This is a genomic window from Actinomyces sp. ph3, from assembly GCF_000308055.1.
In the GTDB taxonomy this organism is placed as follows: domain Bacteria; phylum Actinomycetota; class Actinomycetes; order Actinomycetales; family Actinomycetaceae; genus Pauljensenia.
In genome coordinates, this window is the sequence record NZ_CAGY01000008.1 from 115,343 (window position 1) to 173,013 (window position 57,671).

At 56.6% G+C, this 57,671-nt stretch carries 49 protein-coding genes (2 of these 49 running past the window's edge); 16 read left to right on the top strand and 33 right to left on the bottom strand.

The genetic code is table 11. The features are described 5' to 3' along the window. The 4 genes from HGAS_RS08000 to HGAS_RS08015 form a co-directional block, all read right to left on the bottom strand. A protein-coding gene (locus HGAS_RS08000; RefSeq protein WP_019127280.1) for a TatD family hydrolase crosses the window boundary here: on the bottom strand, nucleotides 1-87 show its 5' end (the start). Its footprint begins 825 nt before the window's first position; the window shows 87 of its 912 coding nt (coding positions 1-87); its start codon is at nucleotides 85-87; its stop codon lies beyond the left edge, outside the window. 9 nt (nucleotides 88-96) lie between these two features. Further along, a complete protein-coding gene (locus HGAS_RS08005) occupies nucleotides 97-681 on the bottom strand; it encodes a DJ-1 family glyoxalase III (RefSeq protein ID WP_019127281.1) in 585 nt (194 codons plus the stop codon). An 88-nt stretch (nucleotides 682-769) separates the two neighbouring features. Then, nucleotides 770-4,174, bottom strand: a complete 3,405-nt coding sequence (locus HGAS_RS08010; RefSeq protein WP_019127282.1) for an ABC transporter ATP-binding protein/permease — start codon at nucleotides 4,172-4,174, stop codon at nucleotides 770-772. A gap of 101 nt (nucleotides 4,175-4,275) precedes the next feature. Next, nucleotides 4,276-6,144, bottom strand: coding sequence for a cation:proton antiporter (locus HGAS_RS08015; RefSeq protein ID WP_026066730.1), 1,869 nt, complete (start codon nucleotides 6,142-6,144; stop codon nucleotides 4,276-4,278). A gap of 74 nt (nucleotides 6,145-6,218) precedes the next feature. Here HGAS_RS08015 and HGAS_RS08020 point away from each other — a divergent pair, with 74 nt between their 5' ends. The 3 genes from HGAS_RS08020 (at nucleotide 6,219) to HGAS_RS08655 (ending at nucleotide 9,592) form a co-directional block, all read left to right on the top strand. Continuing rightward, the gene (locus tag HGAS_RS08020; RefSeq protein WP_019127284.1) at nucleotides 6,219-6,812 is read left to right on the top strand and encodes a methylated-DNA--[protein]-cysteine S-methyltransferase; all 594 of its coding nucleotides are present in this window, start codon (nucleotides 6,219-6,221) and stop codon (nucleotides 6,810-6,812) included. Between the two features lie 66 nt (nucleotides 6,813-6,878). After that, nucleotides 6,879-8,030: a hypothetical protein gene (locus HGAS_RS08025; protein ID WP_019127285.1), complete on the top strand. Its 1,152-nt coding sequence runs from the start codon at nucleotides 6,879-6,881 to the stop codon at nucleotides 8,028-8,030. Further along, nucleotides 8,027-9,592, top strand: coding sequence for an ATP-binding protein (locus HGAS_RS08655; RefSeq protein WP_148331400.1), 1,566 nt, complete (start codon nucleotides 8,027-8,029; stop codon nucleotides 9,590-9,592). Before HGAS_RS08025 ends, HGAS_RS08655 begins: the two co-directional genes overlap by 4 nt. A 27-nt stretch (nucleotides 9,593-9,619) precedes the next feature. On the opposite strand, the gene HGAS_RS08035 is transcribed toward HGAS_RS08655, so the two are convergent. The 4 genes from HGAS_RS08035 to HGAS_RS08050 form a co-directional block, all read right to left on the bottom strand. Then, entirely contained in the window at nucleotides 9,620-10,954 is a 1,335-nt protein-coding gene (locus tag HGAS_RS08035) for a membrane protein (protein ID WP_019127287.1), read from the bottom strand. A 141-nt stretch (nucleotides 10,955-11,095) separates the two neighbouring features. Further along, a complete protein-coding gene (locus HGAS_RS08040; protein ID WP_019127288.1) occupies nucleotides 11,096-12,430 on the bottom strand; it encodes a membrane protein in 1,335 nt (444 codons plus the stop codon). 2 nt (nucleotides 12,431-12,432) lie between these two features. Next, entirely contained in the window at nucleotides 12,433-13,173 is a 741-nt protein-coding gene (locus HGAS_RS08045; protein WP_019127289.1) for a nitroreductase family protein, read from the bottom strand. Between the two features lie 211 nt (nucleotides 13,174-13,384). Further along, nucleotides 13,385-14,431 carry a threonine aldolase family protein gene (locus tag HGAS_RS08050; RefSeq protein WP_026066731.1) on the bottom strand — a complete coding sequence of 349 codons (1,047 nt, stop codon included), beginning with the start codon at nucleotides 14,429-14,431 and terminating at the stop codon, nucleotides 13,385-13,387. Nucleotides 14,432-14,541: 110 nt separating this feature from the next. Here HGAS_RS08050 and HGAS_RS08055 point away from each other — a divergent pair, with 110 nt between their 5' ends. Next, the gene (locus HGAS_RS08055; protein WP_019127291.1) at nucleotides 14,542-15,414 is read left to right on the top strand and encodes a class I SAM-dependent methyltransferase; all 873 of its coding nucleotides are present in this window, start codon (nucleotides 14,542-14,544) and stop codon (nucleotides 15,412-15,414) included. Between the two features lie 64 nt (nucleotides 15,415-15,478). Here the strand turns inward: HGAS_RS08055 and HGAS_RS08060 are convergent, their stop codons facing one another. From HGAS_RS08060 to hemQ, 3 genes are read right to left on the bottom strand one after another with little or no spacing between them, the layout of a single operon-like run. Further along, a complete protein-coding gene (locus HGAS_RS08060) occupies nucleotides 15,479-16,078 on the bottom strand; it encodes a uracil-DNA glycosylase family protein (protein WP_019127292.1) in 600 nt (199 codons plus the stop codon). Nucleotides 16,079-16,137: 59 nt separating this feature from the next. After that, nucleotides 16,138-16,812, bottom strand: a complete 675-nt coding sequence (locus HGAS_RS08065) for a DNA-3-methyladenine glycosylase I (protein ID WP_019127293.1) — start codon at nucleotides 16,810-16,812, stop codon at nucleotides 16,138-16,140. A gap of 24 nt (nucleotides 16,813-16,836) precedes the next feature. After that, nucleotides 16,837-19,053, bottom strand: coding sequence for a hydrogen peroxide-dependent heme synthase (gene hemQ, locus HGAS_RS08070; protein WP_019127294.1), 2,217 nt, complete (start codon nucleotides 19,051-19,053; stop codon nucleotides 16,837-16,839). A 155-nt stretch (nucleotides 19,054-19,208) separates the two neighbouring features. Between hemQ and HGAS_RS08075 the strand changes: the two genes are divergently transcribed. Then, complete coding sequence (locus HGAS_RS08075; RefSeq protein ID WP_019127295.1) at nucleotides 19,209-20,351, top strand: ADP-ribosylglycohydrolase family protein; 1,143 nt, start codon at nucleotides 19,209-19,211, stop codon at nucleotides 20,349-20,351. A 74-nt stretch (nucleotides 20,352-20,425) separates the two neighbouring features. On the opposite strand, the gene HGAS_RS08080 is transcribed toward HGAS_RS08075, so the two are convergent. Continuing rightward, the gene (locus tag HGAS_RS08080) at nucleotides 20,426-20,743 is read right to left on the bottom strand and encodes a heavy metal-binding domain-containing protein (protein ID WP_019127296.1); all 318 of its coding nucleotides are present in this window, start codon (nucleotides 20,741-20,743) and stop codon (nucleotides 20,426-20,428) included. Nucleotides 20,744-20,874: 131 nt separating this feature from the next. Between HGAS_RS08080 and HGAS_RS08085 the strand changes: the two genes are divergently transcribed. After that, nucleotides 20,875-21,921 (top strand): alpha/beta hydrolase, encoded by a 1,047-nt coding sequence (locus HGAS_RS08085; RefSeq protein WP_019127297.1) that lies wholly within the window; start codon nucleotides 20,875-20,877, stop codon nucleotides 21,919-21,921. A gap of 337 nt (nucleotides 21,922-22,258) precedes the next feature. On the opposite strand, the gene HGAS_RS08090 is transcribed toward HGAS_RS08085, so the two are convergent. Both HGAS_RS08090 and HGAS_RS08095 read right to left on the bottom strand, forming a co-directional pair. Further along, nucleotides 22,259-23,401: a glycosyltransferase gene (locus tag HGAS_RS08090; RefSeq protein WP_026066733.1), complete on the bottom strand. Its 1,143-nt coding sequence runs from the start codon at nucleotides 23,399-23,401 to the stop codon at nucleotides 22,259-22,261. A 157-nt stretch (nucleotides 23,402-23,558) separates the two neighbouring features. After that, nucleotides 23,559-24,440 carry a hypothetical protein gene (locus tag HGAS_RS08095; RefSeq protein WP_019127299.1) on the bottom strand — a complete coding sequence of 294 codons (882 nt, stop codon included), beginning with the start codon at nucleotides 24,438-24,440 and terminating at the stop codon, nucleotides 23,559-23,561. Between the two features lie 613 nt (nucleotides 24,441-25,053). Here HGAS_RS08095 and HGAS_RS08100 point away from each other — a divergent pair. The 3 genes from HGAS_RS08100 to HGAS_RS08115 all read left to right on the top strand — a co-directional run bounded on the left by HGAS_RS08100 (nucleotide 25,054) and on the right by HGAS_RS08115 (nucleotide 27,663). Continuing rightward, entirely contained in the window at nucleotides 25,054-25,842 is a 789-nt protein-coding gene (locus HGAS_RS08100) for a protein-ADP-ribose hydrolase (protein ID WP_019127300.1), read from the top strand. A gap of 72 nt (nucleotides 25,843-25,914) precedes the next feature. After that, nucleotides 25,915-26,682, top strand: a complete 768-nt coding sequence (locus HGAS_RS08105; RefSeq protein ID WP_019127301.1) for a hypothetical protein — start codon at nucleotides 25,915-25,917, stop codon at nucleotides 26,680-26,682. A gap of 573 nt (nucleotides 26,683-27,255) precedes the next feature. Continuing rightward, nucleotides 27,256-27,663 (top strand): hypothetical protein, encoded by a 408-nt coding sequence (locus HGAS_RS08115; RefSeq protein WP_019127303.1) that lies wholly within the window; start codon nucleotides 27,256-27,258, stop codon nucleotides 27,661-27,663. Nucleotides 27,664-27,985: 322 nt separating this feature from the next. On the opposite strand, the gene HGAS_RS08660 is transcribed toward HGAS_RS08115, so the two are convergent. From HGAS_RS08660 to HGAS_RS08130, 3 genes are all read right to left on the bottom strand, one after another. Beyond that, the gene (locus tag HGAS_RS08660; protein WP_019127304.1) at nucleotides 27,986-28,927 is read right to left on the bottom strand and encodes an exonuclease domain-containing protein; all 942 of its coding nucleotides are present in this window, start codon (nucleotides 28,925-28,927) and stop codon (nucleotides 27,986-27,988) included. A 154-nt stretch (nucleotides 28,928-29,081) separates the two neighbouring features. Continuing rightward, complete coding sequence (locus HGAS_RS08125; RefSeq protein ID WP_019127305.1) at nucleotides 29,082-29,546, bottom strand: hypothetical protein; 465 nt, start codon at nucleotides 29,544-29,546, stop codon at nucleotides 29,082-29,084. Further along, the gene (locus HGAS_RS08130; protein ID WP_019127306.1) at nucleotides 29,546-30,169 is read right to left on the bottom strand and encodes a TetR/AcrR family transcriptional regulator; all 624 of its coding nucleotides are present in this window, start codon (nucleotides 30,167-30,169) and stop codon (nucleotides 29,546-29,548) included. The genes HGAS_RS08125 and HGAS_RS08130 overlap by 1 nt, the downstream gene beginning before the upstream one ends. A 227-nt stretch (nucleotides 30,170-30,396) precedes the next feature. Between HGAS_RS08130 and HGAS_RS08135 the strand changes: the two genes are divergently transcribed. The 4 genes from HGAS_RS08135 to HGAS_RS08920 all read left to right on the top strand — a co-directional run bounded on the left by HGAS_RS08135 (nucleotide 30,397) and on the right by HGAS_RS08920 (nucleotide 33,197). Next, nucleotides 30,397-30,963: a hypothetical protein gene (locus HGAS_RS08135; protein WP_233993747.1), complete on the top strand. Its 567-nt coding sequence runs from the start codon at nucleotides 30,397-30,399 to the stop codon at nucleotides 30,961-30,963. A 4-nt stretch (nucleotides 30,964-30,967) separates the two neighbouring features. Continuing rightward, nucleotides 30,968-31,813, top strand: coding sequence for a class I SAM-dependent methyltransferase (locus HGAS_RS08140; protein WP_019127308.1), 846 nt, complete (start codon nucleotides 30,968-30,970; stop codon nucleotides 31,811-31,813). Between the two features lie 217 nt (nucleotides 31,814-32,030). Next, nucleotides 32,031-32,567, top strand: coding sequence for a hypothetical protein (locus tag HGAS_RS08145; RefSeq protein WP_019127309.1), 537 nt, complete (start codon nucleotides 32,031-32,033; stop codon nucleotides 32,565-32,567). A 507-nt stretch (nucleotides 32,568-33,074) separates the two neighbouring features. Further along, a complete protein-coding gene (locus HGAS_RS08920; RefSeq protein WP_267878825.1) occupies nucleotides 33,075-33,197 on the top strand; it encodes a hypothetical protein in 123 nt (40 codons plus the stop codon). A gap of 129 nt (nucleotides 33,198-33,326) precedes the next feature. Here HGAS_RS08920 and HGAS_RS08915 read toward each other — a convergent pair whose 3' ends face one another. From HGAS_RS08915 to HGAS_RS08855, 3 genes are all read right to left on the bottom strand, one after another. Then, nucleotides 33,327-34,448, bottom strand: coding sequence for an SPFH domain-containing protein (locus HGAS_RS08915; protein ID WP_019127312.1), 1,122 nt, complete (start codon nucleotides 34,446-34,448; stop codon nucleotides 33,327-33,329). 15 nt (nucleotides 34,449-34,463) lie between these two features. Beyond that, nucleotides 34,464-35,036 carry a hypothetical protein gene (locus tag HGAS_RS08165; protein ID WP_148331402.1) on the bottom strand — a complete coding sequence of 191 codons (573 nt, stop codon included), beginning with the start codon at nucleotides 35,034-35,036 and terminating at the stop codon, nucleotides 34,464-34,466. Between the two features lie 380 nt (nucleotides 35,037-35,416). Continuing rightward, the gene (locus HGAS_RS08855; RefSeq protein ID WP_316106447.1) at nucleotides 35,417-35,587 is read right to left on the bottom strand and encodes a helix-turn-helix domain-containing protein; all 171 of its coding nucleotides are present in this window, start codon (nucleotides 35,585-35,587) and stop codon (nucleotides 35,417-35,419) included. A gap of 210 nt (nucleotides 35,588-35,797) precedes the next feature. On the opposite strand from HGAS_RS08855, the gene HGAS_RS08180 reads away from it, so the two are divergent. Next, on the top strand, nucleotides 35,798-36,277 hold the full coding sequence (locus HGAS_RS08180) for a helix-turn-helix domain-containing protein (protein ID WP_199774008.1): 480 nt from the start codon (nucleotides 35,798-35,800) through the stop codon (nucleotides 36,275-36,277). A gap of 486 nt (nucleotides 36,278-36,763) precedes the next feature. Here HGAS_RS08180 and guaA read toward each other — a convergent pair whose 3' ends face one another. From guaA to HGAS_RS08230, 8 genes are all read right to left on the bottom strand, one after another. Continuing rightward, on the bottom strand, nucleotides 36,764-38,335 hold the full coding sequence (guaA, locus tag HGAS_RS08185) for a glutamine-hydrolyzing GMP synthase (protein ID WP_019127317.1): 1,572 nt from the start codon (nucleotides 38,333-38,335) through the stop codon (nucleotides 36,764-36,766). A 73-nt stretch (nucleotides 38,336-38,408) separates the two neighbouring features. Next, a complete protein-coding gene (locus tag HGAS_RS08190) occupies nucleotides 38,409-39,815 on the bottom strand; it encodes a DUF6350 family protein (RefSeq protein WP_019127318.1) in 1,407 nt (468 codons plus the stop codon). Further along, nucleotides 39,812-40,735, bottom strand: a complete 924-nt coding sequence (gene sucD / locus HGAS_RS08195; RefSeq protein WP_019127319.1) for a succinate--CoA ligase subunit alpha — start codon at nucleotides 40,733-40,735, stop codon at nucleotides 39,812-39,814. The genes HGAS_RS08190 and sucD overlap by 4 nt, the downstream gene beginning before the upstream one ends. Nucleotides 40,736-40,757: 22 nt before the next feature. Beyond that, nucleotides 40,758-41,930: an ADP-forming succinate--CoA ligase subunit beta gene (sucC, locus tag HGAS_RS08200; protein ID WP_019127320.1), complete on the bottom strand. Its 1,173-nt coding sequence runs from the start codon at nucleotides 41,928-41,930 to the stop codon at nucleotides 40,758-40,760. Nucleotides 41,931-42,017: 87 nt separating this feature from the next. After that, a complete protein-coding gene (locus tag HGAS_RS08205) occupies nucleotides 42,018-44,759 on the bottom strand; it encodes an ATP-dependent helicase (protein WP_019127321.1) in 2,742 nt (913 codons plus the stop codon). A gap of 2 nt (nucleotides 44,760-44,761) precedes the next feature. Beyond that, a complete protein-coding gene (locus tag HGAS_RS08605) occupies nucleotides 44,762-46,252 on the bottom strand; it encodes a DUF1846 domain-containing protein (RefSeq protein WP_034234186.1) in 1,491 nt (496 codons plus the stop codon). A 119-nt stretch (nucleotides 46,253-46,371) separates the two neighbouring features. After that, on the bottom strand, nucleotides 46,372-47,028 hold the full coding sequence (locus HGAS_RS08225; protein WP_019127323.1) for a LuxR C-terminal-related transcriptional regulator: 657 nt from the start codon (nucleotides 47,026-47,028) through the stop codon (nucleotides 46,372-46,374). A gap of 26 nt (nucleotides 47,029-47,054) precedes the next feature. Next, a complete protein-coding gene (locus tag HGAS_RS08230; protein ID WP_233993748.1) occupies nucleotides 47,055-48,350 on the bottom strand; it encodes an ATP-binding protein in 1,296 nt (431 codons plus the stop codon). A 128-nt stretch (nucleotides 48,351-48,478) separates the two neighbouring features. On the opposite strand from HGAS_RS08230, the gene HGAS_RS08235 reads away from it, so the two are divergent. After that, nucleotides 48,479-50,095 (top strand): PspC domain-containing protein, encoded by a 1,617-nt coding sequence (locus tag HGAS_RS08235; protein WP_019127325.1) that lies wholly within the window; start codon nucleotides 48,479-48,481, stop codon nucleotides 50,093-50,095. A gap of 11 nt (nucleotides 50,096-50,106) precedes the next feature. After that, nucleotides 50,107-50,616: a hypothetical protein gene (locus tag HGAS_RS08240; protein WP_019127326.1), complete on the top strand. Its 510-nt coding sequence runs from the start codon at nucleotides 50,107-50,109 to the stop codon at nucleotides 50,614-50,616. Here HGAS_RS08240 and HGAS_RS08245 read toward each other — a convergent pair. The 5 genes from HGAS_RS08245 to HGAS_RS08265 all read right to left on the bottom strand — a co-directional run. Continuing rightward, entirely contained in the window at nucleotides 50,613-53,087 is a 2,475-nt protein-coding gene (locus HGAS_RS08245; protein WP_019127327.1) for a TIM-barrel domain-containing protein, read from the bottom strand. The two genes, HGAS_RS08240 and HGAS_RS08245, sit on opposite strands and share 4 nt — an antisense overlap. Nucleotides 53,088-53,180: 93 nt before the next feature. Continuing rightward, the gene (locus HGAS_RS08250) at nucleotides 53,181-53,873 is read right to left on the bottom strand and encodes a YesL family protein (protein ID WP_019127328.1); all 693 of its coding nucleotides are present in this window, start codon (nucleotides 53,871-53,873) and stop codon (nucleotides 53,181-53,183) included. 4 nt (nucleotides 53,874-53,877) lie between these two features. After that, nucleotides 53,878-54,864 carry a carbohydrate ABC transporter permease gene (locus HGAS_RS08255; protein ID WP_019127329.1) on the bottom strand — a complete coding sequence of 329 codons (987 nt, stop codon included), beginning with the start codon at nucleotides 54,862-54,864 and terminating at the stop codon, nucleotides 53,878-53,880. Nucleotides 54,865-54,890: 26 nt separating this feature from the next. Next, nucleotides 54,891-55,898, bottom strand: coding sequence for an ABC transporter permease (locus tag HGAS_RS08260; protein ID WP_019127330.1), 1,008 nt, complete (start codon nucleotides 55,896-55,898; stop codon nucleotides 54,891-54,893). Between the two features lie 27 nt (nucleotides 55,899-55,925). Beyond that, on the bottom strand, nucleotides 55,926-57,671 hold the 3' portion of the coding sequence (locus tag HGAS_RS08265) for a glycoside hydrolase family 13 protein (RefSeq protein ID WP_233993749.1). 75 nt of this gene lie beyond the right edge of the window; only the last 1,746 of its 1,821 coding nucleotides appear in the window; its start codon lies off the right edge, out of view; the stop codon is at nucleotides 55,926-55,928.

Genomic DNA, 57,671 nt, shown 5'->3' on the forward strand with positions numbered 1-57,671 from the left:
GACGGGAAGATGCGTGTGATTGTCAATGACCGGCAGCGCCAAGGGATTGGGAGGATCCGGCCAGGGACGAGGCTTACGCTTACCCATTGCGCCTCCTCAGTGCTCCCACACGACGGACTCTCGCACCTGTTGTGCGGCCTCGTCCCCCAGAAGCTGGCGGACCAGCTCAAAACCGAGTTCTAGAGCAGTGCCCGCTCCCCTACTGGTCACAATGTTCCCGTCAACAACCACCGGCGTGGTCTCCGCCTGTGCACCTCCCGCGCTCAGAGCGGCCATGAAACCAGGATTTGCAGTGGCGCGCTTGCCCTGAAGAACTCCCAGTTCAGCCAGAATCGAAGGAGCAGCGCAGATCGCAGCAGTCTTTTCTCCGCTCGAGGCGCGACGCGTCAATTCCTCGCATACTCGCTCATTTGCCTTCAGCCCAAGAGTTCCGGGCATACCACCAGGCAGGAAGACCACAGTGTAGGAGGCCAAATCCGCATCCTCAAGCATGAGGTTGGAAACGAGCTTGATTCCATGTGAGCTGACAACGTGACGCTCATTTTCAACCGAAATGAGATCCGCGCGGATTCCCGCTCGATACAAGGCATCGACAACCGCAAGGGCTTCAACTTCCTCGAATCCGGTCGCAAGCAGGACAGCGACACTATCCCTCGTTGCCAGAGTAGTAGGCGTTGGCATAAGTCCTCCTCAGATGGGCAGCCTGACGCGCGGCACGCGCGCTGCATACCTTCAGGGTAACGCAGGCTCGCGCCCGCAGGGCCCGCAGTTACTCTGAACGCAGGGCCTCAACGGGATCTTGGCGAGATGCCCTCGAAGCTGGGATCAAGCCCGCAATAACGGTCAAGCCAACCGAGATCGCCACCAATACCACGGCTGTCAGTGGGGAGAGCTGGGCAATGTTCTTCACCTGGAACCCCTGCTCGGCAATCGCATTGACCAGGCCACAGATCCCGTAGGTCACGCCAACGCCGATGATGCCCGCGATCAGACCTTCGATGAAGGTTTCCGCGTTGAATACCGCAGAAACATTGCCCTTTGAAGCGCCGATCGAGCGAAGAATGCCGATTTCTTTCTTGCGTTCAAGAACCGAAATGTAGGTAATGATCGCAATCATGATCGAGGAGACGACCAGTGAGATCGACACGAAGGCAATGAGCAACCACGAGATCACGTTGACGATCTTCGTCACTGAGCTCATGAGCACACCCATGATATCGGTGTAGGTGATGACTTGATCGGACTTACCGGTGCTTTCCTTGTCAGCGTTGTACTGGTCCAAGACCGCCTTGACGGAATCCTTATCCTTGAAGGACTTCGGGTAAATCGAGATGCTGCTGGGGGACTTCAGGTCAGCCCATCCCAAATCACGCAGGTTGGTCTCAAGCGTGGGAACGTTCGTTGAGAACATCGTCGCCATCAACGCGGCAAGCGACTTCTCATCAAGATTGGATGAGAAGGCCGACGCCATGGCCTCAGGATCAAAGTGGAAGGCACTGCTCATATTCTTTGCGAATTGGCTCATTGTCGCACTGATCTGCTGGCCAATCGTCTCCGAAAGCTGAGTCATCATCTGGGTCATAGCAGTCGCCATGGTCTCTTGAAGAACCTGGCCGATCGCCGCAGATACTCCGCGCATCAGATTGCCGCCAAGCTGCGCGGCGATCTGAGCCGAAATCTGGTTCGCAAGTTCTGTCGATACCTGAGAAGCAACCGAGGCAAGCGCTGGGTCATTTCCAAGTGCTGCTTGCAGGTTTGTCATCAGTTTCTGGCGATCAACAACCTGGTCGGAAGAAACCGCAGCATTGATCTGTTGGATCACCGAGGGCTGAGAGAAGTAGTCAGAAACCAGCGTGGCAAAGTCCGTGGAACCACCCGCGGCAATCTGGTTTTGCGCGTAGTCCTGGAATCCCTGAAGGATCTGACTTGCCTGCGAACTTAAGTATGTTCCAGCGGTATCCTTCACGGCGCCATCCGCCAGCGTCTTACGGATAATCGCTGGGAAGTCAACGTTTTGCAGCTGCGGAACGCTCTTGCTCAGTTCGCCCAGGTTGAGCTTGGAGGGATCGATCTGCACGGCCGAACCATCAGCGGGAACGAGCTTCGAAAGATCGATATTCGACAAATCCATCCCTGATAAATCAAGGTTCGAGAAGTCAAGGCTGGACAGGTCCATTCCGCTGAAATCTAGAGCGGAGAGGTCCATTTGCATGGCGGAAGGATCAATAGAAAACGCCGCAGACAGCTTGTTTTGGTCAACAGTGAACAAGCTGGACATATCAAAACCGCTGGAACGATCTTTCGAGGAATCTGCAAGCTCTTGGAAGGTCTTACCCGTGAACACGTCGGTCTTCGGGTTTGCCCGCTGATCCTTGACGATCTGACTGTCCTCGGCCTCGCGAATAATCTGCTGGGTCAACTCAGGGGTGTAGGCGATACCCTGGCGCAGCGCTCCCCCACGCGAGGAATTCGGCTTCACAATTGCACTAATACGCAGCTCTTGGCCCTCGTCGATCAGTTTCTTCAAGAATTCTCTATCGGAAGAGTGATCCGACCAGACCTTGTAGTTCTCGTCCCACGTGTACTTAGCGGCGGCGTTGATGCGCTTGTACTTAATCCCCAAAATCTTGTCGTAATCGTACGAGGCCGCGGGGGCGTCGCTCGCTGAAGGTGACGGGGTCGGGGTGGCTGAGTTCTTGTCGCCAACGGTCCCCGAGTAGTACTGACGCATCATTTCGTCGAATTCCTTGTGGTCTTTCAGACCCAGGACATACTCCATTAGGTTCGACATATTGCCGTCTTCATCAATGACAAGAACGACCTCAGACGCAGATGTTGGCCAGTGGCCGGCAAGAACATCGTAGGCGGAGGTATATAAAGAGGATTGCTGCGGCATTTGATAGAAGGCGTTGGTGGCCACCAACGAGGACATAGGACTTCCACGGAAGCTCGTTTCCATTCGACTCATCGCTTGGTCAGGGCTGACCTGAATATTGTCCTTTGAGGTATCTGCCTGGAAAATCTGCGGGGTGACATCGTAGTCGTATTCGATGGCATTGACGTAAGAGTTAACCTTTCCGCCGTTTCCATCGAGGAAGGCCTTCAACGAAGCCAAGTCATTCGTCTTCGTATCACGAATATCATCTGCAAGAGTCCTTAGTTTAGAGACCCCAACTTTGCCATCGCTCGGCTTCTCACTGCTAGCGGCTTCCACTTGCGCAGACAGGGCACTGGACATGTCCATCCCGCTCTTTTGAATGGTCAGAGGGTATGCGCCCAAGGTTTCTTCTTCTGTTTGGGCGATGTAAGCATTCGTGCCGTTCGCAAGGGCCAAAATTGCTGCGATACCAATGATTCCGATAGACCCCGCGAAAGAGGTCATCAGGGTACGGCCCTTCTTCGTCATCAAGTTATTAAAGGACAGGGAAAGCGCGGTCAGGAATCCCATTGAGGTACGGCGCACCGGCTTGGCCTCGCGAACTTCTTCAGTACCCGGGACGAAAGGACGCGAATCGGCAATCACTTCACCATCCGCGAGCTCGACAATGCGGGTCGCGTATTGGTGCGCAAGCTCCGGGTTGTGGGTCACCATGATGACCAGACGGTCTTGGGCAACGTCTCGCAGGAGGTCCATGACCTGGACACTGGTCTTTGAATCCAGAGCACCGGTCGGTTCGTCAGCCAAGAGGATTTCAGGGTCATTGATGAGCGCTCGAGCAATAGCGACGCGCTGCATCTGGCCGCCAGAAAGCTGTGAGGGCTTCTTCCCGACGTGCTCGGCAAGCCCGACGCGTTCCAAGGCTTCCATCGCCCGCTTGCGGCGTTTGCCTCGAGAGACACCGGAGAGAGTCAGTGCCAACTCAACGTTGGACAAGATGGTCTGGTGCGGGATCAGGTTGTAGGACTGGAAAACGAAGCCAATGCGGTTGTTTCGGTAGGCGTCCCAATCGCGCGCCTTGTAGTCCTTCGTCGAGATTCCGTCGATGACCAGGTCACCACTTTGGAAGCGGTCCAGGCCGCCAACGACGTTGAGCATCGTCGTTTTACCCGAACCTGACTGGCCCAGAACTGCGACGAATTCGCTATCGCGGAAAGCAACCGAAACGTCATTGAGCGCAACTTGGCGCAGGTTTGCGGTTTCGTAGATCTTGACGATATTTCGCAGCTCAAGCACTGGGATTCCTTCGACCGTTAGTTGCTGACCTTTTTAGGCTAACAAAATCGCTGCGGGAGCGACATCGGGGATTCCCCTGGTTGACGGCCAGAAACCCCGGATCAGTGGGAATTCGATTGCCCCGAGACCAGAAGATTCTCCTCGTTATCAAGTCGAGCAAGAGCTCCTTCTAGGGCTGCTGAAGAGAAGATCCCCTCATCACGAGCCTGAAGAAGAGCATCACGCTGAGCGTGAATCGCTTCAAGTGCCAGCTCACGAATCTGATCGCGAGTGAAGGAACGCTCAACTTCCTCTTCGCTCATTTCCACGGGAGTAGCCTCGTTTTCCCCGTCGGTATCAGGGAGAGGCTCGCTCGAAGCCGGCAAAGAAGGAGCAGATTGTAGGTCGACAACATTGCCCAGACGGGACAGGGTTCGCGAGACTCCAGCAGACAAAAGTGTCTGAGCGTCAACTTCCTTGATTGCCTGTGCCAGAGCCGTATCCACGAGTGCGGAACTCATGACCTGTCGAAGTTCTTCGCGTTCTTCTTCACTGATATCGGCAGAGGCCATCTTGGGCTTGATCAAGCGGATCAGCCACGGCAGCGAAAGCCCTTGAATAACCAGCGCACCAGATGCGATGAAGAGGGCGATCGTCAGAAGGAAGGAACGCATGGGTGCTGCGGAGGAAATCGTTTGTGCTGCGGCAAGAGTGATGGCTCCGCGCATTCCGGACCAGATAATGACACTGGCTTCACGTGGCCCTAGAGGCTCGTTTTCAAAGTAGTCGATATCGGAGCGACGAACAGCATGTTGGCGCTGACGTATTCGTAGACGCCTGCGCCACAGGTTCATGGTCCGAAGCCATTGTTCTTCGCTGAGGTTGCGGCTGGCCAAGACTTCGCTGTCAACTACGCATGCCTGCGCCATTCGATGTTCGAAGGCTTCGAGACGCTCAGCCTCGGCATCATATCGGCGTTTACGATGCTTACGGCGGTGGTCGAGCCAAGTGAGCATGAGTGCGATGAAGAGTGCACGGATCAGCATAATGAGACTGCCCGCAATGACGGCAATCACGGCGGCTCGTGCCAGCCCACCGCCATCTCCATCGGCGTCTTCAATGATGCCAAAAGCCTGCAAGCCCATTGCAAGGAAAATCCCACTCTCAAGCATGAGAGTCATGGTCGACCAGTTCTGCTGCGAAAAACGCCTATTTTGCGCGGAAATCATGCCTGCGCGACGGCCGGAAACAACAAGACCGGCAACGACCGCGGCAACCAATCCCGAGCCACCCACATGCTCGGCAGGGATCGAAGCAATGAAAGGCATTGCAAAGGAAAAGACCGTATCCGTCGACGGATCTTTGATGATCGAACGAATCCGAACCCCCACTTCACCGACGATTAAGCCGACCACAATGGCGATGCCAAGGGCAACGAGGACACGACCCGTGAGCAGTGCGGGATTGAGGGCACCGTTATCGGCGGCAAGCCCAGCGTTCATCGCCGCAGCAAGAAGCACCAGTGAAGTGGCGTCGTTGAAGAGGCCTTCGCCTTCAAGCACTGTAATGATGCGGTGCGAGACGCCGCTGCGCTTGGCAATGGTGATGGCGACCGCGTCGGTGGGAGATAAAACAGCTCCCAGCGCCACGCCCCACGCCAGTGAAATCTGCGGAACCATCCAATTGATGAGAAAACCAATGGCGAATGAGGAGATAAACACCAACGGAATAGCAAGCATTGCCACGGCTTGCATTTCTCGGCGAAAATCCATGGTTGGCATTCGGACCGCTGCTGAAAATAGCAGGGGCGGAAGAATAATTTCCAAGATGATGTGCGGCGCGATTTCGATGGCCCCAACCTGCGGGAGGAAGCCGATCGCAAGCCCAACACCGAGCAGGATCAGCGGTGATGCGACGCCAACTTTGGGGGCAATAAACTGCGTAGCAACAATAATGAGCATCCCCAGCAGCGCGATCATCAACGGTTCCATACATATAGTTTACGGGGGCCGCATGCATATGTCTGGGGCGTGCATATTCATCATCACTATGACAGTCTGAATCTATGCGTATCTTGCGTATTCCGAAGAACTCCACGCTCACGCTCTGTTCCTTCGACACTGAACTTGGAACCATTACATGCGCTGCCTCGGGTGGAGCCTTGAGCGTGCTCTGGATGAGCGGACAGCGCTTCTTTGGTTATCCTTTCGGGATTTCCGAGGCCGAAGCCTCCTCCCCCGTTCATCTTTCCTCTGCAGGAGACATGCGCACGTGGACCTCAAACGGAAGCGCAGTCGGTGATACAAACACAGCCGTTTTAGAACAGGCCTATCAGTGGACACAGGACTTTCTCACGGGCATGAACCCCGATCATTCTGAGATTCCCTTGGCGACCTTTGGAACGGACTTTCAGCTGCGCGTGTGGAATGCGCTTCTGGATATCCCCTACAGAGAATGCGTCACCTACGCAGATATCGCACGAAAGGTCGGCTCACCGCGCGCCTACCAGGCGGTTGGGAGCGCTGTTGGGCACAACCCGCTCTCGCTCATCGTCCCCTGCCACCGCGTGGCCTCGGCCTCGGGCCAGGTCCACTACGGAGGTGGGCCGGCGCGAAAGCTCTACTTGCTGTCGGTAGAATCAAAGGGTTCTCTCCACTAAACCCTTGACGTACGTCAATCTCTACGTATAATTAGACGTGAGATTTCACGTATTTTGGAGGGCGTAATGGCACTGGAGCCTATCGAACCACAGCCCGGCAGTGACCGAGACCCCGCAAATTTCGTCGGCCGCGCTGCAATCACCTCCCAAGCGCGCAAACGCCTACAGGTGGGCGCAAATCTTCTCCTCACCGATCCCAGACGCATGGGTAAGACCTTCTGGATGCATACATTCGCCGCACGAGAGAAGCATTTTCACTGCTACTTCATCGATTACGAGGGCGTCTTCACAGTAAACGACTTCCTCATCCGCACTGCCGACGCACTCGTCAAAGGCGGGAAACTCCCTACGCGGGCATTTCAGAAACTCAAAACGATCTTTGATAACTGCGATATCGAAATCTCAAGCCCCATCACTATTAAGAGCTACCATCGCCAGACATCTCCGCACGTCCTACTCACAGATATTCTGAGCACCCTCGACGGGGAAGAAAACGATGTTATTCCGCTTGTCATGATGGATGAGGTCCCCATGGCGGTGAATAACATTGCCGAACGCGAAGGCGCCGGAGCTGCCGAAGAAATCCTCCAGACACTGCGCGCACTTCGCCAAAAGACCACGCGCGTGCGATGGATCGTCACAGGGTCCGTCGGCTTCCATCATGTTCTACGCAAAACCAATATGACGCAGGGAGTCTTGAACGATCTTGAATCATTACCGCTCGGGCCTCTCCCCCGTGACGAGGCCAACGAGCTTGCACGCCGCTTGCTCCTAGGCGTGGGACAAGAGCCCCTCGATGATGTCGTTAATGAGCTCATCGCGGTAAGCGGAGGAATTCCATTCCTCCTACACAAACTCGTGGGCGCACTCGCACAGAGGTGCTACACCGCTTTTTCTCCCAGCGATGTCCGCGAATGCTTCGAAAACTTCATTGATGACCCCGATGAATTCCGTTGGTTCGAGCACTACCTCACGCGCGTGAGGCCACACTATGGCGAGCACGCACAAGTCGCCGATCAGATCCTGCGACAGACGCTTTCTCAGACGAATGAGTGGATTCCCATCGATTCATTGACGCAAGGCGAGGAATTCTCCGACGTCCTTGAGGATCTCATCAAGGATCATTATTTGGAGCGCCGAGGCCGCTCAGTACGCTGGCGATATCCCGCACTGCAATACATTTGGGCACGTAAGAAGGGAGCCTGGGACCGACGATGACTAGTCTCTCGTTTGCTTGCTTTACCCCTTCCCTCATGCCCGAGAATCTTCTCGAGCGCACATTTGTCGCGCGTGAGCCAATTTTGAAGACCATCATGAAGCGCGTTGAGAAGCTTGGGAAAACACCAAGTCCGAATCACACGCTGCTTGTCGGGTCTTACGGCGTGGGTAAAACACACCTCATCTCCTTGGCGTATCACCGCAGTGTCAAGCTTGCTGATGGTCAAAGAAATACTTCCTTGCGCATCGCGCGTCTGCCCGAAACTCCGTGGAGGATCACCTCATACGTGCGTCTTCTTGCCGCGATTCTCAACCAGTTCTCCCCCACTGAGATGAAGAGCGCGGACGAGATTTCCCTCGAGGCGCAACTCCGCGGCAGTATCCGCGTCGACGGCCCCATTGTGGTCTTCATGGAGAACGTTAGTCAGATCTTCGAAGCACTTGGACAGGACGGGCAACAGAGGCTGCGGAGTTTGCTTCAAACCGAAACGGGCATTCTCATTATCGGAAGCACCACACGCCTCGATCGCAGCCTGAGCGATCACGCTTCGCCCTTCTTTGGCTTTTTCGACACGATTCGACTCGAGCCTTTCACTCCTGAAGAAGCACGCGAAATGCTCAGTACTCTGGCGCATGAAGCAGAGAACGCCGAACTGGCTGAGTACGCATCAGGCCCTGATATGATGGTTCAAATCCGCACCATCACTCACCTCACAGGCGGCGTGCCACGAGTGTGGGCAATGCTTGGCAGCACTCTGGACGCCGCTGACTTTGAAGGCCTCAGCACACTGCTCCTCGCTCGGATTGACGCTTTCACCCCGTATTACCAGGAACAACTGGCTCAGCTCTCCCCTCTGCAGCGCCTCGTCATGGCGGAACTCGTAGCCGCCAATCACCCATTGCCCGTGAAAGATCTTGCTGAGCGCGTGGGTTCGGAGCAGCGCACCGTCGCCAAAGCCATCAGCGATCTCAGCGAACGAGCATGGATCAAACCGGTTTCAACTCTCTTTACGGATCTCCTTGATCAACGTCGGAGCTACTATGATCTGGTAGATCCTCTTGCCCGACTGGTGCTTCAGCTCAAGGATTCAGACACGCTACTGTTACCTTCGATAGTGCATTTCCTTGAGACATGGTTTGGCACCGAAGGACTGACCGCTTCTTCCTCGTTTGAATTGCTTGGAGAGGTCGAAGATGCACTTGCATCGGCTGCACAGGGGGACGCGGAGCCGATGATGGCACTCCCCAGCACCGCGCGCGAGGCAATCGAGATCAAAGTGTGTGATGTGGAGGGGATTTCCTCGGCACGCCTGAATCTCCTTGCGAAAGCCGCGAAAGGGGCAGATCTTCTTCCCTCCAAAGACATCATCGAATGGCTCGCCCGCGCGGAACGTCTTGACCACGAGCTGCAGTCCACCCAAAGCCGACTCACGTTGGTACGTTGGCTTGCCGCCTCACATCACTTTGAGGAGGCCGAGGCCGCCTTGGGGACAATTACTTCCGCACAGGAGGCTCAGGAAGGCGCGCGGGCACTGAGCGACGCTCACCAAGCCCGCAACTAGCCCATCTAAAGCCAGCCCAAGACGAAACTACTTGTTCTCGGTAGAGTCCGGTAAGGCCTCGGCAATCTGCTCGGCGACCAAGTCCTCATCGACGGGGAGTTGAGTGCGCGCATAGGCGGCAGCGTCATCGTGGACATCAACGATTTCCTCGGCAGCCGAACTGGCATCGCGGCGCAACTCGACGCCATCAACGACGGAGGCGCGTGCAAGCGTACGGGCCTCTACCCGGTCCTCGTCCGTGAACTCGAGATCATCAGCATGCTTACGGACAAGAAGGCGAATAAGCTTGCGGCGCAGGTTTTCCTCGCGCACGACGGCTGAACGCTCACGCAGCCAGCCGACTGCCAAAATAATCAAGAGAACAACACCCAACCAACCGATGACCGGATACATCATGCCGATGAGCTTCTTGAATCCCATGAAGGAAGCCGCGTAGCCAGCTGCTACTACTCCAATGAGCACCAGACGCATTCGTGAGGTCGACCCGCCAGAAAAACGACGAGCTGTCGAATAGAACAGGGAGAATGCGGTGTTATAGATCAGCGCAAAAATCACAAGGGTATATCCGAAAGCGAATATCGGATGAATCGAGCGTGCTATCGCAAGAGCCGGGACGTTTACATCCCAGATACGATCCACATTCAGATACAGAGCAAGCGCATCCGCACCGAGGACAAGGGCGATCAGCACGCCACCGATACGACCGGCACGACGCGCTTCACCAATGCGCAAGATTGAGCCACCGAGGACGAAGGCCATAGCAATACCACCGACAACACACAGTGCGAAATAGTTAATCGTCGCCAGCCACAGATTCGGCAGTGCGGGAGTGACGTTACGCGCTGCAGCGTTAAGTTCCGCAATTCCCGCATGCGGAGTCACCAGTGAATAGATGGCTAAAACGGCAATCGCAATCATGATGATGGGCGTGAACACCCCGATCACATTCATGATCCTGTCAAAATCCAGGAATGCCGTGAGAATGACAAGCAAGGCACACAGTAAGCTGCCCGCCCATGTGGGCACTCCGAATTGCTGCTGGAGGTTCGCTCCAGCTCCCGCCAACATCACGAAGCCCATAGTGAAGGCAGAGAAGATCAGCACCACATCAATGACGCGACGCAACACCGGATGAGTGATGCGTTCGAAGACCTCGTCGTGATTATCTGAACGGAAGTACGAGCCAAGCTGCAGGGCAACAACGCCGAAAATCACGTTCAGCACACCCAAGGCTACGATTCCGATCAAACCCTTGGCACCAAAAGCAAGGAAATATTGCAGGAGATCTTGGCCGCTGGCCAAACCTGCGCCGACTATCACTCCCACATACGCAAAAGCCACCGAGAGGTATTTCTTAGTCATTGTCTTCTTCCGATTGCCAATAAATATCACGGCCAAGGCCTATTTTCACCGTACAGGGTGAACTACTAGGCCGCAGAATTATGTCGACTGGATCAGAAAAGAAGAAAGAAAGAAAGCTACGAGTTCGTTCGAATGGGGAAACTACTTGCTGTCCGTGGAATCCGGCAAGGCCTCGGCGATCTGCTCGGCGACCAAGTCCTCATCGACGGGGAGCTGAGTGCGCGCATAGGCGGCAGCGTCGTCTTGAGTTGCGACGATTTGTTCTGCGATTGAATCAGCATCGCGGCGCAAACTGGTCGTATCAACGACCGAGGCGCGCGCAAGGGTCTGGGCCTCGGCACGATCGGCGTCCGTGTACTCAAGGTCCTCGGCATGCTTGCGTACCTGCACGCGGATTAGCTTGCGGCGCAGATTTTCTTCGCGGATTACCGAGGCGCGGTGGTGCAGCCACGCGATGGCAAGGACCACAAGGAGGGCGATTCCCAGGTAGCCGATGATCGGATACATTCCGCCAACCAATTTCTTGAATCCCATCAGTGAATTCGCATAACCTGTAGCGGTCACCCCTGTCAGAATCACTCGCATGCGCTGATCCGAGCCGCCGGAGAAGCGTCGAGCTGTTGAGTAGAACAGGGAAAAGACCGTGTTGTAAATCAGGGCGAAAATGATCAGCGTATACAGGAGCGCGAAGGCCGGATGAATGCGCCGGGCGATCTCCAAAGTCGGCACTCCCACATCCCAGATGCGATCCATGTTGAGGAAAAGCGTCACCGCATCGGCCGCAATAACCAGTGCAATCAGCGCGCCACCCAAGCTCCCAGCCTTGCGTGCCACATCGATGCGCAGGACGGAACCGCCAAGAACGAAAGCCATTGCAATACCGTTGACCACGCAGAGTGCGAAGTAGTTGATTGTCGAGAGCCACAGGTTCGGCAGCGCGGGGGTGACGTTTTGGGCTGCAGCGTTGAGCTCGGTGATGCCTGGATGCGGGCGCGCAAGCGAGTAGATCGTCAAAATACTGATGGCAACAATGATCATCGGCGTGAAGACGCCGATGACTTTCATGATGCGATCAAAATCAAGGAAGGCAGTGACGACAACCAGAACTGCACAGATCGCACTTCCCGCCCATGCCGGGATTCCAAACTGTTGTTCCAGGTTCGCTCCCGCGCCTGAGAGCATGACGACGCCCATCGCAATGCCCGAAAAGACCAGAACAACATCGATTATGCGACGGACCAGTGGCGGGGCTATGCGCTCAAAGACTTCATCGTAGTGGCCCGAACGGTAATAGGACCCGAGCTGCAGGGCCACAACGCCGAAGACAATGTTGAGAACGCCCAGGACGGCAATGCCGATCAGGCCCTTTGCTCCGAAAGAGAGGAAGTACTGCAGAAGGTCTTGACCACTGGCAAGGCCCGCACCGATAACGACGCCAACGTAAGCGAATGCGACAGAAAGGTACTGTTTGGGCACGCTTACTTCCCTTCGAGAAGCTGAATCGGCGGACGGGGAGCATTGACCTGGTTGATCAGGGCCTCGCTATCTGCGTAGCCCAAGCAGAAACCGGTGATCAGCTTGTAGTGCTGGGGAATCTCAAATTCCTGCTCGGCCGGGCCACGCCATGTGGAGAGAATTCCGATCGCGCACGAATCCACACCATGCGCTTTTGCTGAAAGGAAGAGTGTTTGGAGCATGAGGCCCGCATCCATCGCACTCCACGGCAGCATTTTTTCGTGTACGAATACAAAGCCCATGACGGGCGCATCAAAAGCTGTCACGTTTCTGCGGTTTGCAGCGTCGCGCCCCTCATGATCGCTGCGTTCAATGCCATAGGCGCCATATACACACTTGGCGATTTCAACTTGAGCTGGGCGAAGCTCGCGGGGGTAAGGCTTCCAGACGGGAAAATCACCGTCGGGTAGTTCGCGTCGCAGGGCAGTTCTTGCCAGCGCGAAGGGCTTGCGGTGTTGAATATCCAGGGTTTGATCGAATCGACGCACGTATTCTTTGCGCAGGCGATCCGCGCGCTCCCCCGTTGCCAATGCAATGCGGAAGGCACGAGTGTTGGACCAACTGGGGGCTGTTGTTGCGTCCTTGAGGATCGCGTCCAAGATGTCCCGTGGAATCTGCTGATCCGTGTATGCGCGGATTGAGCGGCGCGAGGCCGCGAGCGCGGAGAAGTCAGGGGCAGCGAAATCGGTAGCGTCGGTTGTCACTGTTCAAGCGTAGCGTGGAGCTGTCTCGATGGGAGCTCGTTCCACGCGACGCTCCCGCACCTTCCCTGCCCTTTTGTCACACGAAGTCGTGAAAAGACACATGCTATAACGCATGACATTTACCGACTTCATGTGGAGGGAGCGGTGCGGAGCGCAGCTTCGTGCCCAGCGCAGCTTCGTGTGGAGGGAGCACCTAGGGCCGCGGCGACTATCAGGCCAGCGCGGCCTCGAAAGCCTTGATGTCCTCTTCGGGGGTTCCCCACGAAGTGCAGAAGCGCGCCAAGAGGCGACCATCGGGCAGTGTCTCCCAGATGCCATAGCGGACCTTTCGCGACAAACGCTCGTGTCCGGCCTGATCGAGGGCGACGAAAGTGAGGTTCGTCGGAGAATCCATGGTGACAACATATCCCGCGCGGATCAGAGCCTCGCGGATTCGCTTAGTGGCGGCAACGCCGGGAGCACCCAAAGTCAGGTAGAGGTCATCCTCAAACAGGGCCTCGAACTGGACGCCCAAGAGCCGGCCCTTAGCAAGTAGCGCACCATGTTGCTTCATCTGCGTGACGAATTGGCGGATCGAGCCACCGTCGGGGATCACCACGGCCTCGCCGAAAAGAGTTCCGCACTTGGTGCCACCGATGTAGAAGACATCGGATAGCCGCGCCAAGTCAGCCATTGAGACGTCATTCGCCGGCGAGGTGAGGGCGTAGGCTAAGCGCGCACCGTCGACGAAAAGCTTGAGGCCGTGCTCGTGGCATGCAGCGGAGAGTTCTTCCAGTTCTTTTAAGGAATACAGCGTTCCATATTCGGTGGGCTGCGAGATGTAGACCAATGTGGGGGCGATCATATGGTCGCGCGCACCATCGCCTTCCCATGCTGAATAAATCCGCTTGACATCAGCCGCGTTGATTTTTCCGTCTTTCGCGGGGATGTCAAGGATCTTGTGTCCGCCGCGCTCAACGATGCCCGCCTCGTGCATGTTGATGTGTCCGGTGTGGGGAGCAATGACTCCCTGCCAGGGCAGCAAGATCGCGTCAATGATCGTCGCGTTTGTTTGGGTTCCACCGACCAGAAAATGAACGTCTGCGTTGGGGGCATCGCAGGCCTCGCGGATCAGGTCGCGCGCATGCTCGCAGTGCTCGTCGGTACCGTAACCGCTTGATTGCTCCATATTGGTGGCGACCAAGGCGTCCAATACTTTTTGGTGAGCGCCTTCTTGATAGTCACTGGAGAAATTCGGGATCACAGCGGGATTAGTCATTGCACAATTATTGCACGCTTTTTACCTTAGGAATAACGCGTCGAGCACACACCCACATCTATCATGGTGGCCAGGTAAAGACGCCGCCAGACCGCTAAAGGACACCACTCATGCCGCATGATCACAGTCCGCACACTGCTTCACTCAACCGCGATTCTAAAGACTATTGGAACAAACGCGCGGCAACGTTTACCCGTTATGCGACCGAAGACTATGAACTCTGGCTCATGGATCTACTCTCCCCCGCACCCGGCAACACGATTTTGGATATGGGCTGCGCGACGGGCACTCTTGCCGTTCCCCTTGCCAGGGCCGGCCACCGAGTCCACGCGTGTGATTTTGCCGAGGCCATGCTGACTATCCTCGATCAGCGCGCCGCCGCCGAAAACCTTCCTATTACCTCGCATCTGCTTGCCTGGGATGAAGACTGGAGCCAGGCCGGTTTGGGAATGAACAGCGTCGACTGCGCTTTCGCATCACGCTCCCTGATGAGCGATCACACTCTCAGCCGCATCTCAAAGCTTGACGCCACAGCGAGAGTCAAGGCTGCCGTAGTCGTCCCAAACAGTCTTCCGCCATCGTCGGATCCCAGGCTCTTGACCTACCTCGGTCGCAAAGCGAAGCGGCCCAGCACCGTCCCCGAGGTCATCCGCGCCCTGCGTTATCTCGGCCGCACTCCTGTCACAGCCACGACGAATACCTATCGGCCGATGCGCTTCAATTCCTTTGACGAGGCCAGGGCCGATCTGCGTCGTTTAGCGCGATCCGAGCCTTTCACTCCGCGTGAACAGCGTTTGTTCGACGCCTATGCACGCGATCATTTCATTGAGGTTCCATCAGTGCAGCCCACGAACGTTCTTTCTGAGGATCACAGCGATTCGCCTCAGACACATTCACCCCAGACACAGTGGGTTTTGAATTACCCTCTCCCCGTGGTTTGGACTTTCATTGGTTGGCGTACTGATGGAAGCGAATGGGAGTAACAAGCGAGAATAAAGTTTTCCCCAAAGACATTGCTGTCTTTGGGGAATAGCTTCGCAGAGAAAATCACTTCATAATTTGCGCGACAAGCTCTTGCAGATCCGGAATGACGGTCTGGTCAAACCAGGGGTTCTTCTTCATCCAGATTTGGTTACGGGGCGATGGGTGCACGAGCGGGAAGAACTCCGGTAGGTAGTCGTGGTAGTCCTTGACGACCTGCGTGAGCGAGGCCGAGGACTTGAGCTGCAGATAGCGCTTTGTCGCGTAGGAACCGACCAGAATAGTGAGCTTCAGATCGGGCATGAGCTCGAGCAGGCGCGGGTGCCACTTGTCCGCGAAGTCTTTGCGCGGGGGCAGGTCACCGCTCTTTCCGGTGCCCGGGAAGTAGAAGTCCATGGGGACAATGGCCAGTTTCCCCGAGTTATAGAAGGTCTCACGGTCGATCCCCATCCATTCGCGAAGGCGATCACCGCTGCGGTCGTTCCAGACGATGCCGCTTTCTTCGGCAACGCGGCCGGGAGCTTGGCCGACGATCATGATCCGGCATTCGGGTCCAGCGAAGAAGAGCGGATCGATGCCCCGCTTTGTAAATGAGGCGTTTTCCGGGTCCTTCCGGATTTCCTCTGCGATTGCTTTGAACCTCGGATCAGTAATCTCAGGAGTCATATTTTCACTCTAGACCCGTTTCTATTCGCCTGCAGCGGCCACTACGAAGCTTAGACGCCTTAAATTGACGGCCGCTTCCACGTTCCCAAGATGTCAGTGTTGACAATCCCGATCGCACTCATCAAAGCCAGTGCGGTGACCGGCCCGACGAAAACGAAGCCTCGACGTTTGAGCTGGGCTGAGAGAGCGCGGGATTCTTCCGTTTGTGCGGGCACTTCCTGTGCACACCTCGGCTGAGGCTGCCTACTGGGTTGGTAGAGCCAGACGAACTCACCCAAGTGGCGTGGGTAGGATTGCCGAGGCCGAAGCAGGTGCGTAAGCGGTGCATCCCCCATCCGCCCGGCACGGTGTGCGTCAGCTTCGGCAGCCAGAGCACCGCGAAGCGCGATGACTGCCTGCGCATTGGTAATGGCCGCGTCGATCTTCCGCCTATTTCGCACGATCCCCGCGTCGCGCATTAAACGCTCGCGGTCTTTGTCGGTGAAGGCGGCGACGGCCTCGGGAATGAAGGAAGCGAAGGCGTTGCGAAAGGCCTCGCGTTTCTTAAGGACCGTCGACCACGAGAGGCCAGATTGGAAGCTCTCAAGGACAAGGCGCTCGAAGACACCCTGCTCGGAGGTAACCGGTTTCCCCCACTCAGTGTCGTAGTAGTCGCGTAAGAGCGGGTCAGTCGCAGCCCAGGTCGGGCGGACAAGGCCGTCCTCGCAGGCGACGAGGCCTTCGGGAATAGTCACGGTCACCTCTTCAAGCAGCGCGGATCATGCCCTCGGCTGGCGCTCGGCCCACTCTTGCAGGCTCACGCGTGGCCCGGTGAAGAAGGGCGTATCCTCGCGCACGTACAAGCGAGCCTCAGTGTAGCGCTGGGCATGCATGACGCCTTCAAGGCGATCCAGCGAATCGGCCTCGAAAGCCAAAACCCACTCGTAGTCGGAGAAACCGAAGGCCGACAGGGTCGAGCCCTTGACATCGGGGTACTGCGAGAAGCCGTTCCGCCCGTGCTCGGCCATGATCCGCGAGCGCTCTTCAGGAGCCTTCAAGTACCAGTCGTAGGAGCGCACGAAGGGGTAGACCATCGCCCAGTCACGCGGCGCAACCCCACCAAAGCACGCAGGAATGTGGCGCTTGTTGAACTCGGCGGGGGTGTGTAGGCCCATGCAGGACCACACGGGTTCCAAGAACTTCCCCAGCGCACTGGCGCGCAGGCGATGGTAGGCGTCTTGCAAGACCTCGGGGTCGTCATCAAGCCACCAGACCATCAGGTCCGCCTCGGCGCGGAAGCCGGACACGTCATAGAAACCGCGGATTTCTGCGCCTGCGCTCTTCACGTAGTCCAGGGATTCAGCAACAATATGGGCGCGCTCGCTATCATCTGCCGGCAAGAACTCACCCAATGCAAACACGGAATACAGCGCGTAGTGCTGCTTGCCGTTGACCTCATCCAAGTCAATATCGGTCCGATCGCGCGGGTCAGGAACGTAGGAGTGCGCGGCGTGGTGGTGCGGAGCATGCTCGGCAACGTGTTCGGGCGCAGCCTCAGAGTGGCCGGTGTTTTCGGTGTTTTCAGCGGGCTGTGCCGCACGACGGTTCAAGAACGCCATTGATTCCTCCTGTTGTATGGCGGATTGACCGGCGACTCGATCAGGGCCGTCGGAAGAAAGTGAGGCATGCGGGCTCATGTGCTGAGTGCCCGCTTCTGCAGAGTGCTGGGAATGCGCAGGCCGAGCCGGCGCTAGGCAGCAATCCTGGGGGCAGACCGTATGGAAAGGTCCCGTGCCCGTAACGGTCATACGGAAGGGGTTTTCTCCCCTCGCTTGAGCTGCGCGTTCTTCCAGCACATCCACCAGCGATGAGACAAACGCGGGATCCGTCGAGATTGTTTCGGCACGCTTATACGCAATTCCAAGTTCCGCAGCGGTTTCCTTCGCCTCGGTGTCCAGGTCGTAGACAACCTCCATGTGGTCGCAGATAAAGCCGATCGGCACGACGACTACGCCGCTTGGCTTTCCGCTTTCCGAGGCCTCGTTTCCTTCCGGCGTTCCCTGGCTTTTCGGGTCAACCAGTTCGCGGAGGAAATCGTTGATGTCGGGCTCCAGCCAGCGCGCCTGCGGCGAGCCTGAACGCGAACAAAATACTAGGTCGTACCCCAAATCCTCGCGCCCCAAAACACGGCGCACTTCCGGCATAATCGCTTGAATCAGTGCATGGTGCTGGGCCACGTAACTGATTTCGGAAGCGGGGGTGCCCAGGGATGACGCTTCCTCGCCTTCAAACTCAGCGTCCCCGGCCTCGGCAGCGGGGGAAGAAGAAACGGCTGAAGGGAAGGGGAAGGGAGAGGACCCTTCTTCCATGCTCACGGGGATGGAGTGGGTAACGAAAATCAGTCGGATCCCGTTTGGATCCGCCCCACCCTCGACAAGGGCCGACCACGCGCGACGGATCGAGGCAATTTCAGCACTGGCCATGCCGGGCGTCGAATAGTAGGGGCGCACTTTATCGACAATGATGTCGGCGTTCGGGTTGTCCGCACTGTCCTCTGCGCCCAGGACGATACTCCCCCACTTTTCGCTGAGGGACTGCGCGGCCTCGGCAAGGTCTTCACGGTACTGACGGCATCCCGAATACGAGGCGTACGCGGAGGTTGGCAGCACAAGGATGCGTCGCGCGCCGGCTTGGGCGAGCTCGTCCAAGCCCTCGGCGACGAAGGGATGCCAATTACGGTTTCCCCAGCCGACGGGGATGTCGTATCCACGACGCGAGAGCTCAGCGGATAGGTCAGCGATCAGGCGCTGATTACAGGCATTAATGGGTGAAACTCCGCCGAAGCGCTCATAGTGCTTTGAGACTTGGAGTAGGCGTTCGTCGGGGATTCCACGGCCTCGCGTTGCGTTGCGCATGAAGGGGAGGACATCATCCATGCCGTTGGGGCCACCGTAGGACAGCAGCATGATTGCGTCGTAGGGTTCCAATCCCGGCACTTCGAGGCCTCCTTCACGGGTAACGTGGCAAGTTTAGGACCGCACGCCCGCCCCTCGCAGCGACAAAGTGTCAGAAAAACGCGGGATTGCACCGTTTTTACAGTCGTACTGGCCAATCCGGGCACTGTAGAATATTCATGTTCTAAGGAGGATTCATGGACAAACGCGATCGCTACCGCGGCGCACTCATTGGCGAGGCCGCAGGAGACGCATTGGGCTACACCGTCGAGTTCCTCCGCGAACCACAAATTTTTCAGCGCTTTGGCCCTACAGGCATTACCGATTACGTCCTTGATGAGCAGGGCGTCGCACGTTTTTCTGATGACACGCAGATGACTCTCTACACCGCGGAAGGTTTGCTTTTTACGCATACCCGCTGGGCAACGCGCGGGATTATAGGGAGAATCCGCGACTTTATGTCCTTCATGTATCAGGATTGGTACAGGACACAAACCGAGGAATTCAACGGACGCACTAGCTGTGCTTGGATCAGTGGATTCCCCGAGCTTTTTGCGCGACGAGCGCCCGGGACGACATGTATGACGGCATGCGCCGCGGGAGCTAACGGAACTCTCGAGTCTCCGATCAACGATTCAAAGGGCTGTGGCGGAATCATGCGCGTTGCGCCGGTCGGCCTCTTTTACTCAACGAGTTTCTCGAACATGACTCGCCACATGACCTACGCCGATATCCAGCTACAGGGCGCGGAAATTGCGGCCCTCACTCACGGGCACGAGCTAGGTTGGCTTCCCGCCGGAGCCTTCGCGCAGATTGTGTCGATGATCGTCCACGAAGATTCTCCCCTTTCCGAGGCCGTCGCTGCCGCGAGCGCAACCCTTCCCGAAGCATTCCCCGAGGCGCGAATGGTCGGGGTTTTGCAGGAGATTATGGAGCGCGCGGTTTTACTGGCTTCTTCTGGACTCAGTGACTTGGACGCGATCCACGAGCTCGGCGAGGGCTGGGTTGCAGAAGAAACCCTGGCGATCGGCCTGCTGTGCGCACTGCGCTATCAAGGTGACTTTGCGGGGGCGATTGCCGCGGCCTCGAATCACAACGGTGACAGCGATTCTACGGCCGCGGTCGCGGGGACAATCATTGGTGCACAGATTGGTTATGAGGTAATTCCGCATCGCTTCGTCGATCCGCTTGAATTACGCGAGGCCATTGTTGAGATTGCCGATGACCTATCGACTGGGTGCGGCCACCTCAGCGAGTATAGGCCCGTCGATCCCGCGTGGGAACACAAGTACATCTACACCGACTACGTTCAGTGGAGGCGTGAACAGGGCGTTCAGTAGCAAGGAACGGCGCCACCACACCGGGTTAGAAGCACAACCGGTCACAGCGTTTACAAACTTGCGGAGGAAAGTCCTCACACCTCAACAGCGGTGCCCGTGGCGATTGCTGCGAGCATTCCGTTGTCAGCTCCGGCGGTGAAGTAGTCGACGTGCACGCCGACGACCGCGTTTGCTCCCATTGCCTGCGCGCGCTGGCACATCTCGTTGATAGCAGTTTGTGAGGCCTCGAAGAGTTCCTCTTCATAACTCGAGGACCGCCCTCCAAAGAGGTTCGACAAGCCTGCACCAATGTCTTTAAAGAGGTTCACACCCGCGAACGTCTCTCCGGAAACAATTCCGTAGTAGCGCTTGATAGGTGCGCCCTCAAGGGTTGGGGTCGTAACAGCAATCATGGCAACTCCCTTGTCCAGTTGTTATGCCAATCCTATCTGCCGCTAGCGAAGGCGCATTCGCACTGCCACACCCGCGGACTTAAAATCGACCATATGAGGTCAACACGCACGAACTACACGAAACTTTACCGATGAGTACTCCGACCTCACCCACCCCCGAAACTTCAGCGACCCCGACGCGCCAGCCCCGGCCCCGTAACCGAAAGGGGACGATCGCGCTGGCCGTGGGCACCCTGGTGGTGGCAAGCGGCCTGGTCAGTGCAGCAGGATACGAGGCCTATCACGCCTCCGCCCCCTCCCCCGCAGCTACCCACCAAGAAAACACGGACGGGACAACGGTAATCATTCCCGTGGCCTCGGAGAACCCGATCCCCCTGCACGGGCGGATCGACACAGTGGATTATCAGCAGGAATATCAGGGAGTCACCTATAAGAAGCAGGCCCTAGTCTATGTTCCGGCAACATACGTACAGGGAATTCCTGCCAATATCGCATACTTGACTCACGGGTGGATGAGCAGCGCGGAGGAGATGGCAGACGAGGTCTCGCCGGCCATTGATGACCTTGAGCGCAGCGGCGCAGTCTCTCCAACAATCGTTGTTTTTGCGACGTATTACCCTGATCGCTCTTTCGTGAATGATGATTTTGAAACGGATTATCAGCTGAACCGTTTCTTTGCGACCAGCGAGATTAATACTTTGATCGACACGATCGAGTCACGCTACTCAACCTACGCTGGCGGCGACACCACGGATGAATCCTTAAAAGCTAGTCGCGCGCACCGCGCTTTTGGCGGTTTTTCCATGGGCGGGATTACGACCTGGGATGTTTTCGCCCTGAACCCCGACTATTTCTACGGTTACATGCCAATGGCCGGAGAGTCATGGATCGGCCGCGATCATGACGCGCCCCTGCCCCAGATTGCTGACGAGGTGACTCTTGGCGCGCGCAGCCGCGACATGGGACCGCAGGATTTCCGCATTATCGCCAGCGTCGGTTCAGATGATCCGGCTTTGGACGACATGAATCCGCAGCTCGGAGAGTTTTACCGCAAGTATCCAACCCTGATGACGCCCCAGAGCTTGCAGGTGTGGATCGACGAGGGCGGGACGCACTCTCTAGCCTCGGTTTCACGCCAGCTCAGCCACGCACTGCCCCTGCTTTTCACCGGAAGATAGGGCCTTTCCTCGTATCCCCTTTATTGCTGACTACGTTCTGCTTTTCCCGGGCCAGTAGACATTTCCCTTCGGCTTTTATTGCTGCCGAGGTCGTTCCACCCGCGGGAGGCACCCCCGAGCAGCCCGTTGATTTGCAGGCCGCAAGCGCCACATCGACACCACTAGGCACGATTGACACCACTTGGAAGCATCGCATACCCCAAAAACCGCTCGTCCAAAGCTCCAACTGGTGTCAATGCCTCCAAACAGTGCCAATGAGTCTGGGGAATAGCGCAGTTCAAGGAAGAAAGCGTCTGCTCAAGCCCACTAGGCCCCAGCATCTGCCACCGGGCAGGTCCTACAAGTAGGGAATCTCCTCAACCTCACTGACAATCCGCTCGGTTCCGCCCAATTCCAACAGTTCGTCGCGCAGGCTCGCAAGCCCACCGCTCAGGGGAGCTTCATTGACGAGGCGTAGCGCGGCCTCGGCAATAAGAGCGGGCTTGGGTGCGCGCACACTCAGGCCACAGCGCGTGCGCTCGACGGCCTCGGCGTTGAATTGGCGCTCGAAAACGCGCCCGGGTACGACGACTTGAGGGACTTCGTAAGCCAGCGCGTCCATCATCGAGTTTTGCCCTCCGTGATGGACCATGACTCGGGCGCGCGGCAGGAGTTCGGCGAAGTTGAGGCGAGGCGCGCAGTGCACCTCGCGGCCAGCTGCACTGTAGGCAGCTTCGGGCACACCCGCGACATACACATCGCAATCAAGCGCGCTCGAGAGCTGCCGGCCCGCTCGCACGGCAACTCCCGCGGGGACACTGCCCGAGCCGAGGTAGACCACCGCACAATCACGATCGGTGCTGCGAGCATCCAGCTTCGGTACGTCGCCAAGAAAACCGCAGTAGGTCGCCCGCTCCCCCGCCTCCGGTTCCAGCGAGGGACAGCTCGGGATGAATCGACGTTTCATCCCCTCGAGGATTGTCAGGGACGAGGCCGGGGCGGGCATGTCCATCTCGCGCAGTAGGCGTCGGATTCCCGCTGATTTTCGCGGGTTTGAGGCGTAGGCGACGGTCGTTGGCTGCGAACCGCTGCCCACGCAGAGAATCCCTTCGACGCGTGCGGCGATCACCGAGGCCAGGTTGAATTCCGAGTAGACGACGTCGGGGCGCCAGCTGCGCATGAATTCACGGAGCTTCTCAACTACCACGCAGCTGTAGCGATAATCCAGAGCCCCCGTTAGCCACAGCACTTCTTCGAAACTATGAACAGGCTTGCGTCCCATCAGTCCCAGGCGCGAGGCCAGCGGAAAGGTGTGACGAGCGATGGCTTCGGGAAGACCAAGGGGTGAAGGAACGGGAATTTCAAATGCCTGGGCGACCGGATCGACGCAGTTTCCATCGTCTCCCCATGCGAGCGTGACCTCGTGTCCGCGGCTGCGGAATGCGCGGGCGATCTGCTGCGCGCGCGACCATGGGCCGCCCACCCGCGAGCGGGCCAGCATAGGGACGACAAGGATTTTCACGGTTTAAGGGTACGCTCTGGGCGGAAGACTTCCGATCACTCCCACGAAGCCTCTCAATTAGACAATGCACCAATTGGCCGGATCCATTCTCTTAGAGATCAGATCCGGCCAATTATCGATGGCTCATTCCGCGATCTTATTGAACTGCGGTAAGCGCTGTTTTAATCTCTGCAGTCAGCTCTTTTTGTTGAGTTGCCGTCAGATGATGCGAAGTTCGAATCAGTACTGTACCAACGACTTCATGCGAACCAGAATCCAACAATCCGATGCCATCAAACGCGGACAGATACTCATTTCGCGCATTCGCATCTTCAGTATTTGCAAACACTTCAATACAGCCACCACCATCCGTACCTTTTTCGATTGAGTTTTTCCCCGAGTACTGACCATACTGATCCTCGACCTTGCTGTAGCTAAAGAAAATATTGGCGGTATAACCACGAGGTTTATTGAGATGATGATTAGGATCATTCTCTTCAGTCACTGGCGCAAGATCCGAGACACCGACAACTTGACCTAGTCGCGATATGACGAAGTCTTGAGTTGGTGCAGTAACTTGTTTCAGTTGGCGAACGCTCTTCTCAAATCCCTCTTTTGCTTCCTGAAGTTTTTGAATATCCTGAGCGAAGTCAAGTGGCTGACGAAGTTCTTCTGTCTTCTTGTCGATTTCGCTTGCCATATACGGCAAATCATTAGGAATTTGGCGCAACTCTTGTTTCGAGTTCGCAATCAAAACCGTAAGACTATCTTTCGTCGCAATATCAAAGGGCGTTTCTCCTGTATCCAATGCCTGCTGGCCTGCTTCAATCTTCTCCTGCAGTTCAGCATTCTTCTGTTGGACAACAGAAGCAGCATCCTGGAACTCACGCATTGCTCGATTATGAGGCGCAACAATAAACAGGTAGCAAGAAAACACGATTACAACGAGGACAGCAATCGCAATATAAACCAGCCGCCGCGTCAGAGGCTTCGCTGTTTCTTTGTTTGTTGCTTCTTCAGAATCACTCTGAGGGACCATTGACACTCTTCCTTGAGTCTCATCGTTCAACTATGAACTTCTCCAATAAAAACGCAGACAACAAGCAACCAGCCCTCATTTCAGGAAAGCGCGACCGCCCCTCTATTCACCAACGAATAGCGTGCAAGCTGGAGAAGCTTTATCCCTGCTTTTACCCTGAGAGATCGCTGCATTATTGCCAACAGACTAGGATTCTACTCTCAAAATTGGAGGACGTTGTCGAAATTCCCACTCGTTCTTGAGCATCTTTTCAGAAGAAATGGTCGACCAGCTTTGTTTTCACTCACCTCAAGAACATTCAATCGACTAATGGTCTCGAGGACAGGCCGGAGCGCGCCTCCTCCATAGCGTTCAAATTCATCGTTTGGAGTTAGACCTGATCAAACATTGTCGGACTGGTAGGTCGGACCACATCCGAGAAAGTACAGTTCCAGCCTCATGTACAAGAGTTCTTGGTAGCCCGAAGACGCGGACCGGTAGCCCCGGAGATTGCGCCCGTATTCCTCGAACTCAGCGCGACCTTGCGCCTACTACGCAATGCTCAAACAGCGTGATCCTATGACCGCCATGGAACTACACTGTTGCCAACCCACGTCTTTTGGAAAGGACGAATATGTGGCCCAGTCGGAAGCTTGAGCTGTTAACCCCACTGATTGCCGGGCTGTGCGAGGAACGCGGCGTCCAGGTGCCCGCACCGACAGGCGTCGATGAGATGTGGGAGCAGTTCCGCGCGTTGGTCAATATGCGCCCGCCCATGCCCGCTTCACCGCAGTGGCTGGCTTTGCAGGACCAGTTGCTTAGTGAGCTGATTGCCGGGGACGGCGTTGCTTCCATTGACGAGGCCGAGGTCGCGCCCCTGCACCCGAACATTCGCCTGTGGCAGGGCGACATGACGAGGCTCGCGGCGGATGCGATTGTGAACGCAGCGAACTCACAGATGCTGGGATGTTGGAAACCCGGGCATGCGTGCATTGATAATGCGATTCATACGTTTGCGGGTGTCCAGTTGCGTTTGGAGTGCGCTCAGCTCATGGAGAAGCAGGGCCACGAGGAGCCGACGGGCAGAGCAAAGATTACGGGCGCATATAACTTACCTTCGCAGCGCGTCATTCACACGGTCGGGCCGATTGTGCCCGCCGGCGAGGACGCTGGGATGCATCGTTTCGAGCTGATGAGCTCGTACCTGAATTGCCTTGATTTGGCGCAGGAAAGCGGTATGGGCTCGCTTGCGTTCTGTTGCATTTCGACGGGGGTTTTCGGCTACCCGAAGCAGGATGCTGCCGAGGTCGCTGTGGACGTGGTCAATAGGTGGCTCACTGCGACCCAGTCCCCCATGGTCGTTGTGTTTGATGTGTTCTCTGATGAGGATGCGGCGATTTATCGAAGGCTGCTGGGGTTCTAGGGTTGTGGTGCTGTAGGCACTTCTGAGCTATACGGTTTCCGCTGTTGCAAGCACTTCGAAGGGCAGGCAAGCATGGATAAGAAGTCTGTTCAGATTCTGAATCGTTTGATGGACGATCGCAAGAAGCACTCGGTGAGTGCTGAGGAGCTTGCTTATGCCCGGAAGATGGGTGTTGTTGTTGAGGACCAGCCGATTACTCATGCTCAGGCGATTGATATCTTGGAGCAAGTCTTTGAGGCTGTGTCATTAGAGGATGCGGTGCAGGCGTTTTTATATAGCTTGTCCTCACGCGACGTAGATTACCGCTATATTTTGGCCTCCTTCGTGTATGCGCGCAGTTGGTTATCTTTTGATCGAGGTCAGACTCAGGAGGTTCCGGAAGAGCTGACGGGCCCTTTCTTTAACTGGGTCAAGCACAAGGGCGGTGGTATTTGGGGAACGATCGTGAAGTCGATCTTTTTCTTAGAGCAGTTTGCACCGATGGAACGGCGGACTGCGAGCGATGTTGATGTGGAAATTTTGCGGTCGCTCTTGGAGCTGGCTGATTCCATGGAGGACAAGGCCAGTGGCACTGCCCTGGCAACCGCTATCCGCACCGCGAAGTTGCTTCCCTGCAACCAGGCCGAGGCCGTTGGGATCGTTGAGACTCTGGGAATATGCGGGATTTTAGATGCGCCAGGGCACCCCGGTTTTCTGCATTCATTCACTCCCCCACTGGAGCGCGACACCGGTGACCTCAGGCAAAGCCTGTCGTACCCCTTGAACTGGTGGCGTGGGGCTAATGGCGTGAATTGGGAGAATGCAGTCGAGGTGTTTGGAATTATTTTCGATCAACACTGAAGGTTTTAGCGGCGAAGTTGTCACAAGGTAGTGCCAGCTGAGTGTAAACTGACAGCCGGCTTGTTTTTAGCACGGCGTTTTCGAGGCGGAGAGTGCTTTGTTGTTTTAGATAGGCCAGGTTAGAAGGCTAATTTCGTCAACGGCTGAGGAAGTTGCAGCTGATTCAATAAGCCGGTTACAAGGTGGTGCGTGCAGTTGGATTCATCATCCATTAGGTCAGCAAGTCCCGGGAAGACTAATTTATCATCTCTCGCTTTAGTCAATATCTGCTCCGTTGACATGGATATCAAGCGCCAGAACGGTTTGAACTCACCGTATGATGTCATCACCAAAATCGAACCGGACTTGTTCAAACGCGTGACTGACCTATCAGTAGATAACTTCAATCTCCTGGTGAGCCTAGGAGGCTTTAACTCAATTCAGATGAACCAGGCAGTATTTTCTTTCCGTCGATACGAGGATGCATCTTTGTCATACATCGGGTTCACATCAAAGTCCGAAACTATACGTCGAAAAGAGTTACGCGAGGTTGGACTCTATGACACTGTCGTTACACTAGGCCAGGAGTAGCTTGTGACAAATGTAGTCTCGTTGATCGTATCGGTATTCAGCATTTCGCTAGCAGCTTGGGCAGCATTCGAAGCAAATAGGGCAAATAAAATCAGTAAAAACTCGCTTGCCCTTGCAGAACGGCACGCACCAGCGCCCCTGAGTGAGCTCACTAAAATCGCCCCGAAAAAATGGAAATTTCAAAATCAATCTGGACGCAGCATTACCCTGCTTTCTATAGAAGTCATCCCTGACGAAGCGAAAACTTTTTTCCGCGCAGGATCGCTCCCCCATGTTCTGGATTACGAGGACAGCTACACCATACTCGCCGGCTCCTCTCTAGGTATATCACCCGATAGCATAATTATCGATTGGAAGTACACCGACAGCGATGATGAAATTCCCGAACAAACTCGGCGAAATTTGAACTAGCTAGTTTTCAATTCAGATTCTGCTTACATCCAATCATTTTAAGGAAATCACTGCTGAATCAACCGATTTTGTCTTAACGAAGGGCGAGGTACTCGCGATTCTCATTTCCTACAAAATACCAATATCTACTGCCATTTTGTGATCACTAGAATTTTTCTTTCTAAGTAAGTACCCATCTCGAGCGATTGTGATTTCCGATTCTTATTTCAAGGATTAAACAGTATCTTTGTCGACTACATACAGGCTTTCAGCAATCACTATGTTCAAACTAGCTAACGGAAATGATCGCCTCCCTCATATTCTTTAACAAAGATAAGACCAATTATGCTTCCAGCATCGCCAAGAAGGTATCTTCGGAAATGATCCGAATCGGCAGACCTTTGAGCTGGTTTGCTTGGGCCTTCTTGATCTTTCCTGGCGCACTGTGAATAGCACTGCTGTATCCATCATTACCTACGACCAAATAATCCGTGTCTTTGCGGACACTGTCTTGAGGTTCACCGCCCACGTTTTTGAGCGCAAGCATTGCGTCAGCACGAACCATCGAAGTCATTGCACCGGTGAAAACACATCGCATTCCATAAAGCGGATGACCCTCATCAATACAATCTGCGGTTGCAACGATTTCTTTCGCCTTTATATGAGATCCAGAGCTTGTCCCCCGCGCGAAAGAACCCGCATAAGCCGTTTCATCCCCAAAGCTCTCAATCACAATGTCACGCATGCGTAGATAACACTGCACTGTTGCCAGAGCATCACCGTAGGCTCGGTGTTCACCTTCATTGATTACCTCAAAGACCTCGCAAAGGTCAGGAAGAGTTCGATGCTGAAGCTGCGGAAGGGCTCGGCGAGCTACCCGCAGCGTATCAACGTAGTCGTTCCTGAGAGGCTTGCCCAAAGCGCGTTCGTATGCTGTGTAGAGAAAATTCATATCAAAAGACGCATTGTGCGCCAACAGAATTGAATCACCCACGAAGGCATCAAAGTCGCTCACCACTTCATCCAGTGTTGGCGCACCTGCCAGCATTTCATTGGTAATACCCGTTAAATGCACGATAAATGGAGGCAGCTTCTCATCGATCTTGATAAGCGTTTGGAAACTGTCGATAATTTCCCCGTTGTCGACTTTGACAGCGCCAATTTCAATGATGTTACACAGATCAAAATCAAGGCCTGTTGTTTCCGTATCAACTGCAACAAACGACGTTGGTAGGGAATAAAGATTCGCTCCACCTTCGGGCCTGCGTATCCGTCCATGACTCATATGCGTTCACCTTCGATGCATAAGATTTTCTCGATATCTTCAGGATAACGTCAGCTTACTCTTTTCCAGAGCAACAAAAATCTGGCCTCGCCCTACAACTCAAAGAAGGAGGCCGGGCAGCTTAAACGCTACTCAGCACGTGAAGACGCGATACTTACTCCCCCACCCTCCGAGCATGAAAAGTCCAGCCCTCACCAAACGCCCGGTGCAGCAGGAAGCTGGCCCCCGCCAAGGCCAAAGCACACCCCAGTCCCGTGTAGAAGAATGCGAAGAACCAGGTAGGGATGAGGCCGCTTAAGCGCAGCACAAAACCGAAGGACATCATGAAGGCCATGATCAGGTAGCCCTTGAGGTCCAAGAAGCGCAGGAAGTTCAGGCGTTCTGCGTCCAGGCTTCGAATCCTCTGGGCGTTCTTCAGGACGATCTTGCCGAACATTGCGTGGAAGGCGAAGAAGGCGGCGACAGCACCAACAACCAAAGCAACGACAAGACCGACAGCCGCACCGCTCATCTCAACGGCCGAACGCACACCAATCAGCGCGACGTTCATACCCGCCAGCAGCCAAACAACTCCGGCCACGGTAATCAGGTTTTCTTTCTTCATTTTGAGCAGTGTCATCAGCAATCTTCCATTTCATCAGGGGCAGCCGCGACGCTTCCAAAAGCAGCACTCTCAGCCACCGCCTCGTACAAGCCGGTATCAAGAAGGGCAAAAAGAGGCTCACAGTCGGAGCCCTCCATGAGCGAAGTAAAGATCGTCCCCAGAACAAAAGGACAGAGTTTCTCGGGGCTCAGGGCGCCAACTAGCCTTGAGCGCACGACCGCTGAATCCGCATCCAACACATGCTGGAGCCCTTGTTCCATGTGAGCCAGCATCGGGCCGCGCGCAGCCTCCAAGGCCTTGTGCTCAGTGCGGGGAAGACGACGCATCTCGGCAAACCAATCAACGTCCATCTGCGCCAAAGCCTCACCCAAAGCACCACGCAATTTCCGCACGTAGTCAGTGAAACTTTCGCGACCGTCGACCTTGCAACACTCCTCGAAGAGCGCCTGGCCAAAGAATCGTGTGAATACTGCGGCCGTTAGGTCCACTTTTGTGGGGAAGTACATGTAGACCGAGCCGACGGCGATCCCGCATGCCGCGGCCAGTTTTCGCACGGAGAGCGCGGAGATTCCTTCGCGCGCAGCAATCGAATACGCCTGGTCGATGAGTTTGTCTTTGTCGATGACCTGCTTGGGCACGAAACTCCCCCTCTCGCCGGTTTCGCTCGATAATGAACAGTGTTCACTATAGCCGCTTCCAAGCATGTAAGCCGCATGGGTACAATTCCCACCTCACCTAAAAGAGACATTCCCGGAGCCCTAAGACCAGAGCTAAAGCCAAACACGATCACGCCCGCTTTCCACGGTGATATCCTCGCCGGTAGTGCAAGTTTTCACCAGAGAGTAGGCTCGCCGTGTACAAAGTCGTGCGCACCGCTTTGCCGCTCCTTTTCATTGCTGCGGTCTACAGTGGCGGGCCCTTTTATGACGTCTTCGGCTGGGGAACAGATTGGCCGACCTGGGGTACTCTCCTACTAATCATTGGGATCGCGAATATCCTCTGCGCATGCTTCGATCGAGCAGAAGGCAGCCCACGCAGGCTGGCTTTTTGGGATCTGGTTCTCAAGCTCTGCATGATCCCCTTCTACACGCTGATATTCCTCTACGCCACGGGCATCGCGACGATCATGTTTGTCATCCCAGGGCTTTTTCTTGCAGCGCCTTTCGTCGTGGTTCCCTTGCTCGCAATGTCGTACCTCCTGATGCTCGCGACGTCCTCTTACGGTTTCGCGGCCTCGATTCGCGCGACGAAACGCGGGCTACTCCCCGGTTCTCTCGCAGCACTCCACATAGCACTGCACTTCTTCGCCGTCGCGGACTTCTTTTCCGCCGCTGTCCTCTACCTGCAGCTGCGCAGAGCGGACAAGGCGCGCATAGCCAGCGCCGAGGCCTCGGCAGGCGCCCCACCCCAACAACCCACCGACGTACAATGACCAAATGACTGAAACAAGCAGACGAGCGCAATGGTTTTCCGATAACGAACGCAACTGGGACGACCGCGCCGAGCTGCACATGGCTGGCAACTACTGCGACTACCAGCGTCTTCTCGAGGACCCAACTGCCATTAGCGCCGAACTGGCCCAAGATATCGAAAAATTCGGCGATCTCACCGGCAAAGAGGTCATCCACCTGCAGTGCCACGTCGGAACCGACACGATCGGTTTTGCGCGCCGCGGGGCCTCGCGCGTCATTGGCCTCGATCTTTCCGAGGCCTCGCTTGCCCACGCGCGCAGCATCGCCCAGCGCGCGGGCGCCGACATCAAGTTCGTTCACACGAACGTGTACGACGCTCGCGAAGCAGTGTCCGGAGATTTCGACTTGGTTTACACCTCGATCGGTGTTCTGTGCTGGCTGCCCGATATCGCCCAGTGGACGCGGGTCGTTGCTTCTCTCCTCAAACCGGGCGGTACTTTCTTCATCCGCGATGACCACCCGATGTTCATGACAATCGGGGAGGACATTTCCGACGGGCTCAAGATTGAGCAGCCATACTTCGAGCAGGACGCTCCGATGACATGGGATGACGATTCAAGCTACGTGGATTCCCCCGGAGCACCGCGGATTACTCACACAACGAACCACCAGTGGAATCATTCCCTCGGCCAGATCGTCACGGCTCTCATCAACGCGGGCTTGGTGATCGATGAGCTTGAGGAGACCCCGCGCGCTGCATGGTGCCCGTGGCCCGAACTCATGGAACAAGATTCCACTGGCGGATGGCATCTTCGTGAGCACCCCGAACGTCTGCCCCTTCAGTTTGCGATCACCGCACACAAAAACTGAGGGCACACTCCTACTCCGCTTGGATCATGCGTTTTCGGGCGCATGTATTCGAGCAGATCCACGTGTCATCCTCCTTGATTCGGGGTTGCCGGTTTACTACCACGAACCCCACTCCACGGGAGGTGCTGCAACCCCCTCCTCTCACTCACGGCCCCCAGGGAGAGTGGGTAACATAGTCACGACTATTGCAAACTTTCAAACAGAGTGAGGGGTACACATGTCCACCATCGCGCGTGTCACCGCACCCATCCTTTTGATTCTCGCGGCATACATCGGCGGCGGCGCCCAGCTCATCTTCCCGCACAGCATCGCCGACACCAACGACGCCGTCTGGATCATCGCAGTCCTGGCCGCCGGCCTACTGAACCTCGCGAGCATCCTATGGCTTCAGCGCGACACCAGCGCACGCTCGCTCGCACTGCAGGGACTACTCCTCAAGCTCTGTATCCTCCCCCTCAACATCGGCTTCCTCCCCTTCACAGCATTCCTTGCTGCAGGCTTCTTGGCCCCCTCATATCTCGTGCTAGCCCTCGCCTACCTATTCACACTCATATGCGGCATGTACGCACTCCTGCTGACGAGTTCGCAGTACGGTATAGCCGCGGCGCATCGCGCCCACACGGAGGGCCTCCTCAGCCCCTCCTCACAACACAGGTACATCTCGATGCACTGCTTGCCGTTTGCCGATCTCATCTCCAGCATCTGGCTCTACATAGTCCTACATAGGGCACAGAAGCTCGCCTCGGACTCCTAAACATCCAACACCCCACCCACGGCCGCGATGATGTATTCACGGGACAAGCGAGACGACGATAGAAAGTAGCCGCCACGTGTCCAAGATTATCCGCGTCGCAGCTCCCGTCCTCCTCGTCATAGCCGCGCATAGCGACCAGTGCTACCGCATTGGATTCGAATTGACCTGGAACATGCGGCTCGCCTTGTTTGCGGTTGCCGCATCGGCAAATCTCATCTCCCTCTTCTAGTTGTGCCGTGACGAGAGCCCGCGTGTGCTGGCATTGCGGAGCCTGCTGCTCAAAATCGTTCTGGTCCCGTTCAACTTCCCCCTGCTTAAGTACACATATGCCTGGCCTACTTATTCATTTCCCTTCATGATTTCTTCAAGATAATGCGCTTGATCTACATGCAGGTGGGCCTGGCTTACCTATGCCTCCTCATCTCGTCGTGCTACGGCATCACCGCCGGGCTTCGCGCCCGCAACCAGGGCCTTAGTAACCCGAAGAGGACGAGGCTCCACATTCCCATGCAGCTGTTCCCCATCGCTGCCCCGGCCTCGTCCTACAAGCTTTACATGCACCTACGCAAGGTCGACGATGCCACCCCCGCAACCCCCGACCAACACCCGGTCACCCACACTCAACTCTGAAGAGCCACCAAATGCATGTCAGCAGTCCCCGTGACTGGACGGCGCAGATTAATTCGAAACACTCACATAATACGGAGCCGCTACATGTTCGTAACGGCTCCGGAGTACAGGTTCCTCTCGACTCGAGCGCTACAGACCGAGGAGCTCCTTCTTCTTAAGGTCGAACTCATCTTGGGTCAGGATGCCCATATCAACAAGTTCCTTCAGCTTCTTCAACATCTCAATCTTCTCCTCCGTAGACATCTCGTGAGCGGAGGATTTCGCGGGCTGCCCCTGGGGACCGATGGCTTGCACCATGTTCATGCCGAATAGCATGCCACCGCCTTCGCCAAGACCATTGTCCTGGATACCTTGCGCAATTTTCTGCTGGGCGGCCATGTTGCCAGCTCGCTCGGAGGTATCCTCGTAAGCCCTCACGTTCATTCGGTTGGAAGAGAACTGGTTGACGAGCTGACGAGAATGGTCGGATAGCTCGATATTCTCGATTGCAACCTTCGTGATCTGCATGCCGAAGCGCTCTGGCCATGAACCCGCGTTGTACGTGTCCTCAGAGATGCGCTTCGCAATCTCGACCGCCTGTGCCGGCAGCTGGGAGATTCGATATGTGCTCGACATGCCATTTAGCGCAACGATGAACGACTGCAGAAATTCGGAAACCATCTGGCCACGAGCTTTGGGGTCGTCGAATGTGTAGCTGCTGATGTTCGCCGGTACGAAGTTGCGAATGAACTTATCGGCGTCGACGACCTTAACGGAGAATCCGCCATAGGCGTATATCTCAAGGTCGCATTCGTAGTAATGGTCGTTGTAGACCTGCGGGCCTCTGGTGCCGAATTTGATGTCACGAATCTCACGAAGATTCACAAACGCTATGCGCTTTTCGGATGAGCTGATTCCGCCATGGGAGAATCGGTCGCCCAGCTGCCGGAAGATCGAATCCGAGTTGCCGCCCCTGAAGATACTGGATTCGCCGTCTTGGTATTCGTATGGACCGGGCTCGGACACTACGGTCTCGATGCCTCCCTGGCTGAAGATATACGCCGCAGTGTTTTCTGGTACGAAAATCTTGGAACCGTTTGAGATCACGCCTTGCGAGCCGAGGAGATTGCTTCCGCGTCCGTTGTTGGTGGACTTCAGAACGCCCGGAGCGACAACGGTGTGCTCGTCGAAATAGCCAGCGGTTATCAGGTCAAGCCATTGGTCGGCAAGGGTTCCACCTAGTGAATCAGTCGCTGCTTTTATAAGTCCCATGTCAATCTCACCTTCTTAGAGCACTTGCTCGGTGTCGCAATACTTGCATACAGCGGTCTTGCCCTTTACGCCCGTAATCGGGGCGTGGCAACCGGAGCACTTTGTCGAAACACGCTCGACAGAGCTTTTCTGCTGTTGGCCCGATTTGCCGAATCCGAAACCGAAGGCAGCACCGACTTCGCCAAAAGCGTCCCTAAGCTGGCCAACGACCGTATCCTCGAAGTCATATTCGGGTGCATCCTGACTTTCGAGTGCATTCGCAGAATCCCTGCCGGTTACCAAGCGGCTGATCTCGTTCGCCCAAATGCCGGCGTTCTTCTTTGCTTTGGTCTGAAACGCAAATTCCTCGATACCCTGCTGCGTGTAAATCTGCAGGATAGCGTGTCCGTTCCGCGCTTTCCCCACAAGCGCTTGGCACTTGCCGCCAATCACCTTGACCTGATTCAGGGGAATGTAACGAACGCCCTTCGTCCCCATGAAGACGCCCCTGCGGACGTGAATCAGATTGAGGTTGGTCAGAATTAGTTCGTCCGTGTAAGCGGTGGAGAGCTTATTGGGCTCGTAGCAGATGCCCGTCTCTTGGAGCACAACCCCCTCGTTAGGCTGTAATTGATACCTAGCCATCCGAATACCTCCGTCTATGCAACGTCGGAGCGATCCGTACCCAAATATGTCTCATATACTAGCAATAAATTCACCATGCTGTGAGTTTTGCTACTGATGACGCTGCGCAGCCCCAAATAAGTGTTCCGGTCACAGTAATGCACGTCGGCAGCTCCGAGGAAACCGTTTCGGAAACCCGTGTCATTCCCGAAACGGCGGATGGGTGCAGGGTACTTGCACCTTGCCGTGGGACCAGGGCGCGAAACCGCGGAAGGCAGGCGGAAAAGCCGTTCAAGCGAGTGCCTCCCTCCTACTTCACACGCCAACGGCCCCAGGCACGCTACCCGGGGCGTTCGTCGTCGCCGTCATTGGTCCTCATTGAAGGCGCAGAGGCCCAACAGGTCCTCGACATTCTTGCGCGTGAAACGGAGGTTCTGCCCGATGCGCGTGCCGGCGAGGGCGCCGTCCTTGGTGAGCCGGTACACCATCGTGGTGCTCACCTGCAGATAGGCGGCCAGATCTTTGATCGTGAACAGCGGCTAGAGCCCCAGCGTCTCGGCGTGCATCTCCATCGTCGCTTGCGTCATGCGAATCACTCCTCTCTTGACTGTTCGGGGAAGCCGCCCCGGGCGCGGTTCCTGCTTTGCCATGCTTCCTCCTAGCGTTCGTTTCTGAAAGGTTCTACAATTGCGTAGTAGTAGCAGTTCACTTCTGAACGGTCGATACATATCGTTCATTTTCATGCTATGGATTCCATATGGTTCAAGATGGCCCGTGCCGAGGCGGATATGGAGGGCAAGTTGAAGACCGGGGAGCTCATAAAGAAGTACAGGAAGATGCGCAAGATGACGCAGAAGCAGCTCGCAGCCGCGTGCGGGCAGACCGACTCCGCCATCCGCAACTACGAGCTGTGCAATAGGACTCCGGGAGAGCCTCAGATTCAGGCCATTGCTGCTGCCCTGGCAATCTCGCCTGAGACACTGCGGGAAGTGCCCTTAGAATCGAGCAGGCAGGCCCTGGAGCTGCTGTTCAGGCTCAACGAGGAGCTTGGGCTCGTCCCGATGGAAGTCGACGGAACGATGGTGCTGGGCCTCGATGCCGCAGCGGAGAAGTCGCCAAAACTTGCCGCCGCGATTAAGGCGTGGAAGGACGTTCTTGATTCGGAGAAAGCCGGGGAAATCAACCCGGCGGAGCTCGACGCCTGGAAGGCCGGATTCGGCGTCTGAGCAAGCCACTCGGGGAATAATTGCGAATCAGAAAAGCGGCCTTCGGGCCGCTTTTTCATGCCCGCGGAGGCTTCGTTCCGGTTCATTTCAGCGTGAATTATCGGTTTGTTATTCCCCCAGCTTTACCTGCAGTTTTGCGATTTCAGTTCCTCTGGGAGCGCCATGATTCGTGTTTGATTCGAATCAGGTGGAAATCGGCGTTTTCGCGCTCGGGAATTGTTGCGGGTGGCTTGGCGGACCTCCGCGGCGAGCGGAAACCTCTAGGCGGCGCCAAATCGCGCCAACACCCGCCACTCCACAGAGTGACCACGAATCAAATTTGGCCTTTCACCAGCGTAAACAGCCCTCGATTCCAAACGGTTTCGGGGGCTGTTTCGGGATTGTTATTCCCGTTTGTTGCAGGTGGCTTGGCGCCGGCTGACCGCTCATGACGTGCCGTGGCACTCAGGGAACAGTTTCAGGTGGCTTGAGAATTCTCTCCTCGGCTCACTCCCACTCAATGGTTGCCGGAGGCTTGGACGTCACGTCCAAAACCACGCGGTTAACCTCGGCAACAGAGTTCGTAATGCGCGTAGAGATACGAGCCAGCACGTCGTAAGGCAGGCGCGTCCAGTCGGCCGTCATCGCGTCCTCAGAGGACACGGGACGCAGCACGATCGGGTGACCGTAGGTGCGGCCATCACCCTGAACGCCCACGGAGCGAACATCAGCCAGCAGGACAACCGGGCACTGCCAGATCTCCTGATCCAGGCCAGCAGCTGTGAGTTCCTCGCGGGCAATTAGGTCCGCGGCGCGCAGGATATCCAGGCGCTCACGAGTGACCTCGCCGATGATGCGGATGCCCAGGCCCGGACCCGGGAAGGGCTGGCGGTTCACCAGGTAATCGGGCAGGCCAAGCTCGCGACCGACCGCGCGAACCTCGTCCTTGAACAGAGTGCGCAGGGGCTCAACCAGCTCGAAGGTCATGTCCTCGGGCAGACCACCCACGTTGTGGTGGCTCTTGATGTTCGCGGCGCCCTCACCGCCACCGGACTCGACGACGTCGGGGTACAAGGTGCCCTGGACCAGGAACTTCACTTCGCCACCGGCAGCGCCGACCTCTTCGATGACCTGCTTCTGGGCGGCCTCGAAAGAGCGAATGAACTCGCGGCCGATGATCTTGCGCTTGGTCTCAGGATCGGTAACACCGGCCAAAGCAGACAAGAATCGCTCGGACTCGTCACACGTGATGACGCGGATACCCATGCCGCGCGCATAGTCGTTCTCCACCTGCTCGCGTTCGCCCGCACGCAGCAGGCCGTGGTCGATGAAGAAGCAGGTGAGCTGATCGCCAACGGCCTTGTGAACCAGGGCCGCAGCCACGGAAGAGTCCACGCCGCCAGAGAGCGCGCAAATCACCTGCGCGTCACCGATCTGTTCGCGGATCTTCGCAACCTGCTCATCAACAATCGAGCCAGGCGTCCACGTGGGCTCAATTCCCGCGCCCTTGTAGAGGAAGTTCTTCAGAGCATCCTGGCCAAACTGCGAGTGGCCAACCTCGGGGTGCCACTGCAGGCCGTAGAGGCGACGCTCGCTGCATTCGAAAGCTGCGACCGGGGTCTCTGCAGTCGATGCGGTGACGGTGAAGCCTTCGGGCGCGCCCTGAACCGCGTCACCGTGGCTCATCCACACAACCTGACCTTCAGGAGTCCCATCAAACAGGCAGGACTGCTCAGAAACAGAGGCGTCGGTATGCCCGTACTCGCGGGTTCCCGTGCGTCCCACGGTTCCGCCCAGCGCGTGAGCCATGGTCTGGAAGCCGTAGCAGATGCCCAGAACCGGCACGCCCGCGGCGAAAATCGCGGGATCAATGGAAGGAGCGCCCTCTTCGTACACGGATGAAGGGCCACCGGAAAGAATGATTGCTGCGGGTTCTTTCGCAAGCATTTCGGCGACAGGCATGGTGTGCGGGACGATTTCCGAATAGACGCTGGCTTCGCGCACGCGGCGAGCAATGAGCTGGGCGTACTGCGCGCCAAAATCGACAACAAGAACGGGATGAAGATCAGCTGAAGTCACCCCACCATGCTACCTGCTTCCTAGCCTCTTCGACGAGGCCAAGCAGCGAGCACTCCCCCACACCCGGGTTGGTTTAGTTGCTGGGAGCATCCTCTTCTTCCGAGGCCGAGGCCACATCGGCGTCTTCAGCGGGCTCCTCCGCTGGCTGAGTTTCGTCGGCAACTTCGAGCGAATCGTCAACAGTTTCCTCACCGGCCACGTCTTCACTAGGAACCTCAGGCACAAGTTCCACAGGAGCTACTCCCCCAGCTGCGGCCTCGTGATGGCGATGCTCATGAACCCGCGCTTTCCCGGCACCTACAAGCTCGCGCGCCCACGCCACGCTCACCGGGTGCGAAAGTGCCACGGTCAGCAGGACCCCAAGCGCCACCTCTGCAAAAAGGCACAGCGCGGAAAGGGACATGCGCGGCCCAAGGAAAGCCAAGCGGCCATTTCCCAAAACCAAGGCCGAACCCAAGGAAGTCACCAAGTAAACGGCTGCGATCACTACAGCCGCGATGCCGCCTTGGTACAGGTCATCAAGAAGCGATTTACTGCCCTTACGCAGACGCAGGTACACGCCAAGCGCTACGCCGAACAGGATCAGCGCAAGGACCACCCAGTTGCCGGGGGCACTTGCAGGGGTCGCACCGAAAAGCGGAATTGCCGGGATCGGTCCAACGGGAGCAGAGGTCGGCGAATGCAAGGCATCGCTACCAAGGTAAAAACCGGGACCGGAAAGCCAGGACAGCGCCCACACAATCGCGTTGGGAATGAAGAGCAGCTGCGCGAGAACGATCATGATCGAATCAACCGCCGAGGTCGATAGCAGAAGCTGGTCGATCCCACGGATCTGCGACCAAGAGACGATCACCGAAAGCAACAGGAAAAATCCGCCATAAACCGCCAGAGCCCACGATGCGCGCCAACCCGTGCGCACTCCAACGCTGACCCACCTCGGTAGTTCAAAGCGGAGCTCAAGGCTCGTTGGCGCAAGCGCGACCTCCCAGGCGGCCGCAATCAAGGGGATCAAAATAGCCAGGGGAAGCGCGCCCCACACACTCACGTGCGTACCAATTCCACCGGCCAAAAGCAGCGCGGTCACAGTGAAACCGGGGATTGCCATCCATTGCGACGCAGGAGAAAAACGTCGTCCCTGCAGAAGGAGCAGCTTGGTTAGACCAATCAAGAGCAGCACAAACAGCAAAGGCACTGCGCGATAGGAGACGTCGCCCGAAACCACTCGCGCTCCAAGGGAAGCGCCCCACAGGTCAGAGGCAAAGTGGAAGGCATCCTCCCAGGTGGTGGATACCATCCACTGGTTAGAGGACACCGCTGCGTAGGCGATCAGGGTCGGGACAACGACCAGTGCCCAGCCCAGCAGAGCCGCCTCGATCCCGGACAGCATCGAGCGCGCCCAACCCTGCGGAAGGGCAACGCGGATGGTCGGGCGGGCGGAGACTGTTGTGACCGTCGTACGCGCGGTGGGATCCTCACTCATCGAGCAGCCAGCGCCTCGCGTGCCAAAATCGCAGTTTGCGAAGGGGTGCGACCAACCTTCACACCAACCGCTTCCAGCGCCTTCGCCTTTGCCGAGGCCGTGCCAGAGCTTCCCGACACGATCGCGCCCGCGTGGCCCATGGTCTTGCCTTCGGGGGCAGTAAATCCTGCAATGTAGGCGACGACCGGCTTGGTCATGTGCTCGGAGATCCACGCTGCGGCGCGTTCTTCGGCGTCGCCACCGATCTCACCGATCATGACAACCAGGTCGGTATCGGGGTCGTTTTCGAAAGCTTCCAGAGCATCGATGTGGGTGGTTCCGACAACCGGGTCACCGCCAATACCAATGCAGGTGGTGAAGCCCAGGTCACGCAGCTCGTACATGAGCTGGTAGGTCAAGGTGCCCGACTTGGAGACCAGACCAAGGCGGCCGGGTCCCGTAATATCTGCGGGGGTAATACCGACGTTGGATTGTCCGGGGCTGATGATTCCGGGGCAGTTCGGGCCGATCAGGCGCACGCCACGCTCAAGCGCATAGTCAACGAAAGCGGTCGAATCCTGAACGGGGATACCTTCGGTGATGACAACCAGAGTTTCAATTCCCGCATCGATTGCTTCAATCGCCGCGTCCTTGGCGTATGCCGGGGGCACGAAGACAACCGAAACATTTGCACCAGTTTCCTCACGGGCCTGCGCAACGCTTCCAAACACGGGAACCTCAACGTCACCGGCGGCGCGGTTTTCAGCGCCCGGACCGTAGGGCTCGACGTGGAAGGTCACCGAAGTGCCGGCCTTGCGCGGGTTCACACCGCCAACGATATTCGTGCCGGCTGCCAGCATACGGGTCGTGTGCTTTTGGCCTTCAGAGCCGGTCATTCCCTGAACAATGACACGCGAAGTGGAATCAATAAAAATGCTCATGAGTTTTCAGTCCCGTCCCGTCTCAGGCGTTCGCGGCCAGTTCGGCGGCGCGGCGTGCTGCACCGTCCATTGTTTCTTCCATGTGAACCAGGGGATGTGCGGCAGCAGCTAAGATTGCGCGGCCTTCCTCGACCTTGTTGCCGTCCAAGCGGACAACCAGGGGCTTGGAGGCTGCATCTCCCAAAGCTTCCAATGCACCAACGATTCCTCGAGCGACTTGATCGCATGCGGTAATTCCGCCAAAAACATTGACGAAGACGGAGCGAACCTGATCATCACCAAGGATGACATCCAGGCCCTTGGCCATAACCTCTGCCGAGGCACCGCCACCGATGTCCAGGAAGTTTGCGGGCTTGACGCCCCACTCTTCACCGGCCAAGGCAACGACGTCCAGGGTGGACATGACCAGACCGGCGCCGTTACCGATCACGCCTACCTGCCCTTCCAAGCGCACGTAGTTCAGTCCGGCTTCCTTTGCCATGGCCTCGCGCGGATCCTGCGCGGCAACGTCAGCGTATGCGGCGTGTTCGGGGTGGCGGAAGGCCGCATTGTTATCCAGCGAAACCTTGCCATCCAGCGCCAGAATATCGCCCTGCTCGGTCAGGACCAAGGGGTTGACCTCAACCAGGGTGGCGTCTTCGCCTCGGTAGGTATCCCAGAGCTTCACCAAAACGGGGGCAAGCTTCTCGACGTGCGAACGATTGAAGCCGGCCTCACCCAGAATTTGAGCGGCAACGTCTTCATCAATGCCAACCTTGGGGTCCAGGCCAACGCGGGCCAGAGCTTCGGGATGCTCACGTGCCAGGGTCTCAATATCCATACCACCCTGCGCCGAGCACAATGCAAGCTCACGACGCTCGGAGCGATCCAGCAGGATCGAGAAGTAAAATTCTTCGGCAATATCCGCGCCCGCAGCGATGAGGACCGAGTGGACGGTGTGACCCTTGATATCCATGCCCAAGATTGCTTCGGCCTTTTCACGCGCTTCTTCTGCGCTGCGAGCCAGCTTTACGCCGCCGGCCTTGCCTCGGCCGCCGATCTTCACTTGGGCTTTGACCACCAGAAGGTCGTTGTCGGCCAGCAGCTTCTGCGCTGCCTCATAGGCCTCATCTGGGGTGCGTGCAACGATTCCCGCAAGTACGGGGACGCCGTGAGCAGCGAACAACTCCCGTGCTTGGTATTCGTAGAGATCCATTGTGTCCCTTCACTTTGTGCCCGAAGGCGCTGCCTTGCGCGGTTACCACGTGAACTGTGGCGCGCAACTTCCTTAAGCCTACCGCGACTAGATCTTTTCCATGGGGGCCATCCGCAGCAACAGGCGTTTTTCAGCGGACGCGAAGGCGACTTGCGCAATGGTGCGCTCCCCCGCTCCTTCGAGGCCGATGACCGTGCCTTCACCCAAAGTTGCGTGGCGGACGCGATCCCCCACGCGCACCTCCTCTGGGTTCAGCGTGTTTTTTGGTGCGCTTGTACCCGTTGGCCGCGAAACTGCAGTTCGCGCTGCGGGCGCTCCGCGTTTCCCGCCCAGTCCTCGACCGGCAAGTGGGCCGCCGTCACTACTACCGGATCCACCACTGCGGCCGCCGAAGACGGGACCGCCATCCTCATCACGGCGCGAGTATCCGTAATCTGCGTAGTCTGAGCCATAGCTCCCAGACCTGCCCCCGTAGGAGGAGCCATAACCGGAACCTGAGTAAGTGCCATAGCCACCCGAACCGTATCCGGAACCGCCGCCGTATCCACCGCGCAGGCGTTCCATCGAGGTCGAGGATCGACGAATATCCAAGAGCTCGACGGGAATATCATCCAAGAATCGTGAAGGAGGCATTTCCTGAGGTGCTCCCCACGCGCTTCGCACGGCGGCACGAGTGAGGTAGAGCTGCTTACGAGCTCGCGTGATCGCAACGTAGGCCAAACGGCGTTCTTCTGCCAATTCTTCGGGGTCACCCAGCGAGCGTTGGTGCGGGAAAGTGCCATCCTCCATGCCGGTCACGAAGACGACCGGGAATTCAAGGCCCTTCGCGGTGTGAACCGTCATGAGGGTGACCTGCCCACTTCCACTATCTTCCTCGGGAAGTTGATCCGAGTCAGCAACCAGGGCAACGCGCTCAAGGAAACCTGCCAAACCAACCTCGCCACTGGTCTGTACGTAGTCCAAGGCAACCGCATGCAATTCGGCAAGGTTTTCCACTCGCGAGGCATCCTGCGGGTCTTGGGAGCGACGCAGAGTCGCAAGATATCCCGTGCGATCAAGGACTTCTTCGAGAATTTCCGCTGCGCTTGCACCGGCCTGTTCGGCGCGCCGCATGGCTTCAATTAGTCCCCAAAAATCACCGATCGCTGAGGCCGCGCGCGGACTCAGCCCGGCCACACCCCCACGCGTGTCCTCAGTTTCTTCCTTGGGAAGTTCCGCCAAAGTCAGGCCGGTTCCTTCTGCTTCTCCGAGGCCTCGGCCCTGAGAAATCCAGCAATCCCGGGCGGCCGCACCCATCGAAATCCCGTAGCGATCACTGTGGGCAATGAGGTCGGCCTCAGCCTTGGCACCGATTCCGCGGCGAGGAGTATTGATGATCCGCCGCAACGCGACCGTGTCGTCGGGGTTTGAAATCACCTGAAGATAGGCCAAAGCATCTTTAATTTCCGCGCGTTCGTAGAAGCGAGTACCCCCAACGACTCGGTAGGGAATGCCTTGGCGAACCAAGAGTTCTTCGATTGCTCGCGATTGCGAGTTCGTCCTATAGAAGACGGCAATATCTGCCCAGCGGGTCCCGTCTGCCGACAGCTTTTCCATCTCTGAAACAATAAAACGCGCTTCATCGCGATCTGAATCTGCTGCATCAACCGTGATCAGCGCGCCATCCCCCGACGCAGTCCACAGGTTCTTTGCGCGGCGTCCTTCATTTCGAGCAATGACAGCGTTAGCAGCGGACAAAATATTTTGGGTGGAACGGTAGTTCTGTTCCAGCAAAATGGTCCGTGCACCCGGAAAATCTCGCTCAAATTCTTCGATGTTGCGAATCGTTGCACCGCGGAAAGCATAGATTGACTGGTCGGAGTCGCCGACAACCGTCAGCTGCCCCGGTTCCACTCCATCATCCCCGGTGCCTACCAATTCGCGGACCAGCACGTACTGTGCATGGTTCGTGTCTTGATACTCATCAACCAAGATATGGCGGAAGCGACGATGGTAGTGCTCGGCGATCGCCGGGTTGTCTTTGAGCAGGCGTACCGTGCGCGAAATCAGGTCATCAAAGTCCAAAGCATTGGACTGGGCAAGACGCTTCTCATATTCTTCGTAAGCCGAGGCAACAACTCGCGAAATTGGGTCATTCGGCGCGGTATCTCGGTATTCCTGCCAAGAGATGAGCTCATTCTTGAGGTCCGAAATACGCGCGGCAACCAGCTTGGGCGTGAATCGTTTGATATCCACATCCGCTGCTTTCAGCACCATCTGGATCAGGCGCTGCGAGTCCTGTGAATCATAGATACTGAAAGTCGATCGCAAACCGGCCGCACGGTATTCCGCACGCAGCACTCGCACACACGCCGAGTGGAAGGTCGACACCCACATCCTGCGCGCAGCTCCCCCACCAACCAGCGCCTCGACACGCTCACGCATCTCAGCTGCTGCTTTATTGGTGAAGGTAATCGCCAAAATCTCACCCGCACGGGCTTGACCAGTTGCCAAAAGGTACGCGATTCGATGCGTCAGAACGCGCGTCTTCCCAGAGCCCGCACCGGCCATGATGAGCAAAGGCACTCCGCGGTGTTCAACCGCTGCGCGTTGCTGGTCATTCAAGCCCTTGAGAAGGCTCTCAGGGTCACTGTGCTGCGCCCAACTACCTTGGCCGCTTACCTGTCCCCATTGAGCCGTTCCTTGGTCCAAAGGAGCAACAGAAGAGCCCGCTGCCACACCCATTGCGAAACTCGAGGAGCTTGGGTCGTAGAGGGGAAGGTCCTCCGCCTGATCGGAACCGAAGTCGAGGAAAGAGCCGAGATTGGGAAGTGAGTGATCCTGATCCATTTTCAGTGCTTGTGGTAGACGCCCTTGGTTGCGTGAACGGGTTCGGCGGTGACATTCATGCCAAGCTGACGAAGAATACCTTCATCAACACTGCCCAGCAGAACTGAAGAGTGCACGTCGCATCCAGCCAGTTTCGACAGTTGGTTCAAGGCCGCAGCTGCGCGTTCGTTGGAGCGCGCAGAGCCAGCCAAAGCGATCAGCACCTCATCGGTGTGCAGGCGAGGATTGCGGCTGCCCAAGTGCTCGGTCTTGAGCTTTTGAATGGGCTCAATCTGTTCGGGGGCAAGTAGCTTTTCATCATCGTCAATACCCGCAAGAAGCTTCATTGCATTGAGAAGCATTGCAGAGCACGGCCCCAGCAAATCCGAGGTCTTTCCTGTGACAATGCGCCCATCAGCCAATTCCATTGCGGCTGCGGGATATCCGGTTTCACGAGCACGCTCAAGTGCGGGAGCAACAACCGGGCGATCCGCACTGCTCAGGTTCATTGCGGTCATCAGGCGGGCCGCACGCTCAGACTGTACGGGCGGAAGGTCCTCGCGTGCTTCCAAGGCCAGGGCCTTGTACCAGCGGCGAATAATCTCTTGCTTCGAGGCCTCGCGGCAGACCTCGTCATTGCTGATGCAAAATCCCGCCATGTTGACGCCCATGTCAGTGGGCGACTGGTAGGGAGAGGTCCCCATGATCTTCTCGAGCAGGCGACGAAGGACGGGGAAGGCCTCGATATCACGGTTGTAGTTGACCGTCGTTTCGCCGTGAGCCTTCAAGTGGAAGTGGTCAATCATGTTGACGTCATCCAGGTCAACAGTGGCTGCTTCGTAGGCGACGTTTACGGGGTGGTCTAAGGGAAGATTCCAGATCGGGAAGGTCTCAAACTTTGCGTATCCCGAGGTCATTCCGCGCTTGTGATCGTGGTAGAGCTGGGACAGGCAGGTTGCGAGCTTGCCTGAACCGGGGCCGGGAGCGGTAACAATGACCAACGGACGAGTCGTATGGACGTACTCGTTACGACCCAAGCCTTCATCAGAAACAATCAGATCGATGTTATTGGGGTAGCCCTCGATGGGATAGTGACGCGCAACCTTGATACCGCGAGCCTCGAGCTTGCGCTTAAAGGCATGGGCTTGGTCATTGGAATCACTCCAGCGCGTGATGACAACATTGCCCACGTACAGCCCGTATTCGCGGAACATATCAATGTGACGGAAGACGTCATCTTCGTAGGTGATTCCCAGGTCTTCACGCATCTTGCGGCGCTGGAAATCTTGGGCGTTAACGGCGACGACAATTTCGGCCTCGTCAGCAAGCTCGGCGAGCATGACAATCTTGTTATCCGGGGTGAATCCAGGAAGAACGCGAGAGGCGTGCATGTCGTCAACAAGTTTGCCGCCAAACTCCAGGTACAGGGTCCCACCGAACTGCTGGCGACGTTGCGCAATGTGTTCAGATTGAAGGGCTAGATACTGATCGCGGTCGAAACCGATTGCGTGCATGATCGCCACTCCCAAGGCATCGTGGTGCAAGGACTATTCATGGTATCGCCCCTACCCCGCAACTCCGTCCATGAAGCGCCCAGCACACGGGTGAACTTCACCGCAAGGCATCTGAAAGACTAAATAATGTGCCTTTGCATCGCCCAGTGAGTGAGCTCATTTCGATTCGATAGCTGAAGCTTGCGCAGCACGGCAGACACGTGTGTTTCCACGGTTTTAATCGAAATAAAGAGCTCGGAGGCGACCTCTTTGTAGGGGTATCCACGCGCAATTAAACGCATGACTTCCTGCTCCCTGGCTGACAGCAAATCCAATTCATCGTCATGAGCGGCAATGGGGGCACTCGCCCCTCCGAAAGCGTCCAAAACAAAACCGGCCAAGCGCGGCGAAAAGGCAGCATCTCCCGCGGCAACGCGCTGGATGGCCTCGACAAGCTCAGGGGTCGAGATCGACTTAGTGACGTATCCGCGAGCGCCCGCGCGAATAACCGAAACAACGTCTTCAGGGGAATCTGACACCGAGAGCGCAAGGAAACGGAGCCCCTCAACATCAGCGCACGAGGCCGCAACCTCAGCGCCGCCACCACCGTTTCCTCCCGGCAGGTGAACATCCAGGAGAGCGACATCGGGCGTGAGCGCGTGACAGGCTGCAATAGCGCCCTCGACGTCACTGGCCTCGCCGACAATGTCAAAATCGGCACCGCTGGATTCGAGCTCAGCGCGCACACCCGCACGTACCAGGGCGTGATCATCAATGACCAGAATCCGAATTGTCATGGAATTGTCTCCTTCAGCGAGCATCGTCACTCAAGTGTATCTACAGGCATGGAGAGATGAACCTCGGTTCCACTGGCAAGATGGCGGATTTGAGCCTTTCCACCTGCTCGTTCCATGCGGCCGAAAATCGAATTACGCACGCCGTGACGGTCCTCGGGAATCGCGGAGATATCGAAGCCATCTCCGCAGTCTTTAACAAAGATCTCCGAACACTTCGGCCCGACCTCCATGTAGACGCTCACGGGCGGACGAGCATGGCGAATCGCGTTGGAAACGGCCTCGGAAGCAGCGGCGACCATCGCCAACTCACCGGGACCTGGGCGTATATCGGAAACCGTCACAACGCCGACTTCAACACCAAAAGTTGTCTCCAGCACCGAAATCGCTTCACGCAAGGCTTCGGCAAGGGAATCTGCCGCTTCTTCGCGCCCCGTGTACAACCACGAGCGCAACTCACGTTCCTGCCCCAGGGCCAGCGCGCGAATCGAACTTGGATTATCGGCGTTATTTCGAATCAAAGTGAGTGTCTGAAGGACAGAATCATGCAGGTGTGCGGCCATGTCAGCACGCTCAGCTTCACGTTTCTCACGTTCTTTCGCTCGCGTGTTTTCTTGGGAAGTTCTCACCCATAGAGGAATGATGGCAACCCCGAAAGAGAGGATCAGGGACCCACCCAAGATCGCGCCTCGAACCATATCCCAGGGTGATTCTCCGCGAAATGACGCCAGTACCAAGCCACTGGCAACCAGGATCATTCCGGCCAAAGTAATGAGGATAAAAAGCGGGTTTTTCCATGAATGCGCGCGAGTACTTTGCGTCCACACCGCCGCGATTCCACCCACGACAAGAACTGCTGCAGCAATATCGCGCAGTCCAGCTATCCCCGTAAAAAGCAGGTAGGCAATTGCAAGGGCAAGACCCACCGCACCCAATCCGACCAAGAGCATGCGCAAGTTGCGTTGGTCGTGCTCGCGTCGAACAATTTCTTCCGCCGAGGCCAAAGGCACACGAAGACGTGCGGGGGCAATTTCGGCAGTGCTGGGATCGTCGGGAAGAGTGAGCCACAGCCAGAGATACACGAAAAGCGGAACCGCGAAAGCGGGCAGGGCCGCCACGAATGCAAAGCGAATGATTCCGGCAGACACACCGAGCATCGAGGCAATTCCCGCGCAGACTCCACCAATCCAGGGCAGAGGCATATCGGTTGAATATGCGCTGGAGCGATGCAGAACACGTGTGGGTTCGCGCAGCTCGGGTGGGTTCCAGTGATATCCACGGGGCTTCTGTTCACCCGACTGCCACACTTGCTGCTCATTGCTCACATCTGTATCTTCACACGAATCGGGAGTGGAAGCGCAAGGCTGGGGAAAGAATCGGGGATCGATCAGGGCATCCCCCCATATCTTTTCGCCATCCATACGGGCACAGTGGAATCATGAACAAAGGATTCATGAAATCGTTGCGTTACTCCGGCTTCTTCCGTGGAGAGCCTCGCGTCATCGGCGGCGTGTGCCAAGGATTGGCACAGCGCTATGGATGGGACGTGAACTCCCTGCGGATCGCCGTCGTTGTTGCCGCGCTCTTTTTCCCCGCTGTATGCGTCCTCTACGCCTTAGCGTGGGTTTTCCTTCCCGAGGCAAAAGACGGCCGTATCCACGTTGACGAAATGCTCAAGGGCAATTTCGATGCTGCGATCATCGGAGCGATCCTCTTAGCGGTTTTCGGTGGTGGAACTTCAGGAATCGCGCTCGGCTTCTTTCACGCTTTCGTGTGGATTCCTCTTTTTCTGATCTTCCCCGTCGCAATTGTCGTGATTGCGGTCCTACTCGCAAGGCCGAAGCAGACGGGCCCCACACAGGGTCAGTACTGGAGTGCGACACCACCGGCGCAGCCATACGCCCAGCCGGCCCCATCTCCCTTTACTCCTGCATCTGCACAAGGAGAAGAAACCATGCCAGATACAACTCCTGATTGGCGTACGCAGGGCGGTCCGACATCTTCGGACTACTATTCTTTCCCCCCTGCACCGCCTTCGGCGGCACAGACAACAGCGTCTCAGCCCCCTGTTCAAACCCCTCACGCTCAGTCCGGTCCCGCGCAAACCCCTCCCGCGCAAACTCCGCCGGTCCAGACTCCCTTCACCCCCGGTAGCTCTCAGCCCCAGGCCTCGGGACAAACAATTCCTCAAAGCGCAGGAAAGCGTTTTACCCCCTTTGCCACGCAGCCTGCGCTCCGCTCTCGAGTAGTCCCTCGCGCGATTGTCTTATGCGTCTACGGGCTGGTCTTCCTTGCGCTGGCAGGAACTTTCTTCCTGCTCTACCGCAATGGATACAGCACCCCGACTCAAGTTGATCGAAGCGTACAGATTGCCTTGACTGGTGCGGCCGCCTGCCTGCTCATAGTCGGCATCGCACACCTAATCGCTGCTCTTCGCGATCGCTCCTCAGTGATGCTCACCATCTTGTCGGTTCTCGGAATGTTCTTCGCAATTCCAGCGCTTCTTGGAGGCATGGCATACGCCACCACCACACCACTCCACTACACATCCGTGGCGGGAAACATTGATACCAATGCCGACTGGCGCTCAGACACAATTGGAAGTTCCAACGGCTCCAATGTCATCAATCTTGACCTCGACCTCTCTCATGCACCCGATGGCCTGACCAAGGACATCACCGTTAACGCCCAGGTGATTCCCTACGCAAACATCCGCGTACGCGACGGTCAGCCCATCCGCATCGTCGCTCAGAAGCAACCGATTACCTTCGATCTTGATCTCAGTGGCGGTCAAAAGTGGAAGGGCTTCGACAGTAATAGCCCCACAGTTCTGACCTCTCCCAGCTGGAAGGAAGGTCAGGGGATCACTGTTTACCTCAATGCAAACCAGCTTGTCACCCTGGACATCGACGAAACGGGGAGCTCTGTCGATCGGGATCCGTGGCCTTCCGCGGTTCCTTCTCCCACGCCCAGCGTCACTCCTTCCACGGGAACTTCTCCATCAGCCAGCCAGAGTCAGTCGCCTTCACCAAGTGCGTCTTCTGAGTCGCCCGCAGCCGGCCAGCACTGAAAGGAATTGTCATGAGTACGAACGACTTTGACCAGACCACCCCCCTGCCAGTCGGCGACGAGGAAACAAAACCGCTGCCTTCCTTCGCAGATGCTCCGATTGAGAATCAAAAAACTACTGCCGAGGCTGACACCGAGGCTGATACCAACACCGGCGCCGATACCGAGGCATCCGAGACTTCTACAGCCTGGACAGGCGCCGCGGCAGGCGCGGCGGCCGGTTCAACGGCCACCTCTACCCCGGCCTCGGAACACACATTTGAGCCGCAAAATACCCCGATTGTTCCTCCCGCTCACGTGTGGTCAGCCGAGGACGTGAAGGAAGCTCCCTATCGAGGCGTGCGCATCGGACAGCTTCTCTGGGCGTGCATCATTATCTTCACCGCAATCGCACTGATTGCCATGGCTTTTGTCAAGGCGGCAAACCTCGCGCTGGTTGCCATTGGGACCCTGGCGATCATGGGTGTGCTCCTCATTATCATTGCGGGAGTCAGCACCGTGATGACACACAAGAAGCGCTAGCTACGAAGCAAAATTTCTTCGATCATTTCGATCACTGAGGCGGGCATTTCCGAGCGGAATATGCCCGCCTCTTTTCCTCTATCCAAGGTGCGTAGCTGTGGAAGTGCCCGACGCCCTAGACGACGCACCATCGCATAGGCATCGTCTTTTGCCAGAGCATCCATCTCACAGCGAAGCAGGGCTTGGTAGATATCGTTTTCAACCGGATTTTCTGCAAAGGCAGGAAGCTTTCCACCCGCGAAGGAAACTTCGAGAACCTGGCTCACCTCGGCCTCGTGAATTGTCACGCGCGCGCTCAGGGTATCGGGATCGTAAGTGAACTCAGCGGGCTCTCCGTTGACACTCACCTGCGTTGGTTTCTCAATACCTCGCATGGTCACGGTCCACGAACGAAGCGCGGGCAGCGCATCAGTGCAGCCCTTTGCGGGGTGAATGGTCAGCGTTCCACAGGCGTCGTTGTGCACGATCTCGGTTCGCACTTCGCCGCTGCGCTGCTCGCAATTGACACCTGGGTAGCGGCCATCATCTTCACACAGAGTGAAGTGGCCGTCAGCACCGGGGAAAACAAGGATTTCCAGTGCTTGGGGATTCCCACAATCGTTAATGTTCTGATCCAGCTCTTGCAGGGGAACAATCCCGCCGGCGGGGGCAAAAACAGGAAGAAGTTCCAGCGGTCGCCACACATTGAGGCGCAGCCCACCATCCATTTCGGCGTCGTAGCGGCGTCCGGTAAAGAAATCGAACCATTGACCGCGCGGGAACCACATGCGTGTGCGTGCCTGACGCGTGTACGCATCGCGCGGGGTCACCACGGGAGCAACCATCAACTGCGTGCCGAACATGAATTGTTCATGCACGTCGTAGGCGATCCCTTCATCTGGGTGAGCCCAGTACATGGGAGTCACCAGCGGCGCGCCCTCGGTAGCGGCACGCCAATTCATTGTGTGTAGGTAAGGAATGAGGCGGTGACGCAGGATCAGCGCATCGCGCATGATATCGCGCACGGGTTGCTGGAAATTCCACGGTTCCTTGCCCACGAAAGGCGACAGACTCGAGTGCAGTCGGTTAATCGGGCTGAAAACACCGAGCTGGTACCAACGCGCTTCCAGTTCTTCGTCGCGCACGCCCAGCATGTGTCCGCCAATATCGTGGCTCCACCAGCCGTATCCGATATTCGAGGCTGTTGACGTGAAGTAGGGCTGGAATTTCAAGGATTCCCAGCTGACAACTGTGTCTCCGGAGAAGCCCACGGGATAGCGGTGCGATCCTGGGCCCGCGTAACGGCTGAGAATCAGCGGGAGCTCGTGATCCTGCCCCTCACCTTCTGAAGATGCCGCGACCATGTCCATATAGTGCAGGTAGTTGAGGATCCACAGCGGGTCCAGACCTTTTTGACGCGAAACACCGCCCTGTTGCCAATCGATCCACCAAAAATCGACGCCATCAGTCTCCAGATCATGATGCATATCGAAATAGGCGCGAATGAAGCTCGGATCTGTCAGGTCGAACTCCACCGGTTCTTCACTGACCGGGTCAATTCCCATTGTTTCGGCGGCCTTGGGATAGGCATCTTCGAATGCGCGTATTCCATCGCGGGGATGCACATTCGCGGAAATACGCAAACCTCGATCATGCAGCGCTTCCGTAAAAGCATGAGGATCTGGAATTAACTCGCGATTCCACGAGTACCCAGTCCATCCTGAGCCAAAGCGCGGATCAACATCGGTGATGTGCCAATCCATATCCAAAACAGCGGTTGTGAATGGAATTCCTTCCGCATTGAAACGATCCATCAGCGCGAGGTACTCATCCTGCGAATAGGGGTAGTAGCGGCTCCACCAGTTCCCCAGAGCCCAACGCGGCAGAAGTGGAGTCGGACCGCTCAAACGGTAGAAGTCGCGAATGGCTTCTGCGTATCGGCTTCCATAGCTGAAGAAATAGATGTCGATTTCAGAGTGGCCTCGCGGACGTGTCACGCAACCTGCCCTGCACGCAGCTTCATCACTCTGAAAGAGATTTGATTTAGAGTCATCTAGGACCGCCCATCCATCACGACTGATCACTCCCATACCCAATTCGCAAGCCCCGTTCACACCGTCCAGAGTGCGCGCGGTCCCCTTGAGGTTTTCGTGCGCCTCGTCTCCGTAGTGCCATGTGGTCCCAAACCCGCCTCCCGCGTTCTTGACGACAGCGCTCAATCCTTCTTTGCTAAAGCTCTGACCGTCAAAAACCAAGCGGATGGAAGAGGTCTCCCACACGTGCATTCCGCCTCGCTGGGAGTAGGTAACTTTTGGAGTTTCCTGCTCGAAACAGCGGTTGAGGACGACCTGCGTCGCCTCGTCCTCAAAGACTCCAGAATCCGACCACTCGAGGCGGACCAGGGCATCGGTCAGGAAGCCGATTCGCCACCGCTCCCCAACAAAAGTGGTCTGGGGGTTCATCTGCGCCTTCACAGAGGGGATGGGAAACATTGGGTCTCCTGGGTTACGGGTTTTAAGGTGGTTGGAAGAAGGTGGTGGGAAGGAAAGTTGTCGGGTTCTCTCATTGCCGAGGCCTCGGCAGGCTTAAGCGGCTACTCCCCCGCGCTCAGCGACGGCCTCGTCGGCGGGGTTCGGGGAGGGTCGGTCCTTGACGCTCATTCCCGGCAAGCCCCCAAAGCTATAGATCACTGCTTGGACAGCGAAGATCGGAACCGCAGCGCCGAAGACCATAAACACGCCCGGCCACTGGCTCCACGTCCACCCAATGATGACCGTGAAGGCAAGAAGAAGCAGGGTGCACAGCGGGCGGGCCACTGTCATGTTCAGCGACATGCGAAGAATCCACGTAAGAGGTTCATCGAAATTCGCACGCACTGACCATGACAGCGCTGCCACGGTCCAAAACACAAGGTTGAGTAAGAGCAGAAGGCCCGAGACGCCAACGCCGATCACTCCACCCAGGTCGTTCCAATTCACCAGGTAGTAGTCCCACGCCAGGGCGAGGCCGATAAGCAGTTGCACCCAACCAAAGAGATTGGCCTGGGTGAGTTCGTCTTTCCACGCGCGGTGAAACACCGTCCAGGTCTGGCGAATGCGCCACGACTGATCCTCGTCGATAAGCCACGTCCTAAAGGTTGCGTATGCGGCGGCGATTGAGGGGAAGATTCCTCCCACGATCAGTCCCATGAGCGTGTGAACGAGCATCGCAACGTTGACGACAAACACCATCAGCACGATGCGGCACAAACGCTCGTAGGTCAGGGCAACTCTAGTCATTGTTCTAGCCTTTGACGGCGCCGATCATGACGCCCTTATTGAAGTACTTCTGCAAGAAGGGGTAGATGATCAGCAGAGGAATTGTCGAAACGATGATCACGCCGAACTTGATCTGATCAGCAAAGTTCTGTGAATCCATTGCGGTCATTCCGACGGAACCAACTTGCGTCTGGTTTGCCAACAAAATGTTTTGCAGAACGTTCTGCAAAGGCTGCAGATTCTGGTCGCGAATGTAGATCAAACCAGTGAAGTAATCGTTCCAGTGCCCGACGAAGTAGTACAGGCCAATAACCGCGATAATCGCCGTCGACAGCGGCAACACGATCTTGTTGAAATACCCGAAGTACGACAGTCCATCGACCTGCGCCGCATCATGAAGTTCTTCGGGGATAGAGGCCTCGAAGAAGGAGCGGGCAATGATCATGTTGAATACGCTGAAGGCACCCGGAATGATGAAAACCCAGATGCTGTTCAGCAGTCCCAACTGTTTCATCAGCAGGTAGCTGGGGATCAGGCCGCCACCGAAGAACATCGTGAAGGTAAAGAAGAACAAGATCACGCGGCGCGGCTTGAATTCTTTACGGGACAGGGCGAAGGCCGCTGGAAGCGTGACGATCAGGTTCACTGCTGTGCCCAAGAGTGAGTACAGCAAGGTGTTGCGGTAGCCAATCCAGATACGCGTATCTTCCAAGATCTTGATGTAGCCCTTGAAATTAATGCCCTTGGGAAGAACTGTCACCTTACCGGTCGATACCAAGTTCGGGTCTGAGAAAGACGCGACAATGATGAACCACATCGGGTACAAAATTGCCAGAACAATGGCCGCGATGATCAAAGCGATGATTCCATCAATGATCCAGTCAGAGGCAGAGCGCGTTCGCCACAATGCGCCAAGGTTCTTCTTGGGCTTCGGTTCGTTTGCCCTATCCCCCGATGTTCCCATCCCGGCCGCGTGACCGGAAATCTTAGCGGCAGGTGTTGCTGCAGACATGATTCAGTCCTTTCTTCACGCCGGTTCTAGAACAAGCTGGTGTCGCTGGTCTTCTTTGCAATCTTGTTTGCAGTCACCAGGAAGATGAAGTTCACAACGCTGTTGAACAAACCGATTGCAGTGGAATAGCTGTAGTGGTGGGCCAAAATACCGATGCGGTAGGTATAGGTGGCGATGACTTCAGAGGCCGGGATATTCAGCGTGTTCTGCATCAGCCAGACCTTTTCGAAACCGACACCCAGCACCGAGCCCATGTTCAAGATCAGAAGGATTCCCGCGGTCGGCAAGATGGCCGGGATATCGATGTATCGAATCAACTGCATTCGCCCGGCACCGTCGATTTTCGCAGCCTCGTAAAGCGCAGTGTCGATTGATGACAGAGCAGCCAGGTAGATGATGCAGTTCCATCCGGCGTGCTGCCAGATTTCGCTCATCCAGTAGATGGGCGTGAATGCAGAGGCGGTTCCCATGAGGTCCGCCCCTCCGAAGAACTTACTGATCAAGCCGGAATTTGGCGCGAGGAAGATATTGAGCATCGAGACCATGACCACTGTCGAGATGAAGTGAGGCATGTAGGTGATGGTCTGAACGAAAGTTTTCGTTCTCTTGCTTGAGATCTGGTTGATCAGCAAAGCCAGAATGATCGGGGCGAAGAAGCCCATGACCAGGGTCCACAAGCTGATGCGTAAGGTATTGCGGATGATCTGCCAGAACATCGGGTCTTTGAAGAACTGATTAAAGTACTTCAGCCCTTCCCACTTTCCGCCCGTAATGCCCTTGCTGACATCGAAGTCACGGAAAGCCAGCTGGATTCCGTACATTGGCCCGTAGCTGAAGATCAGGACCAGAATGATCGCCGGCAAAACCATGATCCACAACTGCCAGTACAGTCGGAAGTGGTTTGCGAGGCCCGCTGGACTCCACCAGGGAGCGCCCTTAGCCTTCGGTGTCTTCACTTTTGTGCTGGCCTGCTTAGAGGCAGGGGTGGAGCGTAACGGCTTTGTGCCGTGTGGCTGAACTTCTGTAGTGGACATAGCAACCTCTTCGTTTCGTCCAAGAATTTAGCCGAGTATGTAAGCGAAGGCCGTCCACGGACGCAGGTGGCGATCCTGCAGTTCCTCGCATGTAAGGGCGGCATCCTGGTTAGTGATGAGGACACGCTCATTCAGAGGCTCCCCCACTAGTTCTGCAACTTCTGTTGGCAGGTCAACGGTGTTACTGGACAGATTGGCGGCAACGACCAAGCATTCATTCCCCAAGCTTCTTGTGAAGGCATAGACAGAATCGGAATCTTGCGCAATCAATTGCCAGTCTCCGGCAACAACGATGTCTTTAGTGTGCCGCAGCTTAATGAGTCGCTTAAAGAAGTGGTAGACCGAATCGGGATCGTCTTGCTGACGTTTTGCGTTAATGATGTCCTTGTTTGCATTGACAGAAATCCAGGGGACTTGCCCGGCGTTTTCATCAATGAAACCCGCATAGCTTGTGTCATCCCACTGCATAGGTGTCCGCGAATTATCACGCCCCTTGAGAGCCAGCGCATTCATCATTTCGTCGTGGGTCAAGATCCCCGCTTCTTCGACGTATTGGCGGTAGTGGTTCAGGGATTCGACGTCGCGATACTGGTCAAGGCTGGTAAAGCCTGCGTTCGTCATTCCCAGTTCTTCGCCCTGGTAGATGTAGGGGGTTCCCTTGTGCATATGAAGGACGAGGCCAAGTGCCTTTGCGCTTCGAGAGCGCAGTTCTTCCGTACTGTCGTCTCCCCAACGCGACACGACGCGGGGCTGGTCGTGGTTGCAATAGAAGAGGCTGGTCCATCCGCCATCGCGCACAATTTCTTCGTAGCCAGCGAAGACATTGCGTAGGTCGCGAACCTTCCACGGCACGACGGACCACTTCCCTGCTGGACCATCGTCATCAATACCAACATGGTCGAAAAGGAAGAGCATGTCGAGTTCTTCGCTGGCAGGGTTCGTAATGTGTGCTGCGCGGGTAATGGAAATACCCGGCCCCTCGCCGACGGTCAGGAAGCCTTCCCGACCCGCGAAGACGGCCTCGTACATTTCATGGAGAAACTCATCCAAGCGCGGGCCATCCGTGCAGAAATCAAAGGGCGAGGAATACCCATCGGAGCCGACGGGGTAAATCTCCTTATCGGATCCATCGGTTCCGGGGAGCATTCCACGGCTATCCAAGGTCTTGGAGATCTGACTGATGACGTCCATGCGGAATCCGTCAATTCCGCGGTCCATCCACCAGTTCATCATCTCGTAGACCGCCTGGCGAAGTTCGGGTCGTTCCCAATTGAGGTCGGGCTGCTTGGCCGAGAACTGATGGAAGTAGTATTCACCGCGCTGCGGATCATAGGTCCACGCGGATCCACCAAAATAGCTCCCCCAGCTATTGGGTTCGGCTCCGATCTCGCCGGGGACATGCCCTTCCTTTGCGGGCATCCACCAATACCAGTCTGCTTTGTCGCTGGTTTTGTCACGGGATTCGATGAACCACGCGTGCTCATCAGAGGAGTGATTGACCACCAAATCCATGATGACTTTCAGACCCAAGCTGTGGGCAGTGCGGAGCAGTTCATCCATGTCATCGAGAGTGCCGAACATGGGGTCGATGTTCTGGTAGTCGGCAATGTCGTAGCCGTTATCGTCCTGGGGCGATACGTACATGGGGCACAGCCAAATTACGTCAATGCCAAGTTCTGCCACATAGGGCAGGCGCTGGGTGATTCCTTGGATATCACCGATTCCGTCGCCGTTTGCGTCTTGAAAGGAGCGCGGATAAATCTGGTAGACCAC

Coding starts and splice junctions, on each gene's coding strand:
- HGAS_RS08005 (WP_019127281.1), bottom strand. CDS start 681: ATGCCAACGCCTACTACTCTGGCAACGAGGGATAGTGTCGCTGTCCTG.
- HGAS_RS08015 (WP_026066730.1), bottom strand. CDS start 6,144: ATGGAACCGTTGATGATCGCGCTGCTGGGGATGCTCATTATTGTTGCT.
- HGAS_RS08020 (WP_019127284.1), top strand. CDS start 6,219: ATGCGTATCTTGCGTATTCCGAAGAACTCCACGCTCACGCTCTGTTCC.
- HGAS_RS08025 (WP_019127285.1), top strand. CDS start 6,879: ATGGCACTGGAGCCTATCGAACCACAGCCCGGCAGTGACCGAGACCCC.
- HGAS_RS08655 (WP_148331400.1), top strand. CDS start 8,027: ATGACTAGTCTCTCGTTTGCTTGCTTTACCCCTTCCCTCATGCCCGAG.
- HGAS_RS08035 (WP_019127287.1), bottom strand. CDS start 10,954: ATGACTAAGAAATACCTCTCGGTGGCTTTTGCGTATGTGGGAGTGATA.
- HGAS_RS08050 (WP_026066731.1), bottom strand. CDS start 14,431: ATGACTAATCCCGCTGTGATCCCGAATTTCTCCAGTGACTATCAAGAA.
- HGAS_RS08055 (WP_019127291.1), top strand. CDS start 14,542: ATGCCGCATGATCACAGTCCGCACACTGCTTCACTCAACCGCGATTCT.
- HGAS_RS08060 (WP_019127292.1), bottom strand. CDS start 16,078: ATGACTCCTGAGATTACTGATCCGAGGTTCAAAGCAATCGCAGAGGAA.
- HGAS_RS08075 (WP_019127295.1), top strand. CDS start 19,209: ATGGACAAACGCGATCGCTACCGCGGCGCACTCATTGGCGAGGCCGCA.
- HGAS_RS08080 (WP_019127296.1), bottom strand. CDS start 20,743: ATGATTGCTGTTACGACCCCAACCCTTGAGGGCGCACCTATCAAGCGC.
- HGAS_RS08085 (WP_019127297.1), top strand. CDS start 20,875: ATGAGTACTCCGACCTCACCCACCCCCGAAACTTCAGCGACCCCGACG.
- HGAS_RS08090 (WP_026066733.1), bottom strand. CDS start 23,401: ATGCTGGCCCGCTCGCGGGTGGGCGGCCCATGGTCGCGCGCGCAGCAG.
- HGAS_RS08095 (WP_019127299.1), bottom strand. CDS start 24,440: ATGGTCCCTCAGAGTGATTCTGAAGAAGCAACAAACAAAGAAACAGCG.
- HGAS_RS08100 (WP_019127300.1), top strand. CDS start 25,054: ATGTGGCCCAGTCGGAAGCTTGAGCTGTTAACCCCACTGATTGCCGGG.
- HGAS_RS08105 (WP_019127301.1), top strand. CDS start 25,915: ATGGATAAGAAGTCTGTTCAGATTCTGAATCGTTTGATGGACGATCGC.
- HGAS_RS08660 (WP_019127304.1), bottom strand. CDS start 28,927: ATGAGTCATGGACGGATACGCAGGCCCGAAGGTGGAGCGAATCTTTAT.
- HGAS_RS08125 (WP_019127305.1), bottom strand. CDS start 29,546: ATGACACTGCTCAAAATGAAGAAAGAAAACCTGATTACCGTGGCCGGA.
- HGAS_RS08140 (WP_019127308.1), top strand. CDS start 30,968: ATGACTGAAACAAGCAGACGAGCGCAATGGTTTTCCGATAACGAACGC.
- HGAS_RS08145 (WP_019127309.1), top strand. CDS start 32,031: ATGTCCACCATCGCGCGTGTCACCGCACCCATCCTTTTGATTCTCGCG.
- HGAS_RS08920 (WP_267878825.1), top strand. CDS start 33,075: ATGCAGCTGTTCCCCATCGCTGCCCCGGCCTCGTCCTACAAGCTTTAC.
- HGAS_RS08915 (WP_019127312.1), bottom strand. CDS start 34,448: ATGGGACTTATAAAAGCAGCGACTGATTCACTAGGTGGAACCCTTGCC.
- HGAS_RS08180 (WP_199774008.1), top strand. CDS start 35,798: ATGGATTCCATATGGTTCAAGATGGCCCGTGCCGAGGCGGATATGGAG.
- HGAS_RS08190 (WP_019127318.1), bottom strand. CDS start 39,815: ATGAGTGAGGATCCCACCGCGCGTACGACGGTCACAACAGTCTCCGCC.
- sucD (WP_019127319.1), bottom strand. CDS start 40,735: ATGAGCATTTTTATTGATTCCACTTCGCGTGTCATTGTTCAGGGAATG.
- sucC (WP_019127320.1), bottom strand. CDS start 41,930: ATGGATCTCTACGAATACCAAGCACGGGAGTTGTTCGCTGCTCACGGC.
- HGAS_RS08205 (WP_019127321.1), bottom strand. CDS start 44,759: ATGGATCAGGATCACTCACTTCCCAATCTCGGCTCTTTCCTCGACTTC.
- HGAS_RS08605 (WP_034234186.1), bottom strand. CDS start 46,252: ATGCACGCAATCGGTTTCGACCGCGATCAGTATCTAGCCCTTCAATCT.
- HGAS_RS08225 (WP_019127323.1), bottom strand. CDS start 47,028: ATGACAATTCGGATTCTGGTCATTGATGATCACGCCCTGGTACGTGCG.
- HGAS_RS08235 (WP_019127325.1), top strand. CDS start 48,479: ATGAAATCGTTGCGTTACTCCGGCTTCTTCCGTGGAGAGCCTCGCGTC.
- HGAS_RS08240 (WP_019127326.1), top strand. CDS start 50,107: ATGAGTACGAACGACTTTGACCAGACCACCCCCCTGCCAGTCGGCGAC.
- HGAS_RS08245 (WP_019127327.1), bottom strand. CDS start 53,087: ATGTTTCCCATCCCCTCTGTGAAGGCGCAGATGAACCCCCAGACCACT.
- HGAS_RS08250 (WP_019127328.1), bottom strand. CDS start 53,873: ATGACTAGAGTTGCCCTGACCTACGAGCGTTTGTGCCGCATCGTGCTG.
- HGAS_RS08255 (WP_019127329.1), bottom strand. CDS start 54,864: ATGTCTGCAGCAACACCTGCCGCTAAGATTTCCGGTCACGCGGCCGGG.
- HGAS_RS08260 (WP_019127330.1), bottom strand. CDS start 55,898: ATGTCCACTACAGAAGTTCAGCCACACGGCACAAAGCCGTTACGCTCC.